Source organism: Sphingomonas immobilis, assembly GCF_030580995.1.
Lineage (GTDB): Bacteria > Pseudomonadota > Alphaproteobacteria > Sphingomonadales > Sphingomonadaceae > Sphingomonas > Sphingomonas immobilis.
This window is the reverse complement of the sequence record NZ_JAUQSZ010000008.1, coordinates 56,219-113,889: the sequence shown is the minus strand read 5'-3', so window position 1 is coordinate 113,889 and position 57,671 is coordinate 56,219. Positions and strand designations below refer to the sequence as shown.

The following is a 57,671-nucleotide window of genomic DNA, read 5'->3' as shown; positions in this document are numbered from 1 at the left end:
GATGGTCGTGACCCGGCTGATCGTCGGCGCGTCGGAGGCGTTCCTGTTTCCCTCCGGCATGTCGCTCGTCGCGGAGATGTTCGACAGGCGCCGGCTGCCAATCGCGACGACGATCTACCTGACCGCGCCCTATATCGGCGGCGGCCTCGCGCTGATCGTGGGGGGCACGGTGATCGGCTACACCGGCGCGATGAAGCCGATCCTGCTGCCGATCGGCATGATGCACGGGTGGCAGGTCGCGATCGCGATCGTCGGCGTGCTCGGTGCGGTGCCGATCCTCGCGCTGCTCGCCATTCCCGAACCGGTGCGCGGCGCGCTCGCCCAGGCCGACGACGACATGCGCAGCTTCGGCTTCCTGGAGGGGACGGGCTACATGCTGAAGCGCTGGCGCTTCTTCGTCATGTTCTTCCTCGGCATATCGTTCGTGTCGATCCTGCTCAACACCGTGCCGGCCTGGGCGCCGACGATGTTCACGCGGCAATACGGCATGTCGGCGACGCACGTCGGGCTGATCTACGGCATCCTCATCTTGGTGATCGGCATCCTCGCGGGACTCTGCTCGCCCGCGATCAACCGGCTGATCGCGAAGCGGCATTTCGATGCGCCGATGCGAACGGTGCTGATCGGGCCGATGCTGCTGATCGTGTTCGGTGCCCTGCTTCTGCTCGCGCCGGGCGCGGGGGTCGCGATGGCCTGTATCGCGCTCATCACCTTCGGCTATGTGGTTCCGCTGCCGATGGCGGGCGTGTCGCTGCAGCTGGCGACGCCGCCGCGCCTGCGTGGCCTGTCCGCCGCGTATTATTTCGTGATCGTCAGCGTGATCGGCGTCGGCATCGGGCCCATGCTGGTGCCCTTCGTCACCGACAATCTGCTGCACGACGAACACCGGCTGAACACCGCGATCGGCATGGTGACGATCGCCTGCGAAATCGTCGCGCTGGCGCTTTTGTGGTGCGCCTTCCGCGGCTTCAGCGCGGAGCGGCGCGCGCAGGGCGCGGCAGTCTGAGCCGCCTCACTTCATCGAAACAAGGAAACGGACAGTGGATCTCAAGCTGAATGGGAAGGTCGCGATCGTCACCGGGGCAAGCCGGGGGCTCGGCGCCGCCGCCGCGCGCGCGCTCGTCGCGGAGGGCGTGAAGGTCGTCGTGACCGGCCGCTCGCAGGCCGAGCTGGAGGCGCTCGCCGCCGAATATCCCGGCGATGTCCACGCCATCGTCTGCGACATGCGCGACATGGCCACCGTAGCGGACCTCGCGCCCCGGACGGTCGCGCACTTCGGGCAGATCGACATCGTCGTCAACAACGCCGGCATCGCACCAGCGGGCGCGTTCCTCGACCAGACGGTCGACGGCCTCGTCGAGGTGATGGCGGTCAACGTCATCGCCCCCGCCGTCCTGTCGCAGGCCGCCGGCCGCTACATGGTCGCGCAGAAGAGCGGCAAGATCATCAACATCGCCTCCATTTCCGGCATCCGCGGCAAGGCGGTGCTGGTCGGCTATTCCGCGTCCAAGGGCGGCATCATCCAGCTCACCAAGGCGCTCGCCGCCGAATGGGGCCGCCACAATGTCCAGGTCAACGCGATCGCGCCCGGCGCCTTCGTCACGGAGGCGCAGGCGGCGGTGGTCAACGATCCCGAGGTGCGCATGAAGCGCACCCGCAAGATCCCGGCGGGCCGCATGGCCGATCCGGCCGAGATGGCGGGCATGGTCTGCTACCTCGCTTCCGAACTGTCCGATTTCGTCACCGGCGCGGTCCTCACGATCGACGGCGGCGAAACCGCGAAAATCTGAAATTCCGAAAGGCATACGCATGAGAGAGACGGCCAACCCCGCCTATATCGTCGAGGCGGTGCGCACCCCTATCGGGCGCGGCCATGCCGAAAAGGGCATGTTCCGCGATATCCATCCGGCCGATCTGCTCGGCCGCGCCTATCTCGCGGCGATCGCGCGCGCCGGTATCGATGCCGCGCGCATCGACAATGTCATCGCGGGTTGCGCGCATCAGGTGGGCCAACAGGCGAGCGGCATCACCCGCACCGCCTGGCTGATGAAGGGCCTGCCGATCACCACCGGTGCGACCACCGTCGACGTGCGCTGCGGATCGGGGCAGCAGGCGGTCAACTACGCTGCGCTGACGATCGAGGGCGGGATCAACGACGTGGTGCTGGCCGGCGGGGTCGAGCATATGGGCCGCGTCGGCTTCCGCGCCAACGAAGGGTCGCAGGCGGCATACGGCGCGGCCTTCCCGCCCGAACTTCACGATCGCTATCCGCTGGTGCCGCAGGGCGTCGGCGCGGAGCTGATCGCGGATCAATGGGGCCTCACGCGCGACGATCTCGACGCCTTCGCTGTCCGCTCCAACGCACGCGCCGCCGCCGCGACCGAGTCCGGGGCATTCGCGCGCGAAATCTTCGCGGTCGAGACAGGCGAGGGCCCGGCGGACAAGGACCAGGGCATCCGTCCCGGCACGTCGATGCAAAGCCTCGCCGGCCTGAAGCCCGCCTTCCGTGAGAACGGCCGCATCACCGCCGGCAATTCCTCGCAGATGTCGGACGGCGCGGCCGCGTTGCTGCTGGCAAGCGGCGCGGCGGCGAAGGATCTCGGGCTGAAACCCCGCGCGCGCATCGTCGATCAGGTCGTCGTCGGTGTTGATCCGGTGACGATGCTGACCGGCCCGATCCCGTCGACACGCAAGCTGCTCGCACGCAACGGCCTGACGATCGCGGATATCGGCGCGTTCGAGGTCAACGAGGCCTTCGCCTCCGTGCCGCTGAGCTGGGAGCGCGAATTTTCGCCCGACCCGGAGCGCGTCAATCCGCGCGGCGGCGCGATCGCGCTCGGCCATCCGCTCGGTTGCACCGGCGCGCGGCTGATGACGACCTTGCTCCACTACCTCGAGGATACCGATCGCGAACTCGGCATCGTCACGATGTGCTGCGGCGGCGGTCTCGGCACGGCGACGCTGATCCAGCGCGTCTGATTTTTTGCTGATTCATCACTTTTCCAACGCGGAATCGGTTGCCCGCGACAAAACAATGCGTATAGTTATTCTAGATAAACGATGAGAGGAGGGCCGGGCGTGAAATTCGGTGTTTTGCTGACGGCTGTCTGGGGCCGGCACGACGAACCAAAAGTCCAGCTTGCCCAGCATCGCGAGATGGTCGAACTCTCGGAACAGCTCGGCTTTCGCCTCATGGTCGCGGGGCAGCACTTCCTCGGTGCAGAGCTGCGCTATTACCAGCCGGTCCCGTACCTGACCTATATGTCGCGCTTCGCGCCGAAGATGGAGGTCGCGACCGGCATCGTATTGATGTCGCTGGTGAATCCGGTCGAGCTCGCCGAACAGATCTGCACGCTCGATGCCTGCACCGACGGCAAGGCGATCCTCGGCATCGGGCTGGGCTATGCCGAGGCCGAGTTCCGCGCCGCCGGCATCCCGCGCGAGACGCGGATCAAGCGTTTCGAAGAAGGGCTCGAGCTCATCAAGGAGCTCTGGTCGGGCAAGGAGCATATCAAGTTCGACGGCGACCTGTTCAAGGTCGATGGCGATGCGGCGGCGGTCCAGCCGGTGCGCCGCCCGCGTCCGCCGATCTGGATCGGCGGGCAGGGCGAAAAGGCGATCCGCCGCGCCGCGCGCATGGCCGATGCCTGGTACGCCCCGCCGTTCCCGACGCACGAAGGCCTCGCGCGCCTGCGCGAGGTGTTCCTGGAGGAACGCGCCAAGCACGGCCTGCCCGACAACGGCTTCCCGGTGCGGCGTGAGCTGATCATCGCCGGTTCGCGCGCCGAGGCCCGCGAACTCGCCAAGCAGCGCAGCGCCGCGCGCTACGAAATCTATCTCAAATGGGGCCTGGGCAATCGCCTCGATGCCGACAATGCCGGTTTCGGCAGCGAGGCGGACGAGGATATCGACGCGCGCTTCATCCTCGGCGCGCCGGAAGATGTCGCGGAACAGCTCGACGGCATCCGCACCTCGCTCGGCATGGATTGCTTCGTTTTCAAGCCGCAGTGGCTGGGCCTGCCCCATGCCGAGGCGATGAAGCAGGTCGAGCTGTTCGGCACCAAGGTGCTGCCGCTGCTCGAAAAGGCGGAGGCCGCGTCGAAACCGGCCGCCCCCGCCGCCGCATGACTTTCCACCTGTTTTCCATGAACGGAGCAACGCGATGAAGAGCGTCAAGCTCGGCACCGGACTCGCTTTCTGGGGCGATTCCATCCGGCCGGCCATCGAGATGGTCGAACGTGCCGATATCCAGTATCTGTGCTGCGATCACCTCGCCGAACTGACGATGTCGATCCTCAACAAGCAGAAGAGCAAGCGGCCCGATCTCGGCTATACCACCGATATCATTCCGTTCCTGCGCGGCGTCCTGCGCAAATGCCATGAACGCGGCATCAAGATCATTTCCAACGCCGGCGGGGCCAATCCCGAATCCTGCGCGCGCGAAGTCGTCAAGCTGTGCCAGGAATTCGGCCTCTACGGGATGAAGGTCGCCTGCGTGACGGGCGACGACATCATGGACCGGATCGACGACGTGCTGGCGCAGGGCGTCGCGCTGGAGAACACCGACACCGGCCAGCCGCTCGCGGAAATCCGCGACCGCGTGACGCAGGCCAACGTCTACACCGGCTGCGAGGGCATCGTCGAGGCGCTGGAGAATGGCGCGGACATCGTCATCTGCGGGCGCGTCACCGATGCCGCCGTGTACCTCGGGCCGATGCGCTACGAGCTGGGCTGGGGTGCCGAGGACTGGGAGCTGCTCGGCGCGGGCACCGGCATCGCGCACTGCGTGGAATGCGGCGGGCAGGCGACCGGCGGCCTCTATTCGGGCGGCTGGGACGAGATGCGCAACCTGCCGTCGCTCGGCTATCCCGTCACGACGGTGTTCGAGAACGGCGAGGCGATCCTGTCCAAGACGCCGCAGACCGGCGGCGGCGTGACGGTCGGCACCGTGTCCGAACAGCTCGTCTACGAAGTGATGGACCCGGCCAATTATCTGACCGCCGATTCCGTCGCCGACGTCAGCCAGATCAAGCTCGACCAGATCGCGCCCGATCAGGTCAAGATCAGCAATGTCACGGGCAAGCCGGCACCGGCGACGCTGAAGGTCAACATGGGCTACCGCGCGGGCTTCGTCGGCGAGGCGCAGTTCACCTACACCTGGCCCGATGCGGTGAAGAAGGCCAAGGCGGGCCTCGAATTCCTCGCCGAGCGCTTGAAACAGGTCGATTTCAAGGCGTCGGAAACGCGCGTCGAATATATCGGCCGCAACTCGATGTGGGGCCCCGAACTGGTCGCCAACCCGGGCGAGGATGAAACCGAACTTGATGAGATCGTAGTCCGCTTCGCCGCCCGCTGCCCCACGGCGGAGGATGCGCGGAAGGTCTTCACCGAGAGCGTGCCCCTTTACAACAACGGCCCGGCCGGCGCGTCGGGCATTGGCACACGGCCGCCGATCAAGGAATTGTTCGGCATCTGGCCCTGCCTGATCCCGCGTGAATTCGTCACGCAGAAGGTGGCCATCACCGAAGTCCTGCAACCCGAGGAGGTCGCGGCATGACGCGCGTATGGGATCTGGCGCACGGCCGTTCCGGCGACAAGGGCGACGTGTGCAACATGGGCGTGATCGCACGCAGCCCGGAAGCCTGGGACGTGCTCCTGGAAAAGGTCACCGCGGAGCGTGTGAAGGCGCATTTCGGCGACATGATCAAGGGCACCGTGACGCGGTACGAGCTGCCCAACATCCGTGCGCTCAACTTCGTGTGCCGCGGCGCGCTCGATGGCGGCGGTACGCTGTCGCTGCGCTCCGATCATCTCGGAAAGGTGATGTATACCTGGCTGCTCCGCATGGAGCTGGGCGATGAATGACATGACGCCGCTCGCCACCTCGGCCTCGCGCGAGGAGCTGGAGGCGCTGCGCGACGTGATGCGCGATTTCGGCAAGAACGAGATCCGCCCGCGCATTCGCGACCTGGAGCTGGCCGGGGAATTCCCGCGCGAAATCTATCGTCAGCTCGGTGAGCTTGGCGCTTATGGCACGATGATCCCGGAGAACATGGGCGGCTCGGGCATGGGTTTCGAGGCGCTGGCGATCGTGTCGGAGGAACTGGCCTATGCCTATCCGCCGCTGTCGGCGGGCATGAACCTCCAGGCGGCGACCGTGCCGCTCACGATCCGCAACTGGGGTACGCCGGAGCAGATCGAAAAATACGTGGCGAAGCTGATCTCGGCCGAAATCCTCGGTTGTAACGGCATGAGCGAGCCCGACGGCGGCACCGATTTCCTCGGCGCGATGCGCACGGTGGCGGTGCGCGACGGTGACGACTATATCATCAACGGCACCAAGATGTGGATCACCAACGCCAATGTGGCGGACGTGGCGATCATCTATTGCAAGACCGATCCGAAAGCGAAGCACAAGGGCGTCTCCGCTTTCCTCGTGCCGACCGACACGCCGGGCTTCGCCGCCAGCCGCGTGAAATGCCGCGTACTCGGCAATCTCATGCCGACCAACGGACTGACCTTCACCGACATGCGCGTGCCGGCGTCCTGCATGCTCGGCGCTGAAGGCGAGGGCTTCAAGGTGGCGATGACGGCGATGGATTTCGGCCGCCTGACCGTCGCCGCGCGGTCGCTCGGCCTGACGCGCGCCTGTCTCGATGCGTCGCTCGAATATGCCGATCTGCGCACCGCCTTCGGGGAGAAGATCGGTTCGTTCCAGATGATCAAGCACCAGCTCGCCGACATGGTCGTCGAAGTCGCCGCGGCGACCGAACTCGTCTACAAGGCGGCGCGGATGTACGATGCGGGCGACATCGCCACACGCGAAAGCTCGATCGCCAAATATTACGTCGGCGAGGTCTGCAACCGCGCGGCGCAGGCGACGGCCGAGATCTTCGGCGGCTATGCTTTTTCCGACGAACTCCCGATCTCGATCTACCTCAACTTCGCCAAGCTTTGGCAGACCGGGGAAGGATCTGCCAATCTTCAGCGCATCCTGATCGCCGACGACGCGCTCGGCTGGAAGCTCATGGATCGCCACGCACAGAAAGTCCGCAATGCGTAATATTCTCGGTTCCGAGCCGGACGTCGACCGGCTGTTCAACCCGAAATCGATCGCCGTCGTCGGCGCATCGTCGCGGCCCGGCGCGCTGAGCTGGTGGCCGCTGCACCTCGCCGTCACCAAGGGGTTCGCGGGGGCGGTCTATCCGGTCAACCCGACGCAGCAGGAACTCGAGGGGTTGAAATGCTTCCCCTCGATCGGCGCGATCGGTCAGCCGGTCGATGTCGCGGTCGTCGTCCTCAATGCCGAGCGTACGCCCGAGGCGGTCGCGGCCTGTGCGGCGGCGGGCGTCAAGGCGGTCGTGCTGCCGACGCAGGGGCTCGGCGAGATGGGCCCCGAGGGCGAGGCGATCCAGGCCGAGATGGTCGCGAATGCGCGCGCCGCCGGGATGCGCGTCGTCGGGCCGAATACCGATGGTTTCGCCAACCTCACCTCCGGCGCGATCGGGTCGATCCAGCCGCTCTATGCCGACGCGATGGCGCCGGGCCCGGTCGGCCTCGTCACGCAGAGCGGGGCCACCTCCAGTTCGCTGATGATCCGCCTCAAGCAGCACGGCATCGGGTGCCGCATGGTCGTCAGCGGCGGCAACGAGGTCGATCTCGGCCTTGCCGATTACATGTCGGTGATGGTGCAGGATCCCAACATCAAGATCATCCTGTCGTTCGTCGAATCGATCCGCAAGCCGGCCGACTTCCTGAAGGTGGCGGAACTCGCCGCCGAACTCGGCAAACCGATCGTGCTGATCAAGGTCGGCCGCTCCGAGGAAGGCGCCAAGCGCGCCGCCGCCCACACCGGCGCGCTGGCGGGGGCAGATGCGCTCTACGACGCGATGTTCGCGGCGCGCGGTGTGATCCGCGTCAGCGAATTGAGCGAACTGGTCGCGGTCGCCAAGATGTTCCTGACGCAGGGCGCGCCGCACACCGCCGGGGTCGGCATCATGTCCGTGTCGGGCGGGCAGGCGGGGACGCTGGCCGACAAGGCGGCGGAAGCCGGCGTGCCGGTGCCCGCGATCAGCGACGCGACCGAAGAACGGCTGACCGCCGCGCTCCAGTTTGGAAAAGGCTTCAACCCCTGCGACCTGACCGGCGAGATCGCGGTCAACCCAGGCCTCGCGCTGCAGGTCTACGAAGGCTTCAGCGGTGAGCCGGACATCGGTACCATCGTCTTCGCGCGCAAGCATCTGACGGCGCGCGCCAGCATCGTCGCGGCGGGTTTGCTCGGCGAACATTCGAAGCTGCCCCAGGCCAAGCCGCTCGCCATCTACGCGATGGACGGCGAGATCACCGGCGAGGAAGCCGACGCATACCTGGCGCACGGCGTGCCGGTGTACGACAATCTCAACGACCTCTACGGTGCCTGCGCCAAGCTGGCTCGCTGGTCGGCATTCCAGTCGGACCGGAAAGACCGCGCGGCACCTGCCGTCGTCGCACCGGGCACCGCCAGCTATGCGGGTGTCGTGCCCGATGCCGATACCAAGCGGATGCTGACCGACGCCGGTATCCGTCTCGCCGGAGAAGCGTTCGCGGCGAGCCGCGACGCGGCGATCTCCGCCGCGACCGACATGGGCTTCCCGGTCGTCCTGAAGGTCGTCAGCGAGCGCATCGCGCACAAGACCGAGGCTGGCGGCGTGATCCTCAACCTCGCCGACGCCGATGCGGTCGGTACGGCGTTCGATACGATCATGGCGAATGCCGCCGCCTATCTGAAGGACGGCACCGCCGACGGCGTGCTCGTGCAGGAGCAGATCAAGGACGGCATCGAAATGATCCTCGGCTGCAAATGCGATCCGCAGCTCGGGCCGTTCGTGGTCGTCGGCACCGGCGGCATCTTCACCGAATTGCTCAAGGACGTCGCGATCCGCCCTGCGCCTGTCGATCTCGACACCGCGAAGACGATGATCACCAGCCTGCGCGGCTACGCGCTGCTCGACGGCTTCCGGGGGGCGGCGCGCGGCGATGTCGATGCCTTCGCGCAGACCGTCGTCGATTTCTCGACCTTCATCGCGCGCGAAGGCGGCTGGCTCGCCGAGGGCGATCTCAACCCGGTGCTGGTGCTGGAGGACGGCAAGGGCGTGCGCACCGTCGATGCGCTTCTCGTCGGGCACGACTGAGCCGTGAGCGAGCCGCACATCATCGTCGATCGCGAGGGCAGCCTCGGGCGGATCATCCTCAATCGCCCGGACGCGCGCAATCCGCTCGACAAGAATTCGTCGGCAGGCGTGCTGGCGGGCCTGCGCTCGCATTTCGCCGATCCGGCGGTACGATCGGTGGTGATCAGCGGCGCGGGCGACGCCTTTTGCGCGGGCGGCGACCTCAAGCAGATGGCGGCCTTCGGTGAGATGAGCCCGGTCGAGGCATGGTCCTGGCCGTCCGCCATCGTCGAGGCGCACAAGCTGATGCTCGCCGCCGACAAGCCGGTGATCGCGGCGGTCAACGGCCCCGCTTCCGCAGGCGGCATGGGGCTGGCGGGGATGTGCGACATCATCGTCGCGGTCGATGGCGCGAAATTCGCGGTGCCCGAGGTGAAGGTCGGGCTGTTTCCGATGATCATCGTCGCGCATCTCGCCCGCGCCATCCCGCGCAAAATCCTGCTCGAGATGATGCTGACCGGCGACCCGATCGACGCGGCGGAGGGCCACCGCCTCGGCTTCGTCAACAAGGTTGCGACCGACCGCGACGATATGTGGCGCATCGTCGGCGATTATGCGCGCCGCTTCGAGAAGGTCGCGCCGACTGCCGTCGCGCTCGGCCGCCGCGCCTTCACTTTGCTCTCCGACATGCCGGCCTCGCAGGCGCTCGATGCCGCGCAATTCTTCAACCTGCCGTTCTTCTTCGGAGACGACATGAAGGAAGGCGCCACCGCCTTTCTCGAAAAGCGCAAGCCCAACTGGTCGCCGTATGGCGGCGATCCCGAGTGACGGCGTCGCTGGTGGCCGGACGGTCCCAGGATCTGGATAGCGCGCGTCTCGCGGCCTGGCTCAACGACGCCGGGATCGCCGACGGGCCGGTGCGCGACGTGCGCGCGCTGGTCGGGGGCACGCAGAACCTGATCCTGCGCTTCACCGCCGGCGACCGGAACCTCGTTCTGCGCCGCCCGCCGCCCGACCGCGCATCGAGCGAAAAGACCATCCGCCGCGAGGCGATCGTGCTTGCGGCGCTCGCGGAGACGGACCTGCCGCACCCGCGCCTGCGCGGGCTGTGCGAGGACGCGGAAATCCTCGGCGGCACTTTCCTCGTCACCGATGAGGTCGATGGTTTCAACGCGACCAGCGAGATGCCGGAGCGCGCCGGCAGCGATCCCGCGTTCCGCTACGGCATGGGGATCGCGCTTGCCGAAGGGCTCGCCGCTTTAGCGAGCGTGCCGGTCGATCGCGGCGCGATCGCGACACTCGGGTCCACCGATGGCTTCGTCGAGCGGCAGGTCGATCGCTGGGCCTCACAACTGGCGGGCTATGCCGATCTTGCGGGCTGGCCGGGGCCGGAAGCGCTCGGGCCCGTTACGGCGATCGGCGACTGGTTGCGGGCCAATCTGCCCGAGGATCGTCACGCCGGCCTGATGCATGGCGACTATCATATCGCCAACGTGCTGTTCCGCCGCGACACCGGCGGGCTCGCCGCGATCCTCGATTGGGAATTGGCGGCATTGGGCGATCCGCTGCTCGATCTCGCGCGGCTGGTGACGGTGTGGCCCAACGCGCGCAACGAGGGGTTGCTGAGCCTCAAGGTCGAACCGTGGGACGCCTTCCCGCCGGTCGAGGCGCTGATCGAACGCTACGCCGCGATCACCGGCCGTTCGATGGCGGCGCTGCCCTGGTTCGAGGCGCTCGCCTGCTACAAGTTCGGCATCATCCTCGAAGGTACACACGCGCGCGCCTGCGCCGGTCATGCCGACCCGGCGGTCGGGGCGCGGCTGCACGCCTCCGCCAAGGGCCTCGTCGCCCGCGCCGCCGCCACGCTGGACCGCGCATGATTTTGAAAAAGGACTGTCTCCGATGACGTGGAGTTTCGAAACCGATCCCGATTTCCAGCAGGAGCTCGACTGGATCGAGGCGTTCGTCGAGCAGAAGGTTGCGCCGCTCGATTTCCTGCTGGCCAATCCCTTCGACGTGAAGAACCGGGAGAATATCCGGCTGGTGCGCCCGTTGCAGGACGAGGTTCGCAAGCGCGGGCTGTGGGCCTGCCATCTCGGCCCGGAGCTGGGCGGGGCGGGCTACGGCCAGGTCAAGCTCGCGCTGATGAACGAGCTGATCGGTGCCGCCAAATTCGGGCCGATCGTGTTCGGCAATCAGGCACCCGATAGCGGCAATGCCGAGATCCTCGCCCGCTTCGGCACGCCCGACCAGAAGGCGCGCTATCTCCAGCCGCTGCTCGATGGTGAGATCGTTTCCTGCTTCTCGATGACCGAGCCGCAGGGCGGGGCCGATCCGCTGTTGATCGACACGACGGCGGTGCGTGACGGCGATCACTGGGTCATCAACGGCGAGAAATGGTTCTCGACCAATGCCAGCACCGCCGATTTCTTCATCGTCATGGCCAAGAGCGAATTCGATGCGAAGCCGCACGAGAGCATCTCGACGCTGATCGTGCCGGGCGGGACGCCGGGGCTCGAGGTGCTGCGCGACGTCGGTTACGGTAATTCGCATCCGACGCATGGCTATGTCCGCTACACCGACGTGCGCGTGCCGCTCGATCACATGCTCGGCGCGCCCGGGCAGGGTTTCGTGGTGGCGCAGACGCGGCTTGGCGGCGGGCGCATCCACCACGCGATGCGCACCATCGCCAAGGCGCGCAAAGCGCTCGAATATATGAAGCGCCGCGCCGTATCGCGCACGACCAAGGGCAGCCTGCTCTCGCAGAAGCAGCTCGTGCAGGAGAAAATCGCGCAATCCTGGGTGCAGCTCGAACAGTTCCGGCTGCTCGTGCTGCAGACGGCGTGGAAGATCGACAAGCACGGCGATTACTTCAAGGTCCGCAAGGATATCGCCGCGGTGAAATTCACCATGCCGCAGGTGATGCACGACATCGCCGGGCGCGCGCTGCACCTGCACGGCTCGCTCGGCCTTTCGACCGAGATGCCGTTCGCGCAGTGGGTTATCGAATCCTATTATCTCGGGCTCGCCGATGGGCCGACCGAAGTCCACGAGATCACCGTCGCACGCGAGTTGCTGAAGGGCATCGAGCCCGATCCGACGCCGTTCCCTGACTATCATCTGCCGCGACGCGCAGAGGCCGCGCGCGCGCTTTACGGCGCGGGAGAGTAAGCGATGGAATTGCAGGGCAACGTCACGGTCGTGACGGGCGGCGCGGGCGGCCTCGGCCTCGCGACTGCCGAGCGCATCGTCGCGGGCGGTGGCAAGGTGGTACTGGTCGATCTGCCGTCGTCGAATGGCGAACAGGTCGCGGCCGATCTCGGCGACAATGCGCGCTTCGCCGCCGCCGATATCACCGACAGCGGCCAGTTCGATGCTGCGCTCGATATCGCGCAGCAATTGGGCGAGCTGCGCGGCATGGTGCATTGCGCGGGGCGCGGCGCGACGCTGCGGGTGCTCGACCGTGACGGCGCGCCGGGATCGCTCGAAACCTATGAGGCGATCGTGCGGCTGAACCTGATCGGGAGCTTCAACGTGCTGCGCCTGGCGGCGGCGCGAATGGCGCGCAACGAACCCGTCGACGGCGAACGCGGCGCGATCGTGCTGACGGCGTCGGTCGCCGCGTACGAGGGCCAGATCGGGCAGATTCCCTATGCATCGTCCAAGGCCGGGATCGTCGGCATGACGCTGGTCGCGGCCCGCGATCTCGCCGCGCGCGGTATCCGCGTCAATTCGATCGCGCCGGGCGTGTTCGACACGCCGATCCTCGATCGCCTCGGCGACGAGATCAAGGCATCGCTCGGCGCGAAGATTCCGTTCCCGCCCCGCCTCGGCCGCCCCGCCGAATTCGGCAAACTCGCCGCTCACATGCTCGAAAACGGGATGATAAACGGCGAAACCGTCCGCATTGATGGCGCGATGCGGATGCCGCCGAAGTGAGCGCGGCGGCGATGCCCCGGTCGCTTGAAAGAGCCGATGATGAATGACGTCCTGGAAATCCTGACGGAAACCGCGACGCGCCTTTTCGAACAGAAAGCCGGTGACGATGCTGCGCGCGCCGCGCGGCGCGGCGAATTGCCGGAATCCGTTTGGGACGCGGTCGCCGAAATCGGCCTGCCGTTCGCGCTGATGCCTGAAGAGGCCGGCGGGTTCGGGCTGGCCGAGGCGGATGCGCTGCGGCTGATCCGCATCGGCGGCGGGTTCGGCTCGCCCGTGCCGCTCGGCGAGACGATGCTCGCCAACGCAATGCTTGCGGCGGCCGGGTTGCCGCCCGCCGACCGGATTGCGACGTTCGCCGAGCTCGAGGATGCCCACGTCGTTCGCGAAGGCGACGGATGGCGCGTTTCCGGCCGGGCGAGCGGCGTGCCCTGGGCGCGCCACGCTGGCACGATCACCTTGTTGGGCGGCGGCCACATCATCGCGGCCCGCGTCGGCGACCTAGCCGTGACGCCCGGCGAGGCCGGCAACGGCCTTGCGCGCGACGATCTCGAAATCGACGCACGTCTCCCCGCCGACCAGGTTGCACCGAGACCGGCCAGGTTCGATGCGGATGCCGTCGAGGCCGCAGGCGCATTGATGCGGGCGCTGGAAATGGCGGGCGCGTTGCAGACGGTGCTGGCATTGACCGTGCAATATGCCGGCGAGCGCATCCAGTTCGGCAAGCCGATCGCCAAATTGCAGGCGATCCAGCAACAGCTCGCGGTCGTGGCGGATCAATGCGCCGCCGCCAACGCCGCGGCGGAGCTGGCGGCCGATGCCTGGGATGGCGATACATCCCTGCTCGGCGTCGCGGTCGCGAAGGCCCGCGTGGGGGAGGCGGCCGGTATCGCCGCGTCGATCGCGCATCAGGTCCACGGCGCGATCGGCTTCACCGAAGAACACCGCCTGCATCTCTTCACGAAGGCGCTGTGGAGCTGGCGCGACGAGTTCGGCAGCGAAACCGTGTGGCAGCGCCGCCTGGGGAAGGCCGCACTGGCGGCGCCGGGCGATGGCTTCTGGCCCTTCATCACCGCCCCGACGGTTCTGGAGCAGGCGGCATGAGCGCCGATCTTTCCTATCCGGCCGCGCCGTTTTCGGAAGCGGCGGAGCAGCTCCGCACCGAGGTGCGCGCTTTTCTGGCGGAGGAGCTCGCCGGGGTGCCGCCGCTGGTGCGCGCCAAATCCTGGAACGGCTTCGACGCCGCCTTCAGCCGCAAGCTGGGCGCGCGCGGCTGGATCGGCATGACCTGGCCGACGCAATATGGCGGCCACGCGCGGTCGAATGCCGAGCGCTATGTCGTCGTCGAGGAAACGCTGGCCAGCGGCGCGCCCGTCGCGGCGCACTGGATCGCCGACCGGCAGAGCGGCCCCCTGCTGCTCCGCTACGGCACGGAGGCGCAGAAGCAGCGCTATCTGCCCGGCATGGCCGCGGGCGAGACGTACACGTGCATCGGCATGAGCGAGCCCGACGTCGGATCCGATCTGGCGGCGGTGCGCACCCGCGCGGAGCCGGTCGAGGGCGGCTTCCGCATCAACGGCACCAAATTGTGGACCACCAACGCTCACAATGCGCAGTTCATGCTGCTGTTCTGCCGCACCAGCGGCACGCCGGCAGATCGCCACAAGGGCACCAGTCAGATTCTCGTCGATCTCAGCCTGCCGGGGATCGATATCCGCCCGATCACCGATCTCGCCGGAGAGCGGCATTTCAACGAAGTGGTGTTCGACGACGCCTTCGTTCCTGCCGACGCGCTGATCGGTGCGGAGGGCAACGGCTGGGAACAGGTGATGAGCGAACTCGCCTACGAACGCAGCGGGCCCGAGCGGTTCCTGTCGTCGATGGCGCTGCTGGTCGAGATGACGCGGCTGCTCGGCACTACGCCCGGCGATGCGGCCGAGGCGGCGGTCGGTCGGCTGGTGGCGCATCTGATGACGCTGCGGCGGATGTCGCGCGGGGTCGCGGCGATGCTGGAGAACAAGCAGGACGCCGGCCTTCACGCGACGATCGTCAAGGATCTCGGTGCGCTGTTCGAGCAGGAAATCCCCGATATCGCCCGCCAGTTGATCGCGGTTGCCCCCAACGCCCCCGCCACGCGCGAATTCGGCAAGCTGCTGGCCTATACCGTCGCCAGCGTGCCCGCGTTCTCGCTGCGCGGCGGTACGCGCGAGATCCTGCGCGGGATCATCGCGCGCGGGTTGGGCTTGCGGTGAGCGCACGGAGAGGAAAGACACGATGACGGAAAAGCAGCGCAAGGGCGTCGTCATAACCGGCGCCGCGCAGGGCCTTGGCCGCGCGATCGCAGCACGCTTTGCCGGTGACGGCTATCTGACGGTCGGGGTCGACGTTTCGGCCGACGCGCTGGAGGCCGCACAGGGTGCGCTCGGCGGCGGGCATCGCAGCGTCATCGGCGACGCGGGCGATCCCGCCAACATGACGCGCGCGTGCGAACTTGCCGAGGAGATCGGCGGGGGCGTCCACGCCGTCGTCCTCAACGCCGCCATCAGCATCGCGGGCCCGTCGGACAGCTACGCGCTCGATGATTGGGACAAGGTCATGCGCGTCAACATGCGCGGCGTCTTCGCCGGTGCGCAGGCGGCGCGGCCGTTCCTCCAGCCGGGAACGAGCATCGTCATGCTCTCCTCGATCGCCGCCAGCCATGCGTTGCCCGAGCGGGCCGCCTATTGCGCGTCGAAGGCGGGGGTGGACGGACTGCTGCGTGCGCTGGCGATCGACTGGGCGCCGTATGGCATCCGCGTCAATGCGGTCGCGCCGGGCACGTTCCGCACCGAAATGCTGGCTAAGCTGGTCGAGAGCGGACAGGCCGATATCTCGCGCTACATCTCCCGCATACCGCTCGGTCGCGCGGGGGAGGCGGAGGAACTGGCCAATGCCGCCGTTTTCCTCGCGTCGGAACGGGCGTCGTTCATCACCGGCGTGGTGTTGCCGGTCGATGGCGGCTGGGCGGCGGCAGCGCTGTCGCACGCATGATCCGGTCACGTCCGCCGGTACGCTTGCAAGGCGGACCGGCTTGACCCAAGGAGACAGCCGGAAGACCGCTGCGGGAGGCGCGACGTGAACCTTCAACGGGCGGGCGCGACACGGGCTCGCCGCGCGATCGAAATCATCCCGTTGACCGGCATCGGCGAAGTGGTGCCCGGTGACGATCTCGCCGCGACCATTCTCGCGGGGATCGAAGCAAGCGGCACGGCCCTGATCGCAGGCGATATCCTCGTCGTGACGCAGAAGATCGTGTCCAAGGCAGAGGGGCGCTTCGTCGCGCTCGACGCGGTGACGCCGGGGGAGGAGGCGCTGCGCCTCGCCGCGATCACGCGCAAGGATCCGCGCCTCGTCGAACTGGTACTGCGTGAATCGACAACGATCCTGCGCGCCGTGCCGCACGTGCTGATTACGCGCCACAGGCTCGGGCTGGTGATGGCCAATGCCGGGATCGACCGCTCCAATATCGGCCCCGGCGGCGCGGAGCGTGCGTTGTTGCTGCCCGAAGACCCCGATCGTTCGGCGGCAGGAATCGCCGACGCGCTGGCGATGTCCGGGCCGAGGCCCGCGGTCGTGATCTCCGACAGCTTCGGGCGGCCGTGGCGGATGGGCGTGACCGCGGTCGGCATCGGCGCGGCGGGGTTGCCCGCGCTGCATGACAGGCGCGGCGAGGTGGATCGCGACGGTCGCACGCTGGAGGTGACGCAGGTGGCCATCGCCGATCTGATCGCCAGCGCCGCCGCGCTCGCAACCGGGGAGGGCGCAGAAGGCGTTCCGGCCGTAATCGTGCGAAACTATCCCTTCGAGGGCGAGAGCCGGCCGGCAGCGGACCTCAACCGCCCGCTCGCCGAGGATCTGTTCCAATGACCGTGGTCGTCCTGACGGGGGGCGTGGGCGGTGCCAAGCTGGTACTCGGCCTCGCCAATGTGATGCCGCCGGAGGAGATCGTCGCGATCGTCAACACCGGCGACGATTTCGAGCATCTCGGGCTCAGCATATCGCCCGATATCGATACGTTGCTCTACACGCTGTCGGGCAAGGCGAATACCGTGCAGGGCTGGGGACGCGCGGGCGAAAGCTGGGGCTTCATGGCCGCGCTGCGCGAACTGGGCGGCGAGGACTGGTTCCAACTCGGCGACGGCGATCTTGCGCTGCACGTGCTGCGCAGCATGCGGCTCCGGGCGGGCGACTCTTTGAGTGTCGTCACGCGCGCCTTCGCGCAGGCCTGGTCGATCGGCGTGACGGTGTTGCCGATGAGCGACGACCCCGTCCGTACCCGGCTCGATACCGCGATCGGCCCGCTCGATTTCCAGCAGTATTTCGTGCGTGAGCGCTGCGTTCCGGCGGTGAACGCGATCCGCTTCGACGGCGCGGACGGCGCGTCTCCCGCGCCCGGCGTGATCGAGGCGATCGCCGGGGCGGACGCGATCCTGATCGCGCCGTCCAATCCCTTCCTCAGCATCGATCCGATCCTCGCCGTGCCCGCGATCCGCGCCGCGCTGCTACGGGCGTCGGGGCCTGTCGTCGCCGTCTCGCCGATCGTCGGCGGCGCGGCGGTGAAGGGGCCGACCGCCAAGCTGATGACGGAACTCGGCCTCGCGATCGACAACCACGCCATAGCGCGGCACTACCGCGCGGTGATCGACGGTCTGGTCGTCCATGCCGGCGATCCCGCGCCCGCGGATGGCCTGCTGATCCTCGAAACCGATACGATGATGACCACGCTTGAGGATCGCATCCGCGTCGCGCGTGCCACGCTCGCGCTGGCCGAAAGCGCGGGCAGGCGGCGCAGCGCGGTCTAGCCGTGGAATGGCACGCTATCGTTTCGATCAAGCGCGGCCCGGCGGTGAAATCGCGCCTTGCATCCGCGCTTTCGCCAGACGCCCGCGTCGCATTGGCCGAAGCGATGGCGGCGCACGTTCTCGCGACGCTGCGCCGGGCCGCGCGGATAGCGTCGGTCAGCGTCTTTTCGGCATCGCCCTGGCCGGACGGAAGCGTCGGATGGGAAGCCGATCATGGTGAGGGGCTGAACCGCGGATTGCAACGCATCCGCGACGCCGCACCGAACACCAACCAGGTGTTTCTCCACGCCGATCTGCCACTGCTCACGCCCGATGACGTCGATGCTTTCTGTGCTGGTACGGAGGAACACGGCGGCCTGGGGTTGGCGCCTGACCGCTACGGAAAGGGCACGAACGGCGTCGCGCTCGTGGCCTTTGCGCCTTTCACTTTCGATTTCGGTACAGACAGCCTCCAGCGGCACGTTGAGGCGGCGAGTGGCACTCCGTTTCTTATCCACAGCCCCGGCCTGTCGCACGATCTCGATACCGTCGAGGAATTGCGAATGTTGCCGGACACCTGGACGGGCTTGGGAGGCGCGCGGACTCATTTCGCCTCAGGCAAAAACGGGGCGGCGCGGGGCTGAGGTCCGCTTGCCTTCCCGGCCACTATGATCGCCGGCCTGGCCACGCGGTCAGCGCGATTTCCACCAGCGCTTCAAGCTGGTCGCGATCCGCGCCGTCGATGGCCTGGACCGACATGCCCTGCACGACGGCGATATAAAAACGTGTGATCGCTTCCACATCGGTTTCGCCGGGAAGCTCGCCACGACTCTTCGCGTCCTCGATCTTCGCGGCGAACAGGCGGTGTCCATCGGTGCGTACCGTTTTGGCGTAGCTCGCGATCGCTTCGCTGCCGGGGCCGCACTGCAGCGCACCGGTTCCGACCATACAGCCTTTGGGGTGGCTGGAATCGGTGAATTGGCGCGCGACCTCACGGAGGTAGCGTTCCACCATGGCGTAGGCGGACGGTGTGGCCGGCCGCTCGCCCTGGCTGGCCGGGCCTCGTCGTCGATATTGTTCGACGACATCGCGGTAGAGGCCCTCCTTCGATCCGAATGCGGCGTAGATCGTCGGCGGCGTACAGCCGAGCGCCGCCGTGAGCATCGCGATCGACGTGCCGTCATAACCATGCTGCCAGAACAGCGCCGTCGCCATTTCCACTGCCTCGGCACGATCGAAAGTGGCGGGTCGGCCGCGTTTGGCTGCGTTTGTCGGCATTTATCTATCGATCGCTATAAATATGTTGACGGTCATCGCCCTCAATATATAGCGATCGGTAAAATAAATCGAGAGCGGTCTTTGCCGCGGGGAGAAGGGCCGATGAAGGACGCCGCGAACACGAGCGTACTCGTCACGGGAGGATCGGGTTTCGTCGGCGGGTACGTCGTGCTGGAGTTGCTTCGCCAGGGCTACTGCGTCCGCACGACGATCCGCAGCTTGTCGCGGGAAAACCAGGTCCGCGCCATGCTGGCCGAACACGTCGATGCCGGCGATCGATTGTCCTTTGTCGCGGCCGATCTGCTCAACGACGACGGCTGGGATGCCGCGGTCGCGGGTTGCGCCTATGTCCATCATGTCGCCTCGCCGATGCCGGTGGGGGAGTTTCGCGGCACCGATGTGATAACGCCGGCGCGCGCGGGAACGCGGCGTGTGCTGGAGGCATCGGCGCGTGCCGGTGTCCGTCGCGTCGTGATAACCTCATCGACTGCGGCGGCAATGCCCGATCGCCCCGGCGACGCGGTCATCGACGAGCGCACATGGACGGATCGCCCCGATCGGCCGGCGTTCAACTATCCGCGCGCGAAGACTCTTGCCGAACAGGATGCGTGGGCGTTCGTCCGCGACCATGACCAGCCGTTCGAACTGACCACCGTCCTGCCGGCTTCGATACAGGGCCCGGTGCTGGGAAGCGACTATTCCGCGTCCGTCGATCTTCTCCGCCTGATGCTCAAGGGCAAGATGCCGGCGGTGCCGCGCATGGGGTACAATATCGTCGATGTCCGCGACCTTGCCGCGTTGCATCTCCTCGCCATGATCACGCCGGAAGCAGCGGGCCAACGCTATATCGCCGCCGGAGACTTTCTGTGGTTCAGCGACATCGCGCGAATTCTTCGCGAGGGCCTTGGGGACAGCGCGGCGAGGACGCCAAAACGCACCATCCCCGATTTCATCATCCGCCTCGGTGCGTTTTCCAATCCCGAAATGCGCCAGATCGCCCCGATCCTCGGCCAGCGCACGACCTATTCGAGCGCAAAGGCGGAATCTTTGCTCGGCCATCCGCTGCGCTCCGCACGAGACGCGGTTCTCGATGCGGCGCGCAGCCTGATCGATCGCGGGCTGGCGTGAGATGAGCCAGGAATCTGCAACGGAACGCCGCGGTATCGTCACGCTTTCGGCCGAGGACGCCGCCAACGTCTGCTGGCGGTTCGAGGTCGAGGACAGATTGTGCGCGGGGCCCCGTGGCAAGCCTTTCCTGTTCGGCGGCTCAGCGCTCGGCGTCGCGATCGAAGCCATGCAGCGGAGCGTTGGCCAGCCCGTGATCTGGGCCAATGCGCAATATCACAGTTTCGCGGTGCCTGGCATGATCCTGACGCTGACGACCGAGATCGGCGCGGCCGGACGGAGGCTCACGCAGGCCCGCCTGATCGGCGAGGCCGACGGCACCCGGATCATCACCGTGCAGGCCACGCTCGGCGCGTCGATCGACAGGCACGATGGGCAATGGACCGCGGCACCGGCTACGGCGCCCTGGCGCGGGTGCCCGGTGGTTCGCGACCACCGGGTCTACCAGACGGGTATCAATACGCAGTTCGAGTTCCGGCTGGCACGGGGCCGATACCCGGACGGGCATTTGCTGGACGGTGTTCGCGGCGATGGCCGCGTGTCGCTGTGGGTCCGGCCGGTCGGGGGCTATCGTCTCGACAGGCCGATGCTGGCCATCATCGCGGACTATGTCTCGGTCGCCATCTGTGATGCGACCGGATTCGAGATCGGCGCCAACAGCCTCGATAACACCGTCCGCTTCGTCGGTTCTTGTCACGACGAATGGGTGCTCGTCGATATCGAGATCGACGCGATCGCCGACGGCGTCGCTCACGGCGGGCTCCGCATCTTCTCGGAACATGGCGCTCTCCTGGCGACCGCCAGCACATCGCTCGTGGTGCGTGGAGGGTGAATGATCATTCTGTAGTCAGACTTGGGAGAGTCCGTTGTTGAAATTCTATTATAATACCGGGCCCAACCCGGCGAAGGTCGCGCTGTTCCTGGAAGAGGCAGGCCTGGATTATGAGGTCGTCCCCGTCGATGCCCGCACGGGCGGGCAACACACGCCCGAGTTCCGGGCGATAAATCCGAACGGGAAGCTGCCGGCGATTCTCGATGATGATGTCAGGATCTTCGATTCCAGCGCGATACTTCTTTATCTCGGCCGCAAGACCGGCAAATTCTACGTGCCGCCGGAAAACGCTGCCCACGCCGAGATGCTCTCGTGGATGCTGTTCGTCGCCAGCGGGATCGGGCCGTACAGCGGGCAGGCGAGCCACTTCCTGCGCGACGCGCCGGAACCCAAAGATTATGCGCTCAACCGCTACACGTTCGAGGCCGAGCGCCATTGGATCATCGTGGAGGATCAACTCGCTAAGGGCCGCTACATGCTTGGCGAGACATATTCGATTGTCGATATGTCGCTGTGGGGATGGGGCCGGTTCGTGCAATATCTGGCGGGTGCGGAGGCGTGGAACGATCGGTTCCCGAACCTGAAGCGGTTGATCGAAGAGATCGATGCGCGTCCCGCCGCGGCCCGCGCCAAGGCGCTCGCGCAGAAATTCCAGTTCAAGCAGGAGATGGATGAGGATGCCAGACGGCACCTGTTCCCGCAGAACCAGCGCCTCACCCAACCGTAGCACGTCAAAGCGCTCGCTGTCGGATGATCGTGAACATTCGGCGCGGATCCCGTCACTCCGAAAGCACTGACGGCCTGACAATCCGGCATTGCCTGATATGTTGTTCCGCGACGCAACGGGGGGAAGGCCGCATTGCCCATTCGGGAGAAACAGCAGCGCTTGCGTACGCCGGCCCCCGGAGCGGCGGAATTCGCGCTGCTGTGCGCCTGCTGCGCATGGCCGCTCTCGGCGGTGCGACTGGCGGCGGCGCGGTCCGCGGCAAGCGACGTGGACTGGGAACGATTCGCGCGGCTGGCCTGGCGTCACCGCGTCGATGGCCAGGTCGCCGTCGCGTTGCGCGAGGCAGGCCTGGCCGTGCCCGACGCGATCCAGGCACGCGCACGCAAGAGTGCTTTCGCCGCGCTGCGCGATTGTACGGAAGCGGCGCGGATCCGGGATGCCTTCGCCGTTGCGGCGGTCCCGCTGGTCTTCGTCAAGGGCGTCGCATTGTCGCAGCTGGTCTATGGCGCATCCACCGTCCGTCACGCCAAGGATATCGACGCAGTGGTGCCGGAGGAGAACGTCGCCGAAGCGTGGGACTTGCTCGCCGCGATGGGCTATCGGCGGACGATCCCGGCGCAGGCCTTCACCGCGGATACGTTGCGCGCGTTCATGGCGTTTTCGAAGGACAGCACGCATCGCCACCCGGTCAACGGTGCGGAGGTCGAACTGCACTGGCGGCTGACCGGTGCGGCGGGCGATCTCGATCTGCCGCCGCCTGCCGAATGGCAGCGCGTGACGGTATCCGCCGATACCGCCATCGACACGCTCGGCGATGCTGCGCTGTTCGTCTATCTGTGCCTGCACGGCACCGCGCACGGCTGGGCCCGGCTCAAGTGGATCGCCGACGTGGCAGCACTGATCGAGCGCAACCGGGGCCCCGCCGCGCCCGATCTCTGGGCCGAGGCGCAAGACCGCCGGGCGGAACTCGCGGCGGTGACGGCGATCGTGCTCGCGCAGGAGCTGTTCGGGACGGAGCCGCCGCGCGGCTTCGTTCGGCCGAAGAGCTGGCGACTCGAACGCCTGCTCGCAATGTCGCGCAACATGATGATGCCGCGCTCCGGCGATCCGCCGGCACACAAGACGCCGGGCTATGATTGGACCGAGCGTTGGGCGACCCTTCTGCTCGCGCGCAGCTGGCGTCAGCGCCTCGGCGTCGTCCACCGCTTCGCCGTCGCGGGCGAGGATGTCGGCCTGCTCCAGCTGCCGGGCCGTCTGCACTTCCTCTATCCGCTGTTGCGCCTGCCGGTCTGGGCATGGAAACGCTCGCGCTGGTCGCCGCGCGGCAGGTGAGGGGCATGTTTGGCGCACTTTCTTTGTGATACCGTCCCGGTCATGCCGTCGCGTCCCACCGATTTATCAGATGTGCGTGCGATGGTGACGCCGGGCCTCGATCGCGCCTTGCCCCGCACGCCGTCGCGCCCCGGTCGCTTCCGCCGGGCGTGGCGTATCCCGCTTGCCGACAAGCTCGCCATCGTGCCGGCCTGGCTGGCGATCGCCGGCGCGGCGGCGCTCATCACACTGGTGCCTTTCGTGCGGCTGGCGGCGGGACTGGGGCGCAATATCGGCGCGGCGGGCTTCACGCCACTGATCGGGCGGCGCGGGGAAGCGCGCGCGCGCTTCGTGCAGCGCGCCGTCCAGCGCGCGGCGCGGCTGGCGCCGTTTCGCAGCGATTGCCTGCCACAGGCGCTCGTCGCCGCCATGTTCTGCCGCTGGCTCGGCGTGCCAACGGCCACGCATTTCGGCGTGGAGATCGAAGCGGTGCCGACCGGTCGCTCGCTGTCCGCGCACGCCTGGGTCGATGCCGGCGGCGTCCGCGTCAGCGGCGGGCGCGGCGAGGGGCGCTTCACCGTCGTCGCGTGCTTCGTAACGCTGCCGTCGCCGCGTTGAGAAAAGACGGGATCGCCGCCGGGGCCGTCGGCATCCGTGCCGAACTGGCCGCCTATCTCGCGTCGGTGCGCGCGCTGGGTGCCGGCCTGCTGACCGGATGCGTTGTGCTCGCGGTGCTGGGTAGCGCGGTGGAGGGGCTGGGCATCGTCCTGCTCGTGCCGCTGGTGGCGACGATTTTCGGCGACGGCGGCGCGATCCCGGAACGCATCGCGCGCGCCTTCGCGTGGATGGGCGTGGAAGGCCGCACGGAACGGCTTGGGTCGATCCTCGTGCTGCTGGTCGTGCTGGCGCTCGTCCGCGCGCTGATCCTGTGGCGGCGCGAGGTCGGTCTCGCCCGGCTCGGCGTTGCTCTGGTGGATGCGTGGCGCGCGCGCATGGTCGCCGCTCTCTGCCGCGCCAGCTGGTCGACGCTGAGCGCGATGCGTCGCAGCCGCATCGAATTCGCCATCACCGAAGAAGTCGGGCGGCTGTCGATCGGCAGCGACCGGCTGCTGCGCGGGGGTAGCGCGCTGCTGCAACTGGCGGTGCAGCTCGCGCTGGCGTTCTGGCTCGACCCGCGGCTGTCGCTGGTCGCGGTCGTGCTGATCGTCTCCGGGCTTCCGCTGCTGCGACCGATCCTGCGCGCGGCGCATGATTACGGCGCGCATCTGTCGCGCGCGGGGGCAGGCCGGCATGCCACCTTCTCGGATTTCGTCGCCGGTATGAAGCTCGCCAAGGCCTATGACGCGGAGGAGCGCTATGCGCGTGACTTCAACGATCGCTCTGCCGCGCTGCGGGCGCGGTCGGTCGCCTATGTCGATGCGCGCGCGCGCGGCGCGAATGCTTTTCAGGTCGCGGCGCTGATTGCGGCAATCGCACTGCTGCTCGCGGGGATCCACCTCGTCCATACTCCCGCGGCGTTGCTGTCGGCGATGCTGGTGCTGCTCTCGCGCCTGCCCGCGCCGCTGCTGAGCCTGACGCAGGGGCTGCAATCGCTGGTGATCATGCTGCCAGCGGTCGGCGAATTGCTGACCATCGAACGCACGCTGCTCGACGGCGCGGGCGCGGCGGTGGCGGGGCCGGCCGAATCCGCGTATCCGGCCGGCCCCGCCAGCGTCGTGCTGGACGCGGTCGAATACCGCCACGATCCGCGCTCCGCGCCGGTGCTCGATCGGGTTGCGGCGACGATCGCAGCGGGTGAGTTCGTCGCGCTGGTCGGCGCGTCGGGGGCGGGCAAGACGACGCTCGCGGATATCGTCACCGGCCTGCTCGCGCCTCAGGCCGGAACACTGCTGATCGACGATATCGCCGTCGCCGATGATGCCGCACGCGCGGCGTGGCGACGGCAGACGGGCTATGTGCCGCAGGATCCGTTTCTGTTCGACGACAGCGTGCGCGCGAACCTCGCCTGGGCCGCGCCCGATGCTGACGATGCGGCGCTCTGGCGCGCACTGGAGGCGGCGGAGGCGGCGGCGTTCGTACGCGCGCTGCCCGACGGGATCGAGACCCGCGTGGGGGATCGCGGTGCGCTGCTTTCGGGCGGGGAGCGCCAGCGTATCTGCCTCGCGCGTGCGCTGGTGCGCGGCCCCCGCATCCTCATCCTCGACGAGGCTACCAGCGCGCTCGACCGCCCGACCGAACTGCGCCTGTTCGAAACACTTCGGCGGCTGCGTGGCAGCGTCACCATCCTGATGATCACGCACCGCCTGCCCGATACCGATCCGCCAGACCGCATCCTGCGGCTAGAAGGCGGCGGGATCGCGGTGCCCTGAAGCTCAGCCGCCGAGCATATCGAGCAGCCAGTCGTTCACCGTGCAATCGATGACGAGATGGACGCGGTCGGTGTCGCCGCGATTGGCGACGCTGTGCGGATCGGCGAGCCGAAGATACCAGATTTCGCCCTCGCGCAGCGGCACCGGCGTGCCCGACAGGCGGAAATCGACTCCCGCGTTCGTCACGATCGGCACATGCAGCCGCGCCGATCCGAATTCGACTGACAGATCGTGGTCGCGATGTTCCTTGATGATAGAGCCCGGCGTCAGCCGCATCAGCCGCACCGCCTGCAGCGGGCATTGCAGTGCCGCCAGCAACGCTCGGAACGCCGGTGCGCGGTCCAGCAGCGGATCGTCCTCGAATGCGGTCGCGTTCGGGTCCGAATAGATCTTCATCACCGGATGCGTGGCACCCGCCGTGTGGCGCAGCGCGACCACCGACCAGTCGCCCTCGAAATTCTGCGTGACGAGGTGCGGCGTCCATTCCTGCCCGCGCATCGCTGCAAGGTCCGCGCGCAATCCCCCTGCGTCGACCGGCAATGGCAGACGAACCCGGTCGGGGATGGAGCTTCGCAATTGTCGAGGGCTGGTTTGCACGATAGGCATGCTACCGCGCGCAGGATGCGATGAAAAGGAGAGCGGCGTGGACGGGGAAACGCCCGCACCGGAACGAATCGAGCGGCTGCAGCACCTGTTGCGCGCCGATACCGCGCGCCACGCTGCACTGGCGGCGATCGAGGATGCGGGCATTTTTGCCGAGGCGATCGTCCGTGCCGCCGAAGATGCCGGTATCGCCCTGCATGCTGCCGAAATCGCGGGCGCGCTCAGGCCCGATCCGCTTGGCCTTGATCGCTTTGCGCCGCAGCGGGCGACGACGCGGGAATGGCCCGATGCGGCTTGGCGTCCGGTCGATCTCGTTCCCGGCGACGCTGGACCGCTCGTCGTCTGGGCGCATTTCGCGGGCGCGCCGCTCGCCGAGCCGTTTTTCGAGGACAGCAGGCGGCGCGCGGTGCGCCGGCCATTCAACCGCTGGCTCGCGCAGCGCACGCCGCTGGCAGACCTCGCGGCGACCATGCCGCCGGGCCTGCGCGAGCCCGACGGCTTCGTATTCCACCTGTCGCGTTGCGGCTCGACGCTGGTGGCGCAGATGATTGCGGCGCTGCCCGACGCGGTGGTGGTCTCGGAGGCACCGATCCTCGACGAGATCGTTCAACTCACCCACACGCATCCCGATCTGCCCGAGGCGTTCCGCATCGATCTGCTGCGCGCGATGGCCGCGGCCTTGGGGCGGGGCGGGGCAGGGCCGATCGTCTTCAAGCTCGATAGCTGGCACGCGATGGCGCTGCCGTTGTTCCGCAAGGCATTTCCGGCCGCGCCTTGGGTGTTCCTGTACCGCGATCTGGCGGAGATCATCGTGTCGCAAATGCGCATACGCGGGTCGCAGATGGTGCAGGGGATGACGCCTTACGACCTTTACGGGATCGACACCGGGGTCTTGCTGCCGCCCGAGGAATATTGCGCGCGTGTCCTCGGCCGCATTTGCGAGGCGGTTTCGGCGTATGGCGACGATGCGGGCTTGACGATCGACTACGCCGATCTGCCCGGTGCGGTGGAGCAAGCGATCCTGCCGCATCTTGGTATAACGACTGACGCCGCCGGTCTCGCGGCGATGCGCGCAGCGGCCGCGCGCGATGCGAAGCAACCACAACAATCCTTCACGGACGACCGCGCCGCCAAGCAGGCGGAGGTGAGCGACGCCATCCGCGCGGCGGTACGTGGCCTCGGCGATATCGGCGTGGTGTTCGAGCGGGCACGGGCCTGAGATGAGCGGCACGCATCTCTACCGCGCCTCGGGGCTCGTCCTTGCCAGCGAAATCGCGTTGCCTGGTCTGATCCCGATCGAAAGCGCTGACGAGCCGGACGCCCGCATCGCGGAAGGCAACGTGCCGTCCGCGCTTGATGCCGTGCTCGCGACCGGCCCGACGTGGCAGCGCGGGGCGAAGGATTTTCTCCTCGAAATCCCCGATATCGCCCGTTTCTATCTGAGCGGCGGCCGCACCATCGTCTTCGAACGCGCCGCCGGTGTCGCCGATCGCGATGTGGCGATCTTCCTCGCCGGCAACGTCTTCGGCATCCTTTTGCACCAGCGCTGCAACATCGTGCTGCATGCCAGCACCATCGTGGTCGGGGGCAAGGCCGTGCTGTTCTGCGGGGCGTCGGGTGCGGGAAAATCGACGCTGGCAGCTGCACTCGGCGAACGCGGCTATCCTCTCCTCACCGACGATCAGGCGGCGATCCGGCTCGACGATGCCGGCCGTCCGACCGTCCAGCCCGACGGCCGCTGCTTGCGGCTTTGGGAGCGTTCGATCGACGCGCTGGGGCTCGACGATCGGCGCGGCGAGGCGATGCGCGCGGGACTCGAGAAATTCTTCGTCGATCCGCTCCGTTCCGAAGCCGATCCGATCCAGATCGGCGCAATCTATTTCCTGATGCAGGAGCGCCCGCCGCACCGCGCCGGAATCGAGCCTGCGAACCTCGTCGAAGCCGCACAGTTGCTCGTCGCGAATGCCTATCGCCCGATGCTGATCCGCCGCATGGGGCAGCGCGAGGCCTATTTCCGCATGGGTGCGACGATCGCGAGCGACGCCGGGTTGTTCTTTCTCACCCGTCCATTCCGCTTCGACGCAATGGACGAGACGATTGCCGGTCTCGAGCGGCACTGGGCTGAAATCGGCCTGGCGGATCCCGGTCTCATCTCGGAGGCGCGGAGGCCGCAACCCGCATGAGACCGACCGTCTGGCTCGCCTCCTATCCGAAATCGGGAAACACCTGGTTCCGTATCGTCCTCGCCAATCTCGATTCGCCCGATGCCGCGCCGGCCGACATCAACGCGCTCAACGGCAGCGACACGATCGCCAGCGCCCGCGCGCGTTTCGATAATCACTTACTGATCGAATCGGGGCTGCTGACCTTCGCCGAAATCGACCTGCTGCGACCGGGGCTTTACCGCCACCTCGCGGCGGACATTTTCGAAGACCCGTTCGAGCGCGAATCGCGTTACCCCGTCCGATTCGTAAAGACGCATGACGCCTACACGCTGACCAACGCGGGCGAGGCGATGATGGGCGGCGCGCACGCCGCTGCCGGAGCGATCCTGTTCGTCCGCGATCCCCGCGACGTCGCGGCATCGCTCGCCAATCACCAGTCGGTCACGATCGACAAGGCGATCGGCCTGATGGCGGATCCCGCCTTCGCGTTCTGCGGTAGCGTGCGCGGGCTGGAAATTCAGCTCCGCCAGCAATTGCTTGGGTGGAGCGCGTTCGCCGAGAGCTGGCTGGCGCAGGCCGACATCCCGGTGCATCTCGTCCGGTACGAAGATCTGCATCGTGATCCGGTGGGGGCGGTGCGCGGGGCGCTGCACTTCGCGGGTTGGCGCGCCACCGATGCGGATATTGCCGAAGCGGTGGGCCGCGCGTCGATTGAGGAATTGCAACGTCAGGAGGCCAAAACCGGCTTCGGTGAAGCGCCGCCATACCGCGAACCGGGCAGCCGCTTCTTCCGCCGTGGCAAGGCCGGGGGATGGCGCGACGAGTTGACCGCGCAGCAGGTACTCCGCATCGAACGCGATCATGTCGCGATGATGAAACGGCTGGGCTATGAACCGGTTCGGGAACAGGAGGATAGCGATGCGCATCGGCAAACGGGGTGACTGGATCGCGGCAAGCGTCGGCGCCGAAATCGTCATGATGAGTGTCATCGAAGGTAAATATCTCGGCCTGAACGAAGTCGCCGCACGAATCTGGTCGCTGCTCGACATGCCGCAATCCCCGGATACGTTGTGCGACACGCTGGTCGAGGAATTCGACGTGACGCCGGAGACCTGCCGTGCGGAAATCGATGCGTTTATCGCCGATCTCGATTCGCACCGGGCGATCGAGATGATTCCCTGATCCGCGGGATCACGCCGTGAGCGCGATCTTCGGCATCGTGCGCTTCGATCGCGGGGACGCGGACCTGCGCGCGCTCGACCGGATGCGACAGGCGATGGCAACGCGGCTGCCCGACGGCAGCGAGCACATCGCCGACGGCCCCGCCGCGCTCGGGCGCGGGCTGATGCGTGTGACGCGCGAGGATCGCTTCGATCAGCAGCCGGTGTTCGATCGCACGGCGGGCCGTCTGCTCGTCGCGGATCTGCGTATCGACAATCGTGAGGAACTCGCCGCCGCGCTCGATATCGCCGAACCGGCGCTTGTGGAGATGGCCGACAGCGCGCTTTTGATGCGTGCGTTCGCCGCTTGGGGCGAGGCGTGCGTGGATCACGTCATCGGCGATTTCGCTTTCGCCATCTGGGATGCGCGCACTCGGCGGCTGACGCTGGCGCGCGATCCGATGGGGCAGCGCCAGCTCTACTATCATCTCGATGCCGATCGCATCACCTTCGCGACTGAGGTGCCGGCGCTTTGGGCCGAGGGCGCGCCGCACGCATTGCGTGAAGGTTGGGCGGAGCGCCGCGCTTACCGGGAACTCAGGTCCGCTCCCGGAGAGACGCCCTTCGCGGGGATCTCCGGGCTCAGCGGCGGTACGGTAATCACGGTCGATCGCGACGGTGTAGTGACGAGCAGGCGCTACTGGCAGCCGCACGCCGACCCGGCGCACCTTGGCAAGGATATCGACTATTATATCGCGGCCTATCGCCGCGTGTTGGAGGAAGCGGTCGCGTGCCGCGTGCGCCGCCTCGATCGGCCACCGGGTCTCGTCCTCAGCGGGGGTTTCGACAGCGGCGCGATCGCCGGTCTTGCGGGCCCGTCCCTGACGACGAGCGGCCTGCGCCTCGTCGCCGCAAGCTCGGTTGCGTCAGCCGGTGCGGCCGCGAAGGGTGATGCGCGGCGCTGGGTGGAACTGTGCGCGCGTGACATGCCGCATCTCGATGTAGGCTATGTCACCGGCGACGGCAGGGATTTGTTGAGCGGGCTCGAGCAGGCGTTCGAGAACGCAGTGATCGGCGCGAGCGCGGAATATCCGATTACCACCGCGCTGTTCGAGTCGCTGGCCACGCGAGGCGCGCGTCTGGTGATGGACGGCCACGGCGGAGACTATACGCTCAACCCGCGCGGCGACCACATGCTCGCGGAATTGGCGGCGCAAGGGCGATTTCGCGATGTCGTGCGCGAGGCGGTCGCGCACCGCCGCGTCACCGGCGACAGCTGGTGGCGGACGGTGTGGAATCAATTGCTGCGTCCGTCGCTGCCTGCACCGGTTCGGCATGGCTGGGAGCGGCTGAAGCGCGGAGGTCGTCCGCCGCGCCCGCTGGCGCTGCTGCGGCGGGAGCGGGTCGATACGCTGGTCGCCGAGGGGCGGTTGCGCAAAGGTGGTACGCCAATCGTCGATCCACGCGATTTTTCCCTGCGCATCGTCGCACGTCTCGCGGATCAGTCTGATACGCCCCATGGCACACTCGCCGCGTCATACGGGCTCGAAATGACGCGCCCCTTCCATGACCGTCGCGTTGTCGAGCTTGCGCTGGCCGCCCCGGTAATCTTCCAGGTCAGGGAAGGGCGCAATCGCCACCTCGCGCGCCGCGCGCTCGCCGATATCTATCCGCGCGAGTTCCTGACTCGCGGCCGCCGCAACGACCGGATCGCGCCCGATCAGATGCGGATGGTGCGCCGCGATCTGCCCGAATTGCTGCGCGAGGCGGAGCGACTCGCTGCGACAGGTGCGGGGCGGGTGTTCGATCTTGAAGGCTCGCGTGCGATTATCGCGAAACTGGATACGATCCCGAAGGGGCGTCGTGCGATCACGGAGCAAGAACAGAACGCCGGCACCGCGTTGCGGACGCTTTTTGCTGCGCGCTATCTTGAGTGGTTCCGGCGCAGCAACGATCCACGCAACGACGACTGAAATGGATCAGGAGCCGCCGAAAGTCGAACCAGACTTTGGATAATCGCCAGGGGACGTAACCTTACGAGTATCGGTAGCGTCCGAGCTAATTACGCGCGGGGTGGTCCAGGGCTTGCGCGCTTCGCCACGGGAGGATTCGATCCGAGTTTCCGCCGGCTGCCAGTCATCGGTCATAGCGTCCCCCCAGAAAGTTTCCGTCTTCGTCCCTTTCTACATCGAACCGCCTAAGCTCGCAATCCTCGCGATACGGCGGCCGAGTCCGGTGAGAATCGGGCATGAAGGTTCGCGATTGCACGGTCCGCGCAATACGATATGGCTAACGTTACGTGGGGGCGAATCGCGAGAACGACTCGAGCCTCCGCCAGACTGTTGGAGAGCGCCGATGTCGAATCCTTTTCTTGGCGAGATCAAGCTCTGGGCTTGCAATTTCGCGCCTCGCGGATGGGCGCTATGCCAGGGCCAGATACTGCCGATCAGCACGAATACCGCCCTTTTCTCGCTGCTTGGCACGACCTACGGCGGCAACGGCCAGACGACATTCGCGTTGCCTAATCTCGCGGGCCGCACCGCGGCAGGCCCTGCCTCCGGCGGCGGCAATCTCGGTCAGCAGGAAGGCGTCGAAGCCGTTGCGCTGGCGCTTTCGGAACTGCCGGCCCATTCGCACCGACTGACGGGAACGAGCAACGCCGGCGCGGTTCAGAAGGCGCCCAGCAATCCGACGCCGGCTCTGTTCGGTCCTGACAATTCGGCAGCGTCGGATTTTTATGCTGCGGACACAAATCCGCTCGTTGCAATTGCCGGCGCGTCTATGACGACGCAGGGCGGCAGTCAGCCGCATAACAACATGCAGCCGTATCTGGTGTTGAACTATTGCATCGCGGTTTCCGGGATTTTCCCATCGCGGAATTAGGCCTGTTGCCGGGGAAGAGGAGTTAGACGCCATGAGCGACCCGTACATCAGCGAAATTCGTCTGTTCGCCGGAAACTTCGCGCCGGTAAATTTCGCATTCTGCAATGGGCAGATCATGTCGATTGCGCAGAATACCGCGCTGTTCTCGCTGCTTGGTACCAATTACGGCGGCAACGGTCAGACGACTTTTGCCTTGCCCGATCTGCGCGGTCGGCTGCCAGTTGGCCAGGGCACTGGCGCGGGCCTGACGCCGCGCACGATCGGCGAACTCGCGGGTGAGGAAACGCATACGCTCATCCTGCCCGAAATGCCGGTTCACAATCACGCGGTGTACGCGACGACGGCGACGGGCAACCTGCCGGGGCCGACGACAAACTCTATTCCCGCGACGCCGGCCGGGGCACCCGGCTACCTATACGCGGCACCCGGATCGACCCCCTTTACTCCACAGCCTTTCTCGCCGCTTGCTTTGCCGCCGGCTGGCGGCTCGCAACCGCACACCAATCTGATGCCTGCGGAATGCCTGTCGTTTATCATCTGCCTTTACGGCGTTTTTCCGTCCCGCAACTGAGCTGCCGGATCGTTTAGGGGACCAATTATGAGTGAGCCATATATCGGTGAAATCCGCCTGGTCGGTTTCAGCTTCGCGCCCGCAAGCTGGGCCTTGTGCGAGGGGCAAATCCTGTCGATCGCGCAGAACTCCGCACTGTTCTCGATCCTTGGCACAACCTACGGTGGAAACGGCCAGACGACCTTTCAGCTGCCGGATCTGCGCGGACGGGCGGCAATGCATTGGGGGACGGGGCCGGGACTCACCAACCGCGTTCTCGGCGAAGTCTCCGGCGTCGATACGGTCACGCTGAACTCGCAGCAGATGCCAGCCCATCTGCATCAACTTGTCGGTGGAACGGTCGGCACTGCGGTTGCGCAGAAAGTGGCGACGCCAGCATCGAATGTGATGTTCGGCCAGAGCAATCAAGGTGCCGCTTACTCGACTGCGACCACGCCGCCAGTGCTGATGTCGCCCTCGGCAATTGGAAGCCAGGGCGGCTCTCAACCGCATACCAATATTCAGCCGCGTCTCCGGCTTCGCTATATCATTTGCCTGCAGGGGATTTTTCCGTCCCGAAACTGATGCGACGCCTCCTGCCGGCACCCGGCCTCGCACGAGCGCTCGCTGCGCTTGGCCTTGTGCTGCGGCCGGAAGCCAAACGTGATCTACCGTTCCTGAAAACGCTATACGCATCGACCCGTGCGCGCGAACTGGCGCTGATGCTGAATTGGAACGCAGACCAACGTGCCGCCTTTGTCGCGCAGCAATTCGAGGCGCAGAGAACGCACTATCGCAGCCAGTTCAGCAAGGCTTCGTTCCATGTGATCGAACGCGAAGGCGTGCCGATCGGTCGCCTCTATCTCGACCGGCGCGAGACCGCGATCCACATCGTCGATATAGCCCTCTTGCCTGAAGTACGGCGTCAGGGCCTGGGCACGGCCCTGCTCGGTGAGATCATCGACGTCGCCGGTGCTGCTGGCCTTGGGGTGAGCCTGTCGGTCACGACCGATAATCCGGCCCGGCACCTCTACGATCGCAGTGGGTTTGTGGAGATCGGCAGTGATGATGTCTATGTCGAAATGCTGCGACCGCGTGATGTTAGTTGATCGACACCGCGTAGAACACCCCTTCTTCGGTCTGCTTGTACGGCACGAGAAACAACGCGAGGTCGTCCGATCCGGGACGACGTAGTGTATATATGTCCTGAGAAAGAACAATTCGCGAATCGCTTTTGAAACGAAGCGAGAAGGGTGTTCTGAATCCTTCGGGTGCGGATCTCTTGTCGGGGTCTGCCGCGATTAGGGTCAGCGTCATCGCCGCACCGTCCGACAGGTCTATTCGAAATTCGGAATCGACCTGTGGCACGAACTCATCGACAGTCATCGTCTTTGACGCAATCCGCGGTTCAGGCCTCGACCAGTGTGACGCGGCCATTGGCGTGCGTCATCTTCGCGAAGGCAGGCACCATCTTGCGCGCCTCGGAAATCAGTGCGGCACGATCGTTACCGACCTTCTTGCCGAAACTCGCCTTCAGATCGAGCGCGATCGCGAGATAGCCCTTGGCGGCATAACGCGCTGCCGTTTGCTGCGCAGCATCGCCGTAGCCGGCCTCGCCGTGCATCACCAGAAGGACATCAAGGCTCGTCTTGCCCGAAGGCCGCGCGAAATAACCTTCGACGATCCGGCCGCCGGGTAGCGCATATTGCGCGTCGATGCTGTGAATCTTCGCGGCACCCGGCAGGAGCGTGGATGCGAGGGCACCACCCGGTACGCCCGCCGCACCGGCGGTGGCGGCCGCCATCAGCCCGATCGCACCACGCCGACTCACGCCGCCCGCCTGCAAACCCGTCTCCGATGTGCTCATCTTCAGCCCCTTTTCGATGGTCGCGCTGCGAGGCTAGACCGCGCAGCGGAAAGACACAAGCGGATGCTTACAGGGCTGACGAATCGTCGCGTGCGAGGCGCATTTCCTGGATCACGCGCCGCCCGCCGGTTCGCGCGACTTGCACGAAAACGTCGATTGTCGAGCGCACATAGTGATGAACGTCCTCGCGACTCAGCCGCGTTCCCGTCTGCAGCACGAGCAGAGCGAGTTGCTCGACCGCGCGTTCGGGGCTGTCGGCATGAATCGTGGTCATCGATCCAGGATGGCCGGTATTGACGGCGCGCAGGAAGGTATAGGCCTCGTCGCCGCGCAGTTCGCCGACGATGATGCGGTCGGGCCGCATGCGCAGCGACGCGCCGAGCAGGTCGCTAGCGCTGACGTGCGCCTCGCCGAGTGTGCTGCGCGCCGCCAGCAGGCCGACTGCATTGGGATGGCGCAGGCGAAGCTCGGGCGTGTCCTCGATCAGGATCAGCCGCTCCTCGGGCGGAATCTCGCCGATCAGGGCGTTGAGGAAGGTCGTCTTGCCGGTCGATGTGCCCCCCGACACGAGGATATTCTTCCGTCCCTTCACCGCCGCCGACAGCAGACCGGCGAAGTCGCGCGCCGCCAGCCGTTCGCGCAACAGGCGATCGAGATCGCTCGGACCGGCATCGTCACCCGCCTGCGTCTCCGCGAACGCCCCGGACGACACGTAATCGTCCAGCGCGATATCCGCGGAAAGATGCTTGCGAATGGCGAGCGCTAGCGGCCCACGTGTCGCGGGCGGCGCGACAATCTGAACGCGCGCGCCGTCCGGCAGCGTCGCCGAAAGCAACGGATGCTCGCGGCTGATGCCTTGGTGCGATAGAGCTGCGACCTGCCGCGCGAGACGCGCGAGCGTCGCCTCGTCGAGCGCGGGCACATCGTGCCGCTCGATCGTCCCGTGCAGCGTCTCGATCCACAACTCAGCCGGTCGATTGATGTAGAGATCAGTCACGTCCCCCCGCGCGAGCGCGTCGGCGAGCGGCGCGAGGTAGCGGTGGAGATAGACTGGCTCGGCGTTCACTTCCCGCTCTCGACGGAGGTGAAGTCGAGATCGCGCGCGACGAACACGCTGATTGACGTGCCTTGCGCAACGCGCAGCGTCGGCGCGATCGGCGCACCCTGCGTCAGCGGTTGCGTCAGCGTCTGGCCGACGCCGGGCAGGGCCACGACGAGGGAATTGTTGTTGTTGCCGATCCGCGAGGCGAGGTTTGCGCCGACGTCCAGGGAGGTTTGCAGGATCGCGAGGCCGAAGCGTTCGAAAAAGTGGTTGTTGACCTTCCCGCGTACGCCCGCGCGGCCGAGCGTGTCGGCCGCTGGCGAGCCGATCGCAATGCTGACGCCGTCGGGCCGGATCAGCCGGCTCCAGGTGATGAGCGCGCGGTTCTGGCCGGGCTGGAGCTGGGCGCGATAATCACCGAACAGGCGGCTGCCGCGCGGGATCAGGACGCGCGATCCGTCGAAGCCGCGCACGTCGCGCGAGACCACGGCGCGCGTCGGGCCGGGCCGTGTCGAATCGAATGCGGCCTCCAGCACGACGGGGATGAGCGTGCCCTGCACCACCGTCGTCGCGCGGTTGTGCATCACTGTTGCGCGGGCGGGCGCGGCGTTGGGGGCGAAGGCGCCGTCGCCGCCCGTATTCGGCGGCCGCGGTGTCGTGTCTGGCGACGGGGCGCCGGTGACGGAGCCGGTGTCGAGCACGACCGCGGAGTCGCTTCCCTCGCGCACCGGCGCCGTCGGCTGGGGCGGGGTGACCGGCAGAGTGGGCTGCGGCATGTAAACAATGTGCGGCTGCGGCGGCGCGACGTAGCGCGGCACTGGTGCGGGCACGGGCTCGGCAAGTGGGGCGAGCGCGACGACGGGCGGCGGTACAGGCGGCAGTACGAGCTGCGGCACCGCCTGCGCGCGCGTGACGGCGCTGTCGTCCACCGATCGAACGGGCGGGGCCGACGATGCGCGCCGCCGCGCATCGAGCACGGAGAACAGCAGCACGCCGAGCAGCACGAGCCCGATCGCCATCACCCAGATCGGCACGCCGGCGGAGGGAGCCGCCACGACTGGGCGCTTGTCGCCGTCACGCTCAGGCTGGAGCCGGCGGGGATCAGCAGAGGATGCCATCACGAACCGCGCCGCCTCTGTCGCGTCGCGGTGGCGACGGCAACCTGCTTGTCGATGCGAAAGACGAAGCGCGGCGCTACGCTGTCGACGACATACTGCCCGTCGCGCATCATGCCGTTGACCAGCGCCTCGCCCGTTTCCGGCAGCACGGCAAAGATCGCGGGCAAGGTCTGGCCGGGTGCGAAGGTGATGTAGGTGTGTACGCCGTCGTCGCGGATCGACTGCGGCCGGACGGCACGGTCGCCACTGATCTTGTAGCGCGTGGGTTCGCGGGCGGGGGTGCCGTCCACGACGGCGACGGCCGGCGCGGGATATTCGAAGCGCACCGTGAACGGCATGTCGGGCAGCGGGCCGTAGGCGGGCGTCAGCACGAAGCTGTACGAGCGCGCATCGGTGACGACCGTCATGTTGGTGGTAATGCCGGGCTGGCGCGGCTTGATGAAGAGGTGATCGGCGCGCTTGCTCGGCGTGACCTGCCATGCGTTGCTGTCGCCGAGCGCGACCGTCTCGATCCGCTCGTCCGCCGAGAATTCGATGGTGAGCAGATAGCCGGGCGTGACCTGCAACTGCACGACCTCGCCGGGATCGTACCGCACCGTCTGGATGCGCGGATCGCCGGCTGAGGGCGTCGGGCGGATCTCCGCGCTCGCCAGCGACGGCACGCACGCCAGCAAGAGCAGCGCGCGCCTCACCGCGTCGCGGCTCCGGTGGGCGTGTCGCGCGGCGGCCCCTGATAGGTAGGCGGCGCGGGCAGCACGATCGGCATGGAGCGATATGGCGGGCGGACGCTGATGATGGGCGCGGCTGTCGCGGAAGCGGTGGCTGCCGGCTTCGGTTCGGGCTCGGCGACGGGCGCCTGTTCCTGGTCGCGGCGATAGCGCTCGACCTGGAAGCCGAGCGGATTGAGCAGCCGGTCACCAAGCTGCAGCGGTTCGCTGGAGAAGCGGTAGCGGATCACCGCGACCCAGGCGCGGGGCGGCAGCACCTGCCCGCCGGCATCGCGCCGCACCGTGTCGAAGCGCACCAGCGCCGCGCGCGCACCCAGCGGCGACACGCTCTTGATCCGCGTTTCGACCACGCTGCTGCGCGGCAGGCGCGCAAGCGGGCTGGCGGGGTTGCTCGCCTGCATTCCCGCGACATAGTCGCCGCGCGCCGGGTTGATCGACCACAAGGCGACCTTCCTGTAGTTCGCCTGCAGCGCGTCGACGTCGAAGCTCTCCCGCGCGATGACATATTGCGCGAGGAAGCTCTGCGTCAGCGCGGCATCGGGCGCGATCGTCTGCGCCTCGACGGGCTTCAGCGCCTGGACGTAGCCGGTGTTGCGATCGACCATCAACGTATAGGGCTCGACCGTCTTCAGCGGCGTCAGCAGGATCAGCGCCGCCGCTTCGAACAGTGCGACGACGACGGCGACGCTTGCGACGATCCAGGCGATCCGCCGAGATGCGCGCAGCTCCGTCTGACGATCCTCCGCCCAGCTTCCGGCCTCGCGGTAATACGCATCGAGCGCTGCGCGGTGGCTTTTGTCGCTATCGCTCACGTCATCGCCTTCTGGGCATCCCGGCGGCCCGCGCCGGCGGAGATGCGGGTGGATGTGCGGCGTCGCGCCGACTGGCCGATCGGGATTGCCGCCATCGCCGTCATGTCACGCGGGGCCTGGCTTTGCACGCCACCATTGCGCGCGGCCGCTTGCGCCACGGTGCTCGCGCGGGGTGAAGCCGCCGCCGCCGCGTCGCGCCGCTGGCTGGTGGCGACGGCATCGGCGATCGCGCGTGCGCGGTCGCGCCCGACCGGGGCGGTCGCTTCGGCAACGGCGGGTGCCGCGTGGCGCTCCACCAGCGCGGCGTGCAGCGCGCTGGCCGCGCGCGACGATGCCTCACGCACCGCCACCGGCAGGCGAAATCCGCTCGCGATACGCACCGACGCCGCCAGCCCGGCGAGCAGCGCCAGCGCGAACACGATCGTCAACGCGAGCAGTTCGATCGGCACGGCGGGCGTCGGCAGATCGGCCTGGCGATCGGCCATGATCGCCGCCAGCCACGGCTCGAGGATCGCCAGCTCGACGCCGAGCAGCACCGCCGCCGTCAGCCCACCAAGCGCCGCTGCGCCGAGCGCGCGCACCCAGCCGTCGAACAGTCCGCGCGTCGTGTCGAACAGCAGGAACAGCGCGAACAGCGGCCCCAGCGCCAGCAACAGCCCCGCCACCAGCCGCACCCCGGCAAGCGAGCCGATCGCGCCGGCGAGATAGACGGTGCGCGCCTGCGCGAGGATCTCCTGGTCACGCTGCCGGTCCCAGCGGGGGCGATCGCCGAGCGCCATCGCATGCTGCACCGCCTGCGCCTGTTGCGCGGGAGTCAGCGGCTGCACGCTCGGGCCGACGACCTCGTCGATGTTGGGCGGCTTGCCGGAGCCGATGCGGACCAGTTCGGCAAAGGCGTCGTCGACCGCGCCAAGATGATCGTCGAGCGCGCCGCCCGCCCCCGGCAAACCGCCGCCGACATAGGCCGCAAGCTCCGCCGGCGCGCGCAGTGCGAGATCGTAAAAGACCGTGCGATAGGCCGGCCAGCTCGTCGCCAGTGCCAGCACGACGCCGATCTTGACCAGCGCCATCACCGCCTCGCGCACGCCCGGCGCCTGGCCGAACAGCATGCGGTATCCGAACAGCGCGACGAACAGCGTCAGCAGCCCCGTCATCGCCACCGCGACCGGCGATCCCGGCGTGGCGAGCGCCTGATAGCCGAACGCGCCGATCCCCTGCGCCTGGCAATCGATATGCGCGAGCGTCTCGACGACGAACGCGCCGTCGGTAGAAAGGGCGGGGCAATCCGCCATCAGGCACGCTCCAGCAGGCGCGGCATCCACGCCTCGGGATCGTCGCCGGTGGTCGCGCGGATCTCGTCGAGCAGCCGCACGGTGCGCTCGCGGCCCGACAGGATGGTCAGCAGATCGGCCTCGCCCGACAGGTTGAGCCGCACCACGACGCTGTCGGTGCCGTGCTTGATGAGGAAGCAGTGCGCGTCGTCGGGCAGGGTGCGGACGATCTCGTATTCGTGCGGCGTCAGGCCGAAGCCGCCGACATAATCCTCGGCGCGGGCGCGCGGGTTCGCCATGAAGATCTGCGTCGCCGCCTGTTCGATAATGGCGCTGGCGATCTTGCTTTCCAGTGCGTCCTGCGCGCTCTGCGTCGCGAAGCCGACGATGCCGTTGCGCTTGCGGATGGTCTTTTCCCAATCCTTGATGCGGCGCACGAACACCTCGTCGTCGAGTGCCTTCCAGCCTTCGTCGACGACGATGATCGCGGCATTGCCGTCCAGCCGTTCCTCGACGCGGTGGAACAGGTACATCATTGCCGGCGTGCGCACGGCGGGATCGTCGAGGATCGCGGTCATGTCGAAACCGACCGCATCGACGGAGAGGTCGGTCAGGTCGGCCGCATTGTCGAACAGCCAGGCGCGCTCGCCGTCGCCCCACCAGGCGCGCAGTCGCGCCCAAAGATCGGCAGCGTGCGGGCGGTGGCCGCCGCGGAACAGCTCGACGAAATGGCGCAGGCGGCGGTGCGCCATGTCGGTCGCGAAATTCGCGTCGATTGCATCCTTGATCCGCTCGATCTCGTCGAAGTCGGCACCGCCGGCGAGCTGCGCGACCCAGTCGATCAGGAACTGGCGGTTGACGGGGTTGTCCGCAATCTGCAGCGGATTGAGCCCCGATGCGACCCCCGGCCGCAGCAGATCGTACCGCCCGCCGATCGCGCGGATGAACAGCTCCGCGCCGCGGTCCTTGTCGAAGAAGATGATGCGCGGGGCGAATTTCCGTGCCTGGGCGAGCAGGAAGTTGAGCACCACCGTCTTGCCCGACCCCGACGGCCCGATGACCGTGAAATTGCCGAGATCGCCCTGATGGAAGTTGAAATGATACGGCCCCGCCGCCGTCGTTTCCAGCAACGTGACGGCATCGCCCCAGTGATTACCGCGCGCGCGGCCCAGCGCGAAATTGTGCCCGCTCGCCAGCCCCGCGAAATTGCCGGTCGAGACCAGTCCACGCCGGGCGATATATTTGAAATTTCCGGGAAACTGTGCCCAGAAGGCGGGCTCCAACGCGATATCCTCGCGCACCGCGATGATGCCGAGATCGGCAAGCGAGGCCTGCACCTCGGCGACTCCGGCATCGACCTCAGCCAGTGTCTCGCCGTAGACCGCCACTGTCATGTGATGCTCGCCGAAGCCCGCGCGGCCGGCGGCGACGTCGTCCTTGGCGTTGGAAAGCTCGCCGCGCAGGCTCACTGCCTCGTCCTCGGTTGAGCGCATACGGCGCAGCGCTAGGTTCATCTTGCCGAGCGCGGCGGAGCGATCGACGAACCCGAAGGATTGCGACAGCGTGAGTTCGAACGGCAGCCGCAGCAGTTCGTCGAACATGCCGGGCGCGGTCTGGCCGGGATAATCCTTGATCGAGACGAGGCCGATGAAGCGCCGCCCGGACTCGCCGTGCGGCCCGAGCTCTGCCGTCTCCTGCCCAAAACTGATGCGGCGATAGGGCAGATACGCGCCGAGATCCTGCGTCGGCAGCATCACCGGCCGCATCTCGCCATTGTAGAGCGTCGAGAGGAACTCGAGCGGCTCCGAGCACGCCCCGTGCGGGGTCTCGTATACGCTCAGCAGGCGCGGTTCGTAGCTTCCGAGCTGCGCCATCAGCGCGTCGCGCGCGGCATCCAGCGTGCGCAGCTCGTGCGCGGTCTGCACGCCCGCATCCTTGCCGATCCCGCCGCGCAGCCGCTCGGCGAGGCCGATGCGCCCCTGCAACGGCCGGCGCACGATCGTCAGGTACAGGTCGTTGACGTAGAGCTTCTTCGCCGCCAGCCGCTCGCGCCAGGTCGCATCGAGCGCGGTGGAAAACGCATCGGGGAAGCGCCCTGGCAGATCGACCTCCACCTGTCGCCGCACGATATGGTGATAGATGGCGAAGCGCGACGATCCGATCGCCTGCAGCATCGCGTCGCGTAGGGACTTGCGGTAATTGATCTCGTCGGTGTCGGCGGTCTCGAACAGCAGGCCGCGCAGGCGGATCGTCTGCAGCAGCAGGCCGTCGCGCGTCTCGATCGTGTAATCGTCGACATGGCGGGCGTAGGGCAGATGATGTCCCGCCGGCTTTTCCCGCTTCACCGTCTCCGGGCCACGGCTCAGGGACGGTAGGAGTTGCATCGCCAGATCGCATGATTGCGGACGCGCGGGCACGTGCGCGCGCGGGTCAGCCACAGGTCGAAGATGCGCGGCTCCCGCACGCTCAGCACCATGCCGAAGAGATGCGCGGCCACGGCGACCAGCAGTACCCAGATAGAATGGAAGATCAGGAACAGCTCGGTCGCGACGACGCCGTTGACGATGAAATAGCTGTAGGTGACGCCCGCGAACATCTGCGGCCGCGTCAGCGCGACGAAGACCGGGTCGTGATCGATCCCGGACATGGCTTCAGTTGCCGAGCGTGGCGGTGGACTGGATACCCGCCACGATGCTGGCCGCGCCGAACAGGATGAAACAGCCGACGATCACCGTCGCGCCGTACCGCCAGTTGATCCGGCCGGTCAGCATCATCAGCCCGACGGCGGCGACCGCGATGATGGCGACGACGGTCGCCACCGTGCCGAGCAGGGTGCCCTGCAACCAGCGCACAGCGGAGACGATCACGCCCGAACCGGCGGGATCGCTCAGCGATTCCTGGGCGAAGGCCTGGGTCGATGTGATCATGCCCGAGCAAGCGACGAATACACGCAGCAGGGCTTTACGCATCTTGATCAGCGGACATCCTCCTTTTTTGCGCCGCTGAGACTCGACGCGATCTCGTCATCTCGTCGAGCACTTTGCCATGTTACGTCAACCGCGATTATTAGAACAGGGGCGGCCCCAGCTTAGTCTGATGGCACTCTTATGGAAGCAGGATGCCGTTCATCAGAAAGTCGATGGTGTGCCGCGTATAGCGGCGTTTTAGGTCTTCGCTTATGTCGTCGATCCCGAATACCAGTGCGACCAGCAGCCGCAGCGAGATGATCTGGTCGCAGGCGCCGACCGCGTTGATGTAAAACAGGAACGGGTTGAGCGACCGGAATTCGCCGAGCCGAACGCCCTCTTCGAAAATCTTGTGATGTGCGTTGACCATTGGGCGCAGGAAGCGGTCTGTGATCTCGCGCTGCTCCTCGCCGGTCGCTTCTTTCGCCATTTTCAAAATCAAACGGTTGATGAAAGGATGCTTGAAATACAGTGCGACCAGCCCGGCCAGGTGAATGCGCATCTTGTCCGCCGGCGACATTTCCGAGCTGACCAGCGACTGAAGCTGGACCAGCGCCACGTCGAGATCACGCTCGAGCAGCGCGCGCAGCAGCCCGCGCTTGTTGCCGAAATAATATTTGACCAGCGCGACATTCACGCCGGCGCGTTCGGCCACGTCGATCAGCGGGATTTCCAGTTGGTCGCGTTCGCGCATCAACGCGCCCGTGGCGTCGATCAGCACCTCGCGCGGAGAGATTCGCTTGCGGGATTCGGGCCCGCCGCCGTCCGGCGCGAGGTCGGGCACGGCCGTCGGGGGCTCAGGAGTGGTGCGACGTCTTACCATCTGGTCAGCGATCTTCTGTCAAATGCTATGCGCCGCGGACAACACTGTTGCAACCGACCTTGGGACGCCGCACATCACACGGTAAGAGAAGGATCAATACCGTCCGCCCGAACGCCGGGACACGGCAGAGGCGACAAGCATGATAAGCTTCGAAACCAAGCAATTGCGCGCTTTTGTCGGCATCGCCCAGATGCGGTCTTTCACGCTCGCGGCGCATACGCTTGCAATATCGCGGCCGGCGCTGTCGCTGCAACTCGCCAAATTTGAAAAGCAGCTTGGGTTCACGTTGTTCGAGCGCACGACCCGCGCCGTCATCCTTACGCCCGAGGGCGCGAAGCTGCTGCCCTTTGCCGAGCGGGCACTGGCGGAGCATGATCTGCTCGAGGCCGAGGTGCGCAAAATGCGCAAGGGCAGCGGTCTGGTGAAGGTCGGCACCGCCATCCACACCAGCCGCTGGGCGTTGCGCAACCGTATCCTCGACGAGTTTTCGCAGATTTACACGAATGTTGAACTTCAGGTCCAAACCGGATTTCAGAAGAACCTGCTCGGTGCGCTGGAAAGCGGCGTGATCGACGCTGTCCTGTTCGGTGGCGTGTCCACGACGCGCGCCGAGTACCAGGACCGGCAGGCGACGCGCCACAGTTCGGAGGGCCTCTACCCGGACGACCTGGCGCGGGTAATGCTGGAGCGGCGGCGTATAGAATTGTTGATCCCGGCCGATTTCGCGCTCGCCGCCGAACCCGCCGTCAGCCCGGAGATGCTTGCCGGTGTCACGGTCGCGCTGCCCCACCCTGGCAATTGTCCACCGTTGTATGGCGGCTTTATCGAGCTGCTGGAAAATGTTGGTGGCAATGCCCAGTATATCCCGGATCACAATGCCTATTCGCTCGATCAATATTGCCGGCGCAACCGCGTCATTACGCTGACGCCGGGTCAGTTCATTGATGAGCCGATGGTCGATATCGTCAGCCGTTATGTCGAGGGTTTCGATCCCTGTTGTGAGTTGGTCCTGCTCAGTCGACCCGGCGATCAAGCGCCCGCGCTGCGATCGTTGCTGGCGTTTGCGCGGACACTCGGCCTCACCGGCCAGCGCGGCGTACGCATCGGCAACGGCTTGAGCTGAAACGGTCGCCTATTGGTTTGATTCGCAAACCAATCTTCCCTGAATGCAACTCGACACTCGGACCTGACCGGTTAATCTGACCCGATAAAGACGTTCGGGGAGGTTATTAAACGCATGTTTCGGGGAACGCGTGCGCGCGCTCGCGGCGCGGTGCCGGCAGGTTTCGGACGCTGATGTTCCGCCGGCTGCTGATCGCCAATCGCGGAGAGATCGCCATCCGCATCGCGCGTGCCGCGGCGTCGCTGGGGATCGAAACGCTCGCCATCTACCCGCAGGACGATGCGGCGTCGCTGCATGTCCGTATCGCCGATGCCTCCGCGGTGTTGCCGGGGCGCGGTGTCGCTGCCTATCTGGATGGTGACGCGCTCATTGCCGCGGCGGTGGCGGCAGGCTGCGATGCAGTGCATCCCGGCTACGGCTTCCTCGCCGAGAACGTGGCTTTTGCGGAAAGCTGCGCCGCCGCCGGCCCCCGCTTCATCGGCCCCGATGCCGACCATATTCGCCTGTTCGGGGACAAGGCTTCGGCACGCGCCTATGCGCAGCGGCTGGGCGTCCCGTTGCTGCCGGGTACGCAGGCGGCGACGTCATTGGAAGAAGCGGAGGCGTTCGCGCGCGGCCCGGCGGCAGGGCGTCCGGTCATGCTCAAGGCGCTGGCCGGCGGTGGTGGGCGCGGGATGCGGGTCGTGTCGAGCCCGGATCAGATTGCCGAGGCGTTCGAGCGGTGCCGGTCGGAGGCGCAGGCCGCGTTCGGCGACGGCGCGCTCTATGTCGAACAACTGGTCGAGCGCGCGCGCCACGTCGAAGTGCAGGTGATCGGGGACGGGTCGGGCGCGGTCAGTCACCTGCACGAGCGCGATTGCACCCTCCAGCGCCGCAATCAGAAGCTCGTCGAGATCGCGCCGTCCCCCGGCCTGCCCGACGCGACCCGTCAAAGGCTCTGTGCCGCGGCGGTCGCGATGGCTTCCGAATGTCGCTACTCCGGCCTCGGCACCTTCGAATTTCTGGTCGATGCGGATCGCCTCGACGATTTCTGGTTCATGGAAGTGAACCCGCGCGTTCAGGTCGAGCATACGGTGACGGAGGAAATCACCGGCATCGACCTCGTCCAGGCGCAGATCCGCGTGGCGTCGGGTGCGTCGCTCGCGTCGCTCGGTCTGGAACAATCGGCGATCCCGGCGCCGCGCGGTTTCGCGATCCAGTTACGCATCAACATGGAGACGACGGACGAGACCGGGGCACCGCGTCCATCCGGCGGCACGATCAGCACCTATGAACTGCCGTCGGGTCCGGGCGTGCGGACCGACGGTTTCGGCTATGCTGGCTATCCCGCCAACGCCAGCTACGATCCGCTGCTGGTCAAGCTGATCGTTTCGGCCACGTCACGGCGAACGATGGACGATTATCGCGCGCTGCTTACTAAAGCGGGCCGGGCTGCGGCCGAAACGCGGATTGACGGCGTCGCGACCAATCTCGCTCTCCTGCGCGTGCTGGTCGGCGATCCGGCGGTACGAGCCGACGCCATCACCACGCGGTTCATAGAGGGGCATGCGGCGGATCTCGTCGCGGCTGCCGCCGCCATCGGCCCCGGCGTGCTGCCGGTAGCCGACACCGGGGCGACGCCAGGCACCCGCACGCGAGCGGAAGTGCCGCCAGGCATGGTCGCAATACGCGCGCACAGCGTCGGCACGATCGTTGCGATCGGTATCGAAGCGGGAGATGTCGTGCGGCGCGGCCAGCAAATCGCGATCCTCGAAGCCATGAAGATGGAACACCCCGTCCTCTCCGATGTCGACGGCATCGTGCGCGAGATCGGCAGCGAGATCGGGGCGACGGTCTCGGAAGGTGATATTTTGCTCGCCGTCGAGCCTGCCGAACTCGAGGACGCGGTCGAGGCTATCGAGGCCGAAACCGATCTCGACGCGATCGGCCCGGCGCTCGCGGAAACGATCGCGCGCCACGCCGTCGGCCTCGACGAAAATCGACCCGAGGCGGTGGGGAAGCGGCACGCCAAGGGCAAGCGCACCGTCCGCGAGAATATTGCCGACCTGCTCGATGCGGACAGCCTCATCGAATATGGCGCACTCGCATTGGCTGCCCAGCGCCGCCGCCGCTCGCTGGACGAGTTGATCCGCATCAGCCCGGCGGACGGGCTGGTCGCGGGCGTCGGCACCGTCAACGCCGCGCTGTTCGAGGAGCGCGCCGCCCAGTGCATGGTCATGGGCTACGACTATACCGTCTTCGCCGGCACGCAGGGCGGCATGAACCACAAGAAGATGGACCGCCTGCTCGGCATCGCGCGCGAACAGTTGTTGCCCGTCATCTCGTTTACCGAGGGTGGCGGCGGCCGCCCCGGTGACACCGACAAGATGCGCGTCGCGGGTCTTGAGGAGACTTCCTTCACCGAATTCGCGCGGTTGAGCGGCAAGGTGCCGCTGATCGGCGTCACATCGGGGCGGTGCTTCGCGGGCAACGCTGCCCTGCTCGGTTGCTGCGACGTCATCATCGCGACTGCGAACGCCAATATCGGCATGGGCGGCCCGGCCATGATCGAGGGCGGCGGACTGGGCGTGTTCACGCCGGAACAGGTCGGGCCGATGTCCGTGCAGGTCGCCAACGGTGTGGTCGATATTCCCGTCGCGGACGAGGTGGCGGCGGTTGTGGCTGCACGCCAGTATCTGTCCTATTTTCAGGGGACGCTGACGGACTGGAGCGCCGCGGACCAGCGTGCGCTGCGCCACATCATCCCGGAGAACCGGTTGCGCGTCTACGATGTGCGCCGGGTAATCGAGACGTTGGCGGATACCGGCTCCGTGCTGGAGCTGCGGCGCGCCTTCGGCCCCGGCATTATCACCGCGCTGATCCGTATCGAGGGGCGTCCGGTCGCGCTGATCGCCAACGATCCGCAAATCTTGTCGGGCGCGATCGACAGCGACGCGGCGGACAAGGGGGCACGCTTCCTTCAGCTTGCCGACACGCACGGTCTGCCGGTGCTGTCGCTCTGCGACACGCCGGGCTTCATGGTCGGCCCCGAAAGCGAGACGAGCGCAGCAGTCCGTCATATGTCGCGGCTGTTCCTGGCCGGCGCCAATATGTCCGAGCCGATGATGACGGTCGTCTTGCGCAAGGCCTATGGTCTCGGCGCGATGGCAATGTCAGGCGGGAGCTCGCTGCAGACCCTGTTCACCGTCTCCTGGCCGCAGGGCGAGTTCGGCGGCATGGGCCTCGAAGGGTCGGTACGGCTTGGCTACCGCAAGGAGCTGGAGGCGATCGGCGATCCTGCCGCCCGTGAGACCAAGTTCCAGGAAATGGTGGCCGAGCTCTACCAACAGGGCAAGGCGATCAACGCCGCCAGCTATTGCGAAATCGACGATGTCATCGACCCGGCGGCGACGCGCCGCTGGATTCTGAGCTCGTTGCGCTCTCGCCCCCCACGCCCGCACCGGCCCCGGCGCTACGTCGATGCCTGGTGAGCAAGCAGCGAAAAGACCCCGTATGAAAAAAGTGCTGATCGCCAACCGCGGTGAAATCGCGATCCGTATCGCGCGCGCCTGCGCCGATCTGGAAATCGCCACCGTCGCGATATTCTCGACCGACGACGCCGGTTCGCTGCATGTGCGGCGGGCCGACGAAGCGGCGGCACTGCCGGGCATCGGCGCGGCGGCCTATCTCGATATCGACGCGGTGATCGCGGCGGCTGTGGCGAGCGGTTGCGACGCGGTGCATCCGGGGTACGGCTTCCTGAGCGAGAACCCCGCTTTCGCCAGTCGCTGCGGCGAGGCGGGACTTACCTTCGTCGGTCCCGAACCCGAGACGCTTGCGCTGTTCGGAGACAAGGCGGCGGCGCGCGCGCTCGCGGCGCGGTGCGGGCTGCCGCTGGCCTCGGGCAGTGACGGTGGTATCGATCTTGCGGAGGCACACGCCTTCTTCGCCGGTCTGGGCGGGCGTGCCGCCATCATTAAGGCCGTGTCGGGCGGCGGTGGACGCGGTATGCGCGTCGTGCGCGAAGCGGATGCGCTCGAGGACGCCTTCACGCGCTGCGCGTCGGAGGCAAAGGCGGCGTTCGGATCGGATGCGCTCTATATCGAGGAGTATATCGAGCGGGCACGTCACATCGAGATTCAGGTGGTCGGCGATGCGACCGGCACCATCGCGCACCTCCACGACCGCGAATGCAGCGCGCAGCGCCGCCATCAGAAGCTGGTCGAGATCGCGCCGAGCCCTTGGCTGGAACCGGCGATCCGCGAACAGCTCTCGGCGGGGGCGATCACGTTGGCCGCCGCCGCCACGTACCGTTCGGTCGGCACCGTCGAGTTTCTGGTCGAAACCGATGTGGCGGGGGCGGCGACGGGGCGCTGGCTGTTCATGGAAATGAACCCGCGTCTCCAGGTCGAGCATACCGTCACCGAGGAAGTGACCGGCGTCGATCTGGTGCAGGCGCAGTTGCGCATCGCCGCCGGGGAGACGTTGGACGCAATCGGCATCACTGCCGCGTCGGGGCGCGCACCGGCCGGTTTCGCAATCCAGTTGCGCATCAACATGGAAACCTTCGCTGCGGACGGCGCGACCTATCCTTCCGGGGGTGTGTTGCGGGCGTTCGATCCTCCCTCGGGCGGCGGCGTGCGCGTGGAGAGTTTCGGCTATCAGGGATACGAAACCGTCGCGAGTTTCGACTCGCTGCTTGCAAAGCTCGTCGTCCACGCGCCCGGACGCTTCGCCGATACCGTGCGCCGCGCGTACCGCGCTCTCTGCGAGTTCCGCGTCGAGGGCGTCGAGACGAACATCCCGCTGCTGCAGAATATCCTGCTGCATCCCGATTTCGCCGCCGGGCGTGTCGACACGCGCTTTATCGAACGTGAAGCGGCGGTGCTTGCCGCGCCGCATGCCCATCCTGCGTTGCACGCCCCCGCCGGAGGTGGCGCGACGGTGGCCGCCGAGCGCGACGAGGAGGCGATCAGCGTACCCGATGCGGTCGCCGTGCGCTCGCCGATGCAGGGCCAGCTTGTCGTCATGGACGTCGGCGAAGGCGACGTGGTCAGCGCCGGGCAAAGGCTCGCGGTGGTCGAGGCGATGAAGATGGAGCACGCCGTTTTTGCCGATGTGACCGGAACCGTGGTCGCGGCGCCTGGCCGTGTCGGTCAGCCGGTGCGGCGCGGCGCGATCCTGGTCGAAGTCGCCGAAGGCGACGTCGAGGGCGCCGGGATGGTCGGCGTCGATACCAGCGCCGAGCACGAGATGCTGGAGGTGCTCGGCGGCATTGAGACGATCCGCGCGGGCCTCGCCGATGAAGCGCGCCCCATCGCCGTCGCCAAGGCGCGCAAGCGTGACGCCTATACCGCGCGCGAACGCATCGCGATGCTCTGCGACACCGGGTCGTTCACGGAGGTCGGTGGCCTCGTCCGTGTCGAAGGACTGGACGAAAGCGCGCGCGGCGATTCCATCATTACCGGCACCGCGACGATCGAGGGGCGTCCGGTCGTGGTCATCTCGCAGGATTTCTCGCTGCTCGGCGGCAGCATGGGGCACCTCGGCACCGAAAAGCTGGAACGCGCGATCCGCCTCGCGCTGAACCAGGGCCTGCCGTTCGTCATGCTGCTCGATGGCGGCGGACACCGGATTCAGGACGGCCAGAACTCGCGCGCCTATGCGCGTGGCGGGTATATGTTCCACAATTTCGCACGGCTGTCCGGCTATGTGCCGGTGGTGGCGGCGGTGCTCGGCTTCGGCTTCGCCGCCAATACCAATTTCTGCGGCATGGCGGATTTCGTCGTGATGGTGCGTGACAAGGCAACGATGGGGCTGGCCGGGCCGGCGCTGGTCAAGGCCGGCACGGGCGAGGAGATCGACGCGCTGGCACTCGGTGGTGCGGCGATGCAGGTCGATGGGCAAGGGCTCGCCGATCTCGGCGTCGCGAACGAGGATGACGCCTTTGCGGCGATGCGCGACTACCTCTCCTATCTGCCGACCAACGCGCAGCATCCCGCGCCACGCCGCGACGCCGATCCCGCCGACGATGCCGCGGATCGGGCGGAGGCGCTGCTCGGCGCGGTGCCCGTCAACACGCGGCGCACCTACGACGTTCGTCCGGTGATCGCTGCCGTCGCCGATCGCGACAGCGTGTTCGAACTCAAGCCGACCTTCGCCACCAACATGGTGACGGCCTTCGCGCGCATCGCCGGGCGGCCGGTCGGCTTCATCGCCAATCAGGCGGCGAGCAAGGGCGGCATGATCGATTCCCCGGCATGCGAAAAAGCCGCGCATTTTATCGCCCTGTGCGATGCCTTTGCGTTGCCGCTGGTGTTCCTCATGGACGTGCCCGGTTTCTTCATCGGATCGGACGCGGAAAAGACCAACCTCGGCCGGCGCAGCGCCAAGGTGCTGTTCGAACTCGGTCATGCGACCGTGCCACGCATCTCGGTCATTCTGCGCAAGGGCTACGGACTCGGCTTCGTCGCGATGGCGGGCGGGCGCAGTTTCGAAGCCGATGCCTGCCTTGCCTGGCCGACTGCGGAGATCTGCGCGATGTCCGTCGAAGGTTCGGTCGATGTCGCCTACCGTAAGGATTACGAGAGCGCGCCCGATCCCGCCGCACGCCGGCAGGAGATCATCGATTCGATCCGCGCCAAGATCGGGCCGATCCAGGCAGCCGAGGGTTTCGGCGTCGATGACCTGATCGATCCCCGCACCACGCGCGCGCGCCTGAAGGAAATCCTCGCGCGCGCACCCGAGCGTCGGGTCAATCTGATGCCTGCGAAGGTTCGCGCGATCCCGCCGATCTGATCTTGCGGGAGTCGGGCGCGACGACCCTTCAGAGCCTTTCGCGCCGGATCTCGATCTTCGCCGCCACGCGGTCCCAGGTGTCGGGGGTGATGCCATCGGCCCGCAGCACGTGCTTCTGCACCTTCATCGTCGGCGTCTTGGGCAGTTCGGCGACGATGCGCAGGTAGCGCGGGATCATGAAGTGCGCCATGCGCGGGCGCAGGAACTCGATCATCTCGATTGGGTCGAGCGTCGCCCCGTCCGAAAGCGCGACCACCGCCATCACTTCGTCCTCCGACACGTCGCTCTGCACCGCCACGACCGCCGCCTCGCGCACGGCCGGGTGGGCGCCGAGTTCGGCCTCTACCTCGAACGAGGAGATGTTCTCTCCCCGGCGGCGGATCGCGTCCTTGGCGCGGTCGACGAAATAGTAATTGCCCTCGGCATCCTTGCGAAACCGGTCGCCGGTATGGAACCAGCCGTTGCGCCATGCCGCCGCCGTCGCCTCCGGGTTGCGGTAATAGCCTTGCGCGAGCACCCACGGTGCGTCGCTGCGCAACAGCAACTCGCCCAGGTCTCCGTTGGCGACCTCGCAATCGAATTCGTCGACGATCCGGGCCTCGATACCGGGCCGCGGCCGCCCGCAACTGCCCAGCGCGGTGGGGTTGATGTCGGAGATGATCGGCATCGACGTCTCGGTCATGTTGAACACGGTGCGCACGTCGCAGCCGAACCGCTTTCCGAATTCGATCGCGGTCTTGTCGAGCGGCAGGACGAGGACGTGGCGAAGCCGGTGCGCGGGCATGTCGCCCAGCGGTTCGTTGACGAGAAAGGCCGACATCACACCGAGCAGAACCACCGCCGTGACGCCGTGTCCGACGACGACCGGCCAGAAATCCTGCGTTCGGAAAGACGCGACCATCACGATCGACCCGCCGGCAAGCAGCATCCTGTAGACCGCCCCGGTCCCGCCGGCGTGGAACATCGGCAGCGTCACGAGCTGACGATCCTGGTCGTTGACACGCGGGTGCGACAGTCCGGTGGTGGCAAGGTGCATGTAGGTAGAGAGCACGCCCTTCGACGGGCCCGTCGTGCCCGAGGTGAAGATGATCGACTGGACATCCCAGGGCTCGACCGGCCGGGTGAGTGGGACGAGCGCGTCGGCACCCTCGTCGAGCAACGTGGCCGGGAGCAGTTCCAGTCCCGGCGGCGCGACGGCCTCGTCCCCCAGTGCGATCACGCGCCGCAAGGTGGCGCAATCGATATCGGCGAGCCGTTCGATCAGCCCGCCGTGCATGATCGCGATCTCGGCGCTCGACAGGTCGATCGCGTGCTTCAGCAACGCGCCGCGATACGCGACGTTGATCGGCACATACACCGCACCGAGATAGTTTATCGCGAACCAGGCGACGAGGATATCGGGGCCGTTGGGCAGCCATACCGCGACGCAATCGTCCTGCCGCACGCCGAGATCATACAGCGCGGAGGCCGCGCGCCGCACGCGCGATGCCAGCGCGGCATAGGTCCAGCGGTCGCCGCCGTCGAAGATCGCGAACACCTGATCGGGCCGCTCGGCGGCATGACGCTCCAATACGTTGCGCAACACACTTTCGTCGGCGGTCAACATCCGCGGGTCGGCCATGCTCAATGCTCCCAGAGGGTCAGAGACGTGCGCGTGCGCGCGCGAGATGATGCGCGGCGCGCAGAAAAAACACGCTGCCGATCAACGGAAAGATGACGCATACCGAAAGCGCCACACGCAGCGCATCGAGACCGAGCGCGGGTTTCAACGCGTCGCTTAACGCTCCGGTTAAAAGCGGCCCCAATGAAGAACCGATGAGGTTTATGCACAAAACCATGATTCCGGCCGCCATCGCGCGCATGTGCGGCGGCGTGACCTCCTGTATCGCCGCATAGGCCGGCGGCAGGAAGCCGACGAAACACGCGAGCGGCACCCACAGCAGGATCACGCACACCACAGCGTTGGGGGCGAATTGCGCGGCGATGAAGAACGGGGCGATCGTGGCGAGCAGGATCGCCGATAACCAGGGCCGCCAGCGCGGATCGCGCCGGCTTAGCCGGTCGCTCACATATCCGCTCAGCAGGGTGCCTACGACGCCTATGCCCCCCTGGCTCAAGCCGATCGCGAGGCCGGTCTCCGTTGTCGTGAGCCCGTAGATGCGGATCAACACGGCCGGCTGAAAAACGCTGAACCCGTAGGAGATGAACGCGAAGGCGGTGATGCCGAACACCAGGTTGCGATAGGCGGGCTCGCCGAGCAAGCGCTTGAAAACGAAGAGAAGCGACTCGCTGCTGCGCGGCATCTCATGCTTTCGTCGCGGCGGCAGCTTGATCGTCGTCGCGACTAGCAGCGCAAGCAATATGCCCGGTACGCCCATAACCATCAGCGCCAGCCGCCAGCCGCCGTGATCGGCGATGAAGCCGCCCCCCGCCAGCCCGCACATCGTGCCGAGCGGCAATCCGAGCTGATAGATCGACATCGCCTTGCCGCGCCGCTTCTCGTCGAACACGCGCGCGATCATGGCGTGTGCGGGCGGGATTGCGCCGGCCTCGCCTGCGGCGACGCCGACGCGCGAGAGGATCAGCTGGAAGAAAGTCTGCGCCCAGGCCCCGGCACTGGTCAGCAAGCTCCACACCAGCACCGCGCCGGACAGCACCCCGACGTGCGACTTGCGATCGGCGAGCCGGGAGAGCGGTATCGCTACCGTCGAATAGACGATCATGAACGACGCGCCGCCAAGCAGGCCGAGCTGGACGTCGCTGAGATGCAGTTCGCGCTTGATCGGCTCGCCCAGGATGAACGGCAATTGCCGGTCCAGATAGCTGAGCGTGTTGGTCAGCATCAGGACGATCAGCATGTACCAGGCCGCGCCGGAGGACAGCTCCGTCGCCTCGCCGGGGTCAGGCGGTGCAATGGGATCGACCGCGATGCCGGCGGCGTCCGTAATCGGCGGCACGGTGCCGGTGGCGCTGTCGGCGGTGTTCGAAGCCATCGGGCGGTCCTCTCTGGTCGGCGATTTACCGCTCCATTTAAATGGACACTGCATACCGCCGGCATTCAGGTCAACAGCCCACGCCTTGCGGCACGTGCCGGGTCGTCGCGAAAACCGGGAAGTGCCCGGTAAACCGCGGCTATTGGTAATAGAACGATACCAAAGCCCGAGTTTTTAAACGGACAGGGAGATGGTCAGCCCGGAAAGCGCGGGCTATCGTCTCAACAGTCATCGCAAGGCTTAAACCCGAGCGGCGACGTTGCGAAACATTTCCCTGCCGAGACGGACCGAAGTCCGCGTGACGGGGAGGCGCTTCCGATTCTGGAAGCGATGGGGAGGATTGCATGACGAAGTTCAAGTACCTTGTATCGGCTGCCAGCGGCATCGCACTTTCAGCCGCGATCGCAACGCCGGCCTATAGCCAGACAAGCGTATCGCCGCCCGCCGCCGCGCCCGCAGCGCCACCCGGTGAGACCACGATCGCCGACATCGTCGTCACCGCGCAGAAGCGCGCGCAGAAGATCAACGACGTCGGCATGTCGATCACCGCAATCGGCGGCGAGGAGATGAAGAAGCTCGGTATCGTCACTACCGCGGATCTGGCGCGGATCGAGCCCAGCTTCAAATATTCCTATTCCAGCTACGGCACGCCGGTTCTCACGCTGCGCGGCGTCGGTTTCAACGACGTGTCGCTCGCCGCCAGCCCGACCGTCAGCGTCTATACCGACGAAATTCCGTACCCCTATGTCATCATGACCAAGGGCGCGTCGTTCGATAACGAGCGGGTCGAGGTTCTCAAGGGTCCGCAGGGCACGCTGTTCGGCCAGAATGCGACCGGCGGTGCGATCAACTATATCGCCGCCAAGCCCACCGATCATTTCACGGCGGGGATGGATCTGACCGCGGCGCGGTTCGGCTATGTCGATGCGCAGGGCTTCGTCAGCGGCCCCGTCACCGACAATCTTTCGGTGCGCCTGGCTGGTGAGATCACCAGCGGCGGTGCATGGCAGAGAAGCTATACGCGCAACGATACGCTGCTCGGCGACCAGAAATTCTACAAGGCGCGCTTCCTGGCCGACTGGACGCCAAGTTCGCGCTTGCACATCAACTTCAGCCTCAATGCCTGGATCGACCAGAGTGAGACGCTCGTCCCGCAATTGACCGCGATCGTACTCAACCGGCCGCAGGCGGCCGCGCAGGTGCCGAGCATCGTTGCCACCCCGCTGGCGCCCGACGACGTGCGCTCGGCCGACTGGGATCCGCGGTATCGCCCCAAGAACAACGAGCATTTCGTGCAGCCCGCCCTGCGCGTGCAGTTCGCGCTGACCGACGACATCGATCTGATCGGGCTGTCGTCCTACATCCATTACACCGGCGAAGATCTGCGCAGCAACGACGGCGTCGCCTACGAAAACAACAAGGGCCTCGACGTTCAGGAATCGGACAACTTCTACGAGGAGCTGCGCCTCGCCGGACGCTTGTGGGACAATCGCGCGCACTGGGTACTCGGCGCGCAATATTCCGACGACAAGTCGAGCGAGAACCTGCGGCGCTATTATTTCGACAGCTCGCCTTCGTTCGCGACCACTCCGCGTATCATCGGCGGCCGCCTGCTCGCCTTCGATCACGGCCGCACCAAAGCGATCTACGCCAATGCCGACTATAAACTGACCGATCAGATCACGCTGAACGGCGGCATCCGCTACACCAAGTTCGATCTCGAGCATCATGGCTGTTCGCAGGATCCGGGCGGGTCGCTGGCCGCGCTGATCGGGTCGATCATCGGCCAGCCGCTTGGGGCCAACCAATGCTACACGATCCTGCCGGATCGGACGGCGGGCGCTTTCTTCTACAGCCCGATCCACGAGGACAACGTGTCGTGGCGCGCGGAGGCCGATTGGAAGCCGAACGCGACGACCCTGCTCTATGCCTCGATCAGCAAGGGCTACAAGGCGGGCACCGTGCCGCTCCTCAGCGCGAACACCTACGTCGCGTATCTGCCGGTGCGGCAGGAATCGCTGCTCTCCTACGAGGCGGGTTTCAAGCTCGGCCTGTTCAACCGCAAGCTCCAGCTCAACGCATCGGGCTTCTACTACGATTACACCGACAAGCAGCTGTTCGGCCGGCAACTCGATCCGCTCGGGCTGTTCGGGTCGCTCATCAAGCTGGTAAACGTGCCCAAGTCGCGAGTGATCGGCGCCGAGGCTTCGGCGGTACTCACCCCAACGCGCGGGCTGACGCTGACGGGCGCGATCAGCTACATCGACAGCGAAGTCACCGACAGTTTCATCAACTACAACAACTACGGCAGAGTCATCGATTTCAAGGGGCTGGCCTTCCCGTTGACGCCGAAATGGTCGGGCTCCGTCGGCGTCGAATATCGCCACGACATCGTCGATGGCAAATCGGCATTCGTCGGCGCGAACGTGACCTTCCAGTCGCACACCGTATCCTCGTTCGGCGGCGAGAACCCGCAGGCGCTGGGCGTGCCGGGCTATCAGTCGGGCGATCCGAGCTTCAACATTCCGGCCTATGCCTATGTCGATGCGCGCGCCGGGCTCGACATCAGCAAGGAATGGGGCGTCGAGATTTTCGGGAAGAACGTCTTCAACAAGGCGTACGACACCGATCTGATCCTCCAGAACGATACGCTGGGTCGGCGCCGCGGCGCGCCGGCGACCTACGGCATCACCGTCCGTTTCCGGTACAAATGATGCGCGGCCGGCCTGCAGGAGACGAACGCTGGTAACGCTGACCGATACTGATCCGCCGTGCGTCCGGGTCGAGAACCCGCCGCTGCCTGAACGGACGATGGCAGCGGTGATGCGCCGCAACCTCGCCGCGCGCCCCGACAAGATGGCGGTGCGCGACGAGGAGCGGGCGCTGACCTACCGCCAGCTCGCCGATGCGGCCTTGGGGCTGGCGGGCGCGTTCATCGGCCTCGGCCTCGAACGTCAGCAGCCGATGCTGATGATGTTGGACAATCATCTCGATTTCGTCACGACCTGGATCGGGCTGGCGCTTACTGGCCGCGTCGAGGTGCCGGTCAACACCGGCTATCGCGGCGCAATCCTGGAGCATGTCGTGCGCAACACCGGCGCGCGGGTCATGATGATCGAACAGGCCTATGTGGAGCGCCTGGCCGAGATCGGCGACGCGCTCGACATGCTCGACATCGTGATCGTGCGCGGCGACCCCACGGCAGTCACGCTGCCCGGCCGCATCAGCGTGCTCGGCGTCGAT

At 66.7% G+C, this 57,671-nt stretch carries 53 protein-coding genes (2 of these 53 running past the window's edge); 38 read left to right on the top strand and 15 right to left on the bottom strand.

Features of this window, described 5'->3' with window-relative positions:
* From Q5H94_RS12630 to Q5H94_RS12545, 18 genes are all read left to right on the top strand, one after another.
* Positions 1-1,006, top strand: the 3' portion of a protein-coding gene (locus Q5H94_RS12630; protein WP_304561631.1) for an MFS transporter. It extends 389 nt beyond the left edge of the window; 1,006 of the gene's 1,395 nt are visible here — the last part of the coding sequence; its start codon lies off the left edge, out of view; its stop codon occupies positions 1,004-1,006.
* 34 nt (positions 1,007-1,040) lie between these two features.
* Positions 1,041-1,790, top strand: a complete 750-nt coding sequence (locus tag Q5H94_RS12625) for an SDR family NAD(P)-dependent oxidoreductase (RefSeq protein ID WP_304561630.1) — start codon at positions 1,041-1,043, stop codon at positions 1,788-1,790.
* 19 nt (positions 1,791-1,809) lie between these two features.
* Entirely contained in the window at positions 1,810-2,979 is a 1,170-nt protein-coding gene (locus Q5H94_RS12620; protein ID WP_304561629.1) for a thiolase family protein, read from the top strand.
* A 99-nt stretch (positions 2,980-3,078) separates the two neighbouring features.
* On the top strand, positions 3,079-4,128 hold the full coding sequence (locus tag Q5H94_RS12615) for an LLM class flavin-dependent oxidoreductase (RefSeq protein WP_304561628.1): 1,050 nt from the start codon (positions 3,079-3,081) through the stop codon (positions 4,126-4,128).
* A gap of 34 nt (positions 4,129-4,162) precedes the next feature.
* Complete coding sequence (locus Q5H94_RS12610) at positions 4,163-5,557, top strand: acyclic terpene utilization AtuA family protein (protein ID WP_304561627.1); 1,395 nt, start codon at positions 4,163-4,165, stop codon at positions 5,555-5,557.
* Positions 5,554-5,865, top strand: a complete 312-nt coding sequence (locus Q5H94_RS12605; protein WP_304561626.1) for an AtuA-related protein — start codon at positions 5,554-5,556, stop codon at positions 5,863-5,865. Before Q5H94_RS12610 ends, Q5H94_RS12605 begins: the two co-directional genes overlap by 4 nt.
* Positions 5,858-7,063, top strand: a complete 1,206-nt coding sequence (locus Q5H94_RS12600) for an acyl-CoA dehydrogenase family protein (protein ID WP_304561625.1) — start codon at positions 5,858-5,860, stop codon at positions 7,061-7,063. The genes Q5H94_RS12605 and Q5H94_RS12600 overlap by 8 nt, the downstream gene beginning before the upstream one ends.
* Positions 7,056-9,170 (top strand): acetate--CoA ligase family protein, encoded by a 2,115-nt coding sequence (locus Q5H94_RS12595; protein ID WP_304561624.1) that lies wholly within the window; start codon positions 7,056-7,058, stop codon positions 9,168-9,170. Before Q5H94_RS12600 ends, Q5H94_RS12595 begins: the two co-directional genes overlap by 8 nt.
* Positions 9,171-9,173: 3 nt before the next feature.
* Positions 9,174-9,977 carry an enoyl-CoA hydratase/isomerase family protein gene (locus Q5H94_RS12590; RefSeq protein ID WP_304561623.1) on the top strand — a complete coding sequence of 268 codons (804 nt, stop codon included), beginning with the start codon at positions 9,174-9,176 and terminating at the stop codon, positions 9,975-9,977.
* Positions 9,978-9,988: 11 nt separating this feature from the next.
* Entirely contained in the window at positions 9,989-11,029 is a 1,041-nt protein-coding gene (locus tag Q5H94_RS12585; protein WP_304561622.1) for a phosphotransferase family protein, read from the top strand.
* Positions 11,030-11,051: 22 nt separating this feature from the next.
* Positions 11,052-12,320 (top strand): acyl-CoA dehydrogenase family protein, encoded by a 1,269-nt coding sequence (locus tag Q5H94_RS12580; protein ID WP_304561621.1) that lies wholly within the window; start codon positions 11,052-11,054, stop codon positions 12,318-12,320.
* Positions 12,321-12,323: 3 nt separating this feature from the next.
* Complete coding sequence (locus tag Q5H94_RS12575) at positions 12,324-13,088, top strand: SDR family NAD(P)-dependent oxidoreductase (RefSeq protein ID WP_304561620.1); 765 nt, start codon at positions 12,324-12,326, stop codon at positions 13,086-13,088.
* Between the two features lie 39 nt (positions 13,089-13,127).
* The gene (locus Q5H94_RS12570; RefSeq protein ID WP_304561619.1) at positions 13,128-14,189 is read left to right on the top strand and encodes an acyl-CoA dehydrogenase family protein; all 1,062 of its coding nucleotides are present in this window, start codon (positions 13,128-13,130) and stop codon (positions 14,187-14,189) included.
* The gene (locus tag Q5H94_RS12565; RefSeq protein WP_304561618.1) at positions 14,186-15,337 is read left to right on the top strand and encodes an acyl-CoA dehydrogenase family protein; all 1,152 of its coding nucleotides are present in this window, start codon (positions 14,186-14,188) and stop codon (positions 15,335-15,337) included. The genes Q5H94_RS12570 and Q5H94_RS12565 overlap by 4 nt, the downstream gene beginning before the upstream one ends.
* A 22-nt stretch (positions 15,338-15,359) precedes the next feature.
* Positions 15,360-16,115 carry an SDR family NAD(P)-dependent oxidoreductase gene (locus tag Q5H94_RS12560; RefSeq protein WP_304561617.1) on the top strand — a complete coding sequence of 252 codons (756 nt, stop codon included), beginning with the start codon at positions 15,360-15,362 and terminating at the stop codon, positions 16,113-16,115.
* 84 nt (positions 16,116-16,199) lie between these two features.
* Complete coding sequence (gene cofE / locus Q5H94_RS12555) at positions 16,200-16,991, top strand: coenzyme F420-0:L-glutamate ligase (protein ID WP_304561616.1); 792 nt, start codon at positions 16,200-16,202, stop codon at positions 16,989-16,991.
* Entirely contained in the window at positions 16,988-17,926 is a 939-nt protein-coding gene (gene cofD, locus Q5H94_RS12550) for a 2-phospho-L-lactate transferase (RefSeq protein WP_304561615.1), read from the top strand. Before cofE ends, cofD begins: the two co-directional genes overlap by 4 nt.
* 2 nt (positions 17,927-17,928) lie before the next feature.
* Complete coding sequence (locus Q5H94_RS12545) at positions 17,929-18,549, top strand: CofC family guanylyltransferase (protein ID WP_304561614.1); 621 nt, start codon at positions 17,929-17,931, stop codon at positions 18,547-18,549.
* 22 nt (positions 18,550-18,571) lie between these two features.
* Here Q5H94_RS12545 and Q5H94_RS12540 read toward each other — a convergent pair whose 3' ends face one another.
* Positions 18,572-19,120, bottom strand: a complete 549-nt coding sequence (locus Q5H94_RS12540) for a TetR/AcrR family transcriptional regulator (protein WP_304561613.1) — start codon at positions 19,118-19,120, stop codon at positions 18,572-18,574.
* A gap of 165 nt (positions 19,121-19,285) precedes the next feature.
* On the opposite strand from Q5H94_RS12540, the gene Q5H94_RS12535 reads away from it, so the two are divergent.
* From Q5H94_RS12535 to Q5H94_RS12510, 6 genes are all read left to right on the top strand, one after another.
* Positions 19,286-20,311, top strand: coding sequence for an SDR family oxidoreductase (locus Q5H94_RS12535; RefSeq protein ID WP_304561612.1), 1,026 nt, complete (start codon positions 19,286-19,288; stop codon positions 20,309-20,311).
* A 1-nt stretch (position 20,312) separates the two neighbouring features.
* Entirely contained in the window at positions 20,313-21,140 is an 828-nt protein-coding gene (locus tag Q5H94_RS12530) for an acyl-CoA thioesterase (RefSeq protein WP_304561611.1), read from the top strand.
* Positions 21,141-21,177: 37 nt separating this feature from the next.
* A complete protein-coding gene (locus tag Q5H94_RS12525; RefSeq protein WP_341850108.1) occupies positions 21,178-21,867 on the top strand; it encodes a glutathione S-transferase family protein in 690 nt (229 codons plus the stop codon).
* 159 nt (positions 21,868-22,026) lie between these two features.
* Positions 22,027-23,199 (top strand): nucleotidyltransferase domain-containing protein, encoded by a 1,173-nt coding sequence (locus Q5H94_RS12520; protein ID WP_304561609.1) that lies wholly within the window; start codon positions 22,027-22,029, stop codon positions 23,197-23,199.
* 81 nt (positions 23,200-23,280) lie between these two features.
* Complete coding sequence (locus Q5H94_RS12515; protein ID WP_304561608.1) at positions 23,281-23,796, top strand: lasso peptide biosynthesis B2 protein; 516 nt, start codon at positions 23,281-23,283, stop codon at positions 23,794-23,796.
* Positions 23,793-25,547: an ATP-binding cassette domain-containing protein gene (locus Q5H94_RS12510; RefSeq protein ID WP_304561607.1), complete on the top strand. Its 1,755-nt coding sequence runs from the start codon at positions 23,793-23,795 to the stop codon at positions 25,545-25,547. The genes Q5H94_RS12515 and Q5H94_RS12510 overlap by 4 nt, the downstream gene beginning before the upstream one ends.
* Before the next feature lie 3 nt (positions 25,548-25,550).
* Here Q5H94_RS12510 and Q5H94_RS12505 read toward each other — a convergent pair whose 3' ends face one another.
* Positions 25,551-26,066: an aspartyl/asparaginyl beta-hydroxylase domain-containing protein gene (locus Q5H94_RS12505; RefSeq protein WP_304561606.1), complete on the bottom strand. Its 516-nt coding sequence runs from the start codon at positions 26,064-26,066 to the stop codon at positions 25,551-25,553.
* A gap of 124 nt (positions 26,067-26,190) precedes the next feature.
* Between Q5H94_RS12505 and Q5H94_RS12500 the strand changes: the two genes are divergently transcribed.
* The 9 genes from Q5H94_RS12500 to Q5H94_RS12460 all read left to right on the top strand — a co-directional run bounded on the left by Q5H94_RS12500 (position 26,191) and on the right by Q5H94_RS12460 (position 34,017).
* Complete coding sequence (locus Q5H94_RS12500) at positions 26,191-27,369, top strand: sulfotransferase family protein (RefSeq protein WP_304561605.1); 1,179 nt, start codon at positions 26,191-26,193, stop codon at positions 27,367-27,369.
* Position 27,370: 1 nt separating this feature from the next.
* Positions 27,371-28,333 carry a hypothetical protein gene (locus Q5H94_RS12495; protein WP_304561604.1) on the top strand — a complete coding sequence of 321 codons (963 nt, stop codon included), beginning with the start codon at positions 27,371-27,373 and terminating at the stop codon, positions 28,331-28,333.
* Positions 28,330-29,256, top strand: coding sequence for a sulfotransferase domain-containing protein (locus tag Q5H94_RS12490; RefSeq protein WP_304561603.1), 927 nt, complete (start codon positions 28,330-28,332; stop codon positions 29,254-29,256). The genes Q5H94_RS12495 and Q5H94_RS12490 overlap by 4 nt, the downstream gene beginning before the upstream one ends.
* Positions 29,234-29,497 (top strand): PqqD family protein, encoded by a 264-nt coding sequence (locus tag Q5H94_RS12485; protein ID WP_304561602.1) that lies wholly within the window; start codon positions 29,234-29,236, stop codon positions 29,495-29,497. The genes Q5H94_RS12490 and Q5H94_RS12485 overlap by 23 nt, the downstream gene beginning before the upstream one ends.
* A 16-nt stretch (positions 29,498-29,513) precedes the next feature.
* The gene (locus Q5H94_RS12480) at positions 29,514-31,448 is read left to right on the top strand and encodes an asparagine synthase-related protein (protein WP_304561601.1); all 1,935 of its coding nucleotides are present in this window, start codon (positions 29,514-29,516) and stop codon (positions 31,446-31,448) included.
* A gap of 382 nt (positions 31,449-31,830) precedes the next feature.
* Positions 31,831-32,358 carry a phage tail protein gene (locus tag Q5H94_RS12475; protein ID WP_304561600.1) on the top strand — a complete coding sequence of 176 codons (528 nt, stop codon included), beginning with the start codon at positions 31,831-31,833 and terminating at the stop codon, positions 32,356-32,358.
* Between the two features lie 31 nt (positions 32,359-32,389).
* Positions 32,390-32,929, top strand: coding sequence for a phage tail protein (locus Q5H94_RS12470; RefSeq protein WP_304561599.1), 540 nt, complete (start codon positions 32,390-32,392; stop codon positions 32,927-32,929).
* 27 nt (positions 32,930-32,956) lie between these two features.
* Positions 32,957-33,493 carry a phage tail protein gene (locus tag Q5H94_RS12465; protein WP_304561598.1) on the top strand — a complete coding sequence of 179 codons (537 nt, stop codon included), beginning with the start codon at positions 32,957-32,959 and terminating at the stop codon, positions 33,491-33,493.
* The gene (locus Q5H94_RS12460) at positions 33,493-34,017 is read left to right on the top strand and encodes a GNAT family N-acetyltransferase (RefSeq protein WP_304561597.1); all 525 of its coding nucleotides are present in this window, start codon (positions 33,493-33,495) and stop codon (positions 34,015-34,017) included. Before Q5H94_RS12465 ends, Q5H94_RS12460 begins: the two co-directional genes overlap by 1 nt.
* On the opposite strand, the gene Q5H94_RS12455 is transcribed toward Q5H94_RS12460, so the two are convergent.
* From Q5H94_RS12455 to Q5H94_RS12405, 11 genes are all read right to left on the bottom strand, one after another.
* Positions 34,010-34,294 carry a DUF6916 family protein gene (locus Q5H94_RS12455; protein ID WP_304561596.1) on the bottom strand — a complete coding sequence of 95 codons (285 nt, stop codon included), beginning with the start codon at positions 34,292-34,294 and terminating at the stop codon, positions 34,010-34,012. The two genes, Q5H94_RS12460 and Q5H94_RS12455, sit on opposite strands and share 8 nt — an antisense overlap.
* A gap of 22 nt (positions 34,295-34,316) precedes the next feature.
* Positions 34,317-34,775 carry a dienelactone hydrolase family protein gene (locus tag Q5H94_RS12450; protein WP_304561595.1) on the bottom strand — a complete coding sequence of 153 codons (459 nt, stop codon included), beginning with the start codon at positions 34,773-34,775 and terminating at the stop codon, positions 34,317-34,319.
* Between the two features lie 67 nt (positions 34,776-34,842).
* Positions 34,843-35,841, bottom strand: coding sequence for a P-type DNA transfer ATPase VirB11 (gene virB11, locus Q5H94_RS12445; protein WP_304561594.1), 999 nt, complete (start codon positions 35,839-35,841; stop codon positions 34,843-34,845).
* Positions 35,838-36,872 carry a TraB/TrbI/VirB10 family type IV secretion system protein gene (locus tag Q5H94_RS12440; protein WP_304561593.1) on the bottom strand — a complete coding sequence of 345 codons (1,035 nt, stop codon included), beginning with the start codon at positions 36,870-36,872 and terminating at the stop codon, positions 35,838-35,840. The genes virB11 and Q5H94_RS12440 overlap by 4 nt, the downstream gene beginning before the upstream one ends.
* 62 nt (positions 36,873-36,934) lie before the next feature.
* The gene (locus tag Q5H94_RS12435; RefSeq protein WP_304561592.1) at positions 36,935-37,627 is read right to left on the bottom strand and encodes a TrbG/VirB9 family P-type conjugative transfer protein; all 693 of its coding nucleotides are present in this window, start codon (positions 37,625-37,627) and stop codon (positions 36,935-36,937) included.
* Positions 37,624-38,475 (bottom strand): VirB8 family type IV secretion system protein, encoded by an 852-nt coding sequence (locus tag Q5H94_RS12430; protein ID WP_304561591.1) that lies wholly within the window; start codon positions 38,473-38,475, stop codon positions 37,624-37,626. Before Q5H94_RS12430 ends, Q5H94_RS12435 begins: the two co-directional genes overlap by 4 nt.
* Entirely contained in the window at positions 38,472-39,767 is a 1,296-nt protein-coding gene (locus Q5H94_RS12425; RefSeq protein WP_304561590.1) for a type IV secretion system protein, read from the bottom strand. Before Q5H94_RS12425 ends, Q5H94_RS12430 begins: the two co-directional genes overlap by 4 nt.
* Complete coding sequence (locus Q5H94_RS12420; protein ID WP_304561589.1) at positions 39,767-42,130, bottom strand: VirB4 family type IV secretion/conjugal transfer ATPase; 2,364 nt, start codon at positions 42,128-42,130, stop codon at positions 39,767-39,769. Before Q5H94_RS12420 ends, Q5H94_RS12425 begins: the two co-directional genes overlap by 1 nt.
* The gene (locus tag Q5H94_RS12415; RefSeq protein ID WP_304561588.1) at positions 42,109-42,393 is read right to left on the bottom strand and encodes a VirB3 family type IV secretion system protein; all 285 of its coding nucleotides are present in this window, start codon (positions 42,391-42,393) and stop codon (positions 42,109-42,111) included. The genes Q5H94_RS12420 and Q5H94_RS12415 overlap by 22 nt, the downstream gene beginning before the upstream one ends.
* 4 nt (positions 42,394-42,397) lie before the next feature.
* A complete protein-coding gene (locus Q5H94_RS12410; protein WP_304561587.1) occupies positions 42,398-42,715 on the bottom strand; it encodes a TrbC/VirB2 family protein in 318 nt (105 codons plus the stop codon).
* Positions 42,716-42,851: 136 nt separating this feature from the next.
* Positions 42,852-43,496 carry a TetR family transcriptional regulator gene (locus Q5H94_RS12405; protein ID WP_304561586.1) on the bottom strand — a complete coding sequence of 215 codons (645 nt, stop codon included), beginning with the start codon at positions 43,494-43,496 and terminating at the stop codon, positions 42,852-42,854.
* Positions 43,497-43,674: 178 nt separating this feature from the next.
* Between Q5H94_RS12405 and Q5H94_RS12400 the strand changes: the two genes are divergently transcribed.
* From Q5H94_RS12400 to Q5H94_RS12390, 3 genes are all read left to right on the top strand, one after another.
* Complete coding sequence (locus tag Q5H94_RS12400) at positions 43,675-44,658, top strand: LysR family transcriptional regulator (RefSeq protein WP_304561585.1); 984 nt, start codon at positions 43,675-43,677, stop codon at positions 44,656-44,658.
* A 173-nt stretch (positions 44,659-44,831) separates the two neighbouring features.
* Complete coding sequence (locus Q5H94_RS12395) at positions 44,832-48,128, top strand: acetyl-CoA carboxylase family protein (protein WP_304561584.1); 3,297 nt, start codon at positions 44,832-44,834, stop codon at positions 48,126-48,128.
* A 22-nt stretch (positions 48,129-48,150) separates the two neighbouring features.
* Positions 48,151-51,435 carry an acetyl-CoA carboxylase family protein gene (locus tag Q5H94_RS12390; RefSeq protein ID WP_304561583.1) on the top strand — a complete coding sequence of 1,095 codons (3,285 nt, stop codon included), beginning with the start codon at positions 48,151-48,153 and terminating at the stop codon, positions 51,433-51,435.
* A gap of 28 nt (positions 51,436-51,463) precedes the next feature.
* On the opposite strand, the gene Q5H94_RS12385 is transcribed toward Q5H94_RS12390, so the two are convergent.
* Together Q5H94_RS12385 and Q5H94_RS12380 are read right to left on the bottom strand one after the other, a co-directional pair.
* Positions 51,464-53,056, bottom strand: coding sequence for an AMP-binding protein (locus tag Q5H94_RS12385; protein WP_304561582.1), 1,593 nt, complete (start codon positions 53,054-53,056; stop codon positions 51,464-51,466).
* Between the two features lie 19 nt (positions 53,057-53,075).
* Entirely contained in the window at positions 53,076-54,428 is a 1,353-nt protein-coding gene (locus tag Q5H94_RS12380) for a spinster family MFS transporter (RefSeq protein ID WP_304561581.1), read from the bottom strand.
* A 344-nt stretch (positions 54,429-54,772) separates the two neighbouring features.
* Here Q5H94_RS12380 and Q5H94_RS12375 point away from each other — a divergent pair, with 344 nt between their 5' ends.
* The gene (locus tag Q5H94_RS12375; RefSeq protein WP_304561580.1) at positions 54,773-57,142 is read left to right on the top strand and encodes a TonB-dependent receptor; all 2,370 of its coding nucleotides are present in this window, start codon (positions 54,773-54,775) and stop codon (positions 57,140-57,142) included.
* A 97-nt stretch (positions 57,143-57,239) separates the two neighbouring features.
* Positions 57,240-57,671 carry the start of an AMP-binding protein gene (locus Q5H94_RS12370; RefSeq protein ID WP_304561579.1) on the top strand. It continues 1,122 nt past the right edge of the window, so only the first 432 of its 1,554 coding nucleotides appear in the window; it begins with the start codon at positions 57,240-57,242; its stop codon lies beyond the right edge, outside the window.

What these genes read in the sequence shown, in the direction of transcription:
- Q5H94_RS12495 (WP_304561604.1), top strand. Translation starts at nt 27,371, where the DNA reads ATGAGCGGCACGCATCTCTACCGCGCCTCGGGGCTCGTCCTTGCCAGC.
- Q5H94_RS12470 (WP_304561599.1), top strand. Translation starts at nt 32,390, where the DNA reads ATGAGCGACCCGTACATCAGCGAAATTCGTCTGTTCGCCGGAAACTTC.
- Q5H94_RS12410 (WP_304561587.1), bottom strand. Translation starts at nt 42,715, where the DNA reads ATGCGTAAAGCCCTGCTGCGTGTATTCGTCGCTTGCTCGGGCATGATC.
- Q5H94_RS12605 (WP_304561626.1), top strand. Translation starts at nt 5,554, where the DNA reads ATGACGCGCGTATGGGATCTGGCGCACGGCCGTTCCGGCGACAAGGGC.
- Q5H94_RS12515 (WP_304561608.1), top strand. Translation starts at nt 23,281, where the DNA reads ATGGTGACGCCGGGCCTCGATCGCGCCTTGCCCCGCACGCCGTCGCGC.
- Q5H94_RS12450 (WP_304561595.1), bottom strand. Translation starts at nt 34,775, where the DNA reads ATGAGCACATCGGAGACGGGTTTGCAGGCGGGCGGCGTGAGTCGGCGT.
- Q5H94_RS12455 (WP_304561596.1), bottom strand. Translation starts at nt 34,294, where the DNA reads ATGACTGTCGATGAGTTCGTGCCACAGGTCGATTCCGAATTTCGAATA.
- Q5H94_RS12415 (WP_304561588.1), bottom strand. Translation starts at nt 42,393, where the DNA reads ATGTCCGGGATCGATCACGACCCGGTCTTCGTCGCGCTGACGCGGCCG.
- Q5H94_RS12535 (WP_304561612.1), top strand. Translation starts at nt 19,286, where the DNA reads ATGAAGGACGCCGCGAACACGAGCGTACTCGTCACGGGAGGATCGGGT.
- Q5H94_RS12380 (WP_304561581.1), bottom strand. Translation starts at nt 54,428, where the DNA reads ATGGCTTCGAACACCGCCGACAGCGCCACCGGCACCGTGCCGCCGATT.
- Q5H94_RS12600 (WP_304561625.1), top strand. Translation starts at nt 5,858, where the DNA reads ATGAATGACATGACGCCGCTCGCCACCTCGGCCTCGCGCGAGGAGCTG.
- Q5H94_RS12460 (WP_304561597.1), top strand. Translation starts at nt 33,493, where the DNA reads ATGCGACGCCTCCTGCCGGCACCCGGCCTCGCACGAGCGCTCGCTGCG.
- Q5H94_RS12620 (WP_304561629.1), top strand. Translation starts at nt 1,810, where the DNA reads ATGAGAGAGACGGCCAACCCCGCCTATATCGTCGAGGCGGTGCGCACC.
- Q5H94_RS12385 (WP_304561582.1), bottom strand. Translation starts at nt 53,056, where the DNA reads ATGGCCGACCCGCGGATGTTGACCGCCGACGAAAGTGTGTTGCGCAAC.
- Q5H94_RS12490 (WP_304561603.1), top strand. Translation starts at nt 28,330, where the DNA reads ATGAGACCGACCGTCTGGCTCGCCTCCTATCCGAAATCGGGAAACACC.
- Q5H94_RS12390 (WP_304561583.1), top strand. Translation starts at nt 48,151, where the DNA reads ATGAAAAAAGTGCTGATCGCCAACCGCGGTGAAATCGCGATCCGTATC.
- Q5H94_RS12420 (WP_304561589.1), bottom strand. Translation starts at nt 42,130, where the DNA reads ATGCAACTCCTACCGTCCCTGAGCCGTGGCCCGGAGACGGTGAAGCGG.
- Q5H94_RS12530 (WP_304561611.1), top strand. Translation starts at nt 20,313, where the DNA reads ATGAGCCAGGAATCTGCAACGGAACGCCGCGGTATCGTCACGCTTTCG.
- Q5H94_RS12375 (WP_304561580.1), top strand. Translation starts at nt 54,773, where the DNA reads ATGACGAAGTTCAAGTACCTTGTATCGGCTGCCAGCGGCATCGCACTT.
- Q5H94_RS12540 (WP_304561613.1), bottom strand. Translation starts at nt 19,120, where the DNA reads ATGGCGACGGCGCTGTTCTGGCAGCATGGTTATGACGGCACGTCGATC.
- Q5H94_RS12475 (WP_304561600.1), top strand. Translation starts at nt 31,831, where the DNA reads ATGTCGAATCCTTTTCTTGGCGAGATCAAGCTCTGGGCTTGCAATTTC.
- Q5H94_RS12575 (WP_304561620.1), top strand. Translation starts at nt 12,324, where the DNA reads ATGGAATTGCAGGGCAACGTCACGGTCGTGACGGGCGGCGCGGGCGGC.
- Q5H94_RS12485 (WP_304561602.1), top strand. Translation starts at nt 29,234, where the DNA reads ATGCGCATCGGCAAACGGGGTGACTGGATCGCGGCAAGCGTCGGCGCC.
- cofD (WP_304561615.1), top strand. Translation starts at nt 16,988, where the DNA reads ATGACCGTGGTCGTCCTGACGGGGGGCGTGGGCGGTGCCAAGCTGGTA.
- Q5H94_RS12425 (WP_304561590.1), bottom strand. Translation starts at nt 39,767, where the DNA reads ATGGCGGATTGCCCCGCCCTTTCTACCGACGGCGCGTTCGTCGTCGAG.
- Q5H94_RS12560 (WP_304561617.1), top strand. Translation starts at nt 15,360, where the DNA reads ATGACGGAAAAGCAGCGCAAGGGCGTCGTCATAACCGGCGCCGCGCAG.
- Q5H94_RS12570 (WP_304561619.1), top strand. Translation starts at nt 13,128, where the DNA reads ATGAATGACGTCCTGGAAATCCTGACGGAAACCGCGACGCGCCTTTTC.
- Q5H94_RS12395 (WP_304561584.1), top strand. Translation starts at nt 44,832, where the DNA reads ATGTTCCGCCGGCTGCTGATCGCCAATCGCGGAGAGATCGCCATCCGC.
- Q5H94_RS12400 (WP_304561585.1), top strand. Translation starts at nt 43,675, where the DNA reads ATGATAAGCTTCGAAACCAAGCAATTGCGCGCTTTTGTCGGCATCGCC.
- Q5H94_RS12580 (WP_304561621.1), top strand. Translation starts at nt 11,052, where the DNA reads ATGACGTGGAGTTTCGAAACCGATCCCGATTTCCAGCAGGAGCTCGAC.
- Q5H94_RS12565 (WP_304561618.1), top strand. Translation starts at nt 14,186, where the DNA reads ATGAGCGCCGATCTTTCCTATCCGGCCGCGCCGTTTTCGGAAGCGGCG.
- Q5H94_RS12610 (WP_304561627.1), top strand. Translation starts at nt 4,163, where the DNA reads ATGAAGAGCGTCAAGCTCGGCACCGGACTCGCTTTCTGGGGCGATTCC.
- Q5H94_RS12595 (WP_304561624.1), top strand. Translation starts at nt 7,056, where the DNA reads ATGCGTAATATTCTCGGTTCCGAGCCGGACGTCGACCGGCTGTTCAAC.
- Q5H94_RS12465 (WP_304561598.1), top strand. Translation starts at nt 32,957, where the DNA reads ATGAGTGAGCCATATATCGGTGAAATCCGCCTGGTCGGTTTCAGCTTC.